General features: G+C 66.2%; 47 protein-coding genes and 1 pseudogene (1 of these 48 only partly in view). 18 read left to right on the top strand and 30 right to left on the bottom strand.

Annotated features, from left to right (window positions below):
• From PY310_RS08560 to PY310_RS08550, 3 genes and pseudogenes are all read left to right on the top strand, one after another.
• A pseudogene (locus tag PY310_RS08560) lies at positions 1-104 on the top strand (phage holin family protein); the annotation flags it as partial.
• A complete protein-coding gene (locus PY310_RS08555; protein ID WP_275213961.1) occupies positions 101-697 on the top strand; it encodes a DUF3618 domain-containing protein in 597 nt (198 codons plus the stop codon). The pseudogene PY310_RS08560 and the gene PY310_RS08555, both read left to right, overlap by 4 nt.
• A gap of 94 nt (positions 698-791) precedes the next feature.
• The gene (locus tag PY310_RS08550) at positions 792-1895 is read left to right on the top strand and encodes a YihY/virulence factor BrkB family protein (RefSeq protein WP_275213960.1); all 1104 of its coding nucleotides are present in this window, start codon (positions 792-794) and stop codon (positions 1893-1895) included.
• 217 nt (positions 1896-2112) lie between these two features.
• Here PY310_RS08550 and PY310_RS08545 read toward each other — a convergent pair whose 3' ends face one another.
• The 6 genes from PY310_RS08545 to PY310_RS08520 form a co-directional block, all read right to left on the bottom strand.
• Entirely contained in the window at positions 2113-2868 is a 756-nt protein-coding gene (locus PY310_RS08545) for a glycosyltransferase family 2 protein (RefSeq protein WP_275213959.1), read from the bottom strand.
• A complete protein-coding gene (locus PY310_RS08540; RefSeq protein ID WP_275213958.1) occupies positions 2861-4291 on the bottom strand; it encodes a PIG-L family deacetylase in 1431 nt (476 codons plus the stop codon). The genes PY310_RS08545 and PY310_RS08540 overlap by 8 nt, the downstream gene beginning before the upstream one ends.
• Positions 4285-5322 (bottom strand): hypothetical protein, encoded by a 1038-nt coding sequence (locus PY310_RS08535; protein ID WP_419095461.1) that lies wholly within the window; start codon positions 5320-5322, stop codon positions 4285-4287. The genes PY310_RS08540 and PY310_RS08535 overlap by 7 nt, the downstream gene beginning before the upstream one ends.
• 59 nt (positions 5323-5381) lie before the next feature.
• Positions 5382-5861 carry a Dps family protein gene (locus PY310_RS08530; protein ID WP_275213957.1) on the bottom strand — a complete coding sequence of 160 codons (480 nt, stop codon included), beginning with the start codon at positions 5859-5861 and terminating at the stop codon, positions 5382-5384.
• Positions 5862-5941: 80 nt separating this feature from the next.
• Positions 5942-6619, bottom strand: a complete 678-nt coding sequence (locus tag PY310_RS08525; RefSeq protein WP_275213956.1) for an O-methyltransferase — start codon at positions 6617-6619, stop codon at positions 5942-5944.
• Between the two features lie 32 nt (positions 6620-6651).
• On the bottom strand, positions 6652-6975 hold the full coding sequence (locus tag PY310_RS08520) for a thiamine-binding protein (protein WP_275213955.1): 324 nt from the start codon (positions 6973-6975) through the stop codon (positions 6652-6654).
• A 120-nt stretch (positions 6976-7095) separates the two neighbouring features.
• On the opposite strand from PY310_RS08520, the gene PY310_RS08515 reads away from it, so the two are divergent.
• Positions 7096-7731, top strand: a complete 636-nt coding sequence (locus PY310_RS08515; RefSeq protein ID WP_275213954.1) for a TetR/AcrR family transcriptional regulator — start codon at positions 7096-7098, stop codon at positions 7729-7731.
• 171 nt (positions 7732-7902) lie between these two features.
• Positions 7903-8121 (top strand): hypothetical protein, encoded by a 219-nt coding sequence (locus PY310_RS08510; protein ID WP_275213953.1) that lies wholly within the window; start codon positions 7903-7905, stop codon positions 8119-8121.
• Positions 8122-8501: 380 nt separating this feature from the next.
• Here the strand turns inward: PY310_RS08510 and PY310_RS08505 are convergent, their stop codons facing one another.
• From PY310_RS08505 to PY310_RS08485, 5 genes are all read right to left on the bottom strand, one after another.
• Positions 8502-8765, bottom strand: a complete 264-nt coding sequence (locus PY310_RS08505) for a hypothetical protein (protein WP_275213952.1) — start codon at positions 8763-8765, stop codon at positions 8502-8504.
• Between the two features lie 110 nt (positions 8766-8875).
• A complete protein-coding gene (locus PY310_RS08500) occupies positions 8876-9187 on the bottom strand; it encodes an AzlD domain-containing protein (RefSeq protein ID WP_275213951.1) in 312 nt (103 codons plus the stop codon).
• Entirely contained in the window at positions 9184-9963 is a 780-nt protein-coding gene (locus PY310_RS08495; RefSeq protein WP_275213950.1) for an AzlC family ABC transporter permease, read from the bottom strand. The genes PY310_RS08500 and PY310_RS08495 overlap by 4 nt, the downstream gene beginning before the upstream one ends.
• Positions 9924-10478 (bottom strand): DoxX family protein, encoded by a 555-nt coding sequence (locus PY310_RS08490; RefSeq protein ID WP_275213949.1) that lies wholly within the window; start codon positions 10476-10478, stop codon positions 9924-9926. Before PY310_RS08490 ends, PY310_RS08495 begins: the two co-directional genes overlap by 40 nt.
• Positions 10479-10548: 70 nt before the next feature.
• The gene (locus PY310_RS08485; RefSeq protein WP_275213948.1) at positions 10549-11457 is read right to left on the bottom strand and encodes a glycerophosphodiester phosphodiesterase; all 909 of its coding nucleotides are present in this window, start codon (positions 11455-11457) and stop codon (positions 10549-10551) included.
• 50 nt (positions 11458-11507) lie between these two features.
• Between PY310_RS08485 and PY310_RS08480 the strand changes: the two genes are divergently transcribed.
• Complete coding sequence (locus PY310_RS08480; RefSeq protein ID WP_275213947.1) at positions 11508-12857, top strand: DUF445 domain-containing protein; 1350 nt, start codon at positions 11508-11510, stop codon at positions 12855-12857.
• On the opposite strand, the gene PY310_RS08475 is transcribed toward PY310_RS08480, so the two are convergent.
• From PY310_RS08475 to PY310_RS08455, 5 genes are all read right to left on the bottom strand, one after another.
• The gene (locus PY310_RS08475; protein WP_275213946.1) at positions 12854-13603 is read right to left on the bottom strand and encodes a LamB/YcsF family protein; all 750 of its coding nucleotides are present in this window, start codon (positions 13601-13603) and stop codon (positions 12854-12856) included. The two genes, PY310_RS08480 and PY310_RS08475, sit on opposite strands and share 4 nt — an antisense overlap.
• A complete protein-coding gene (locus tag PY310_RS08470; protein WP_275213945.1) occupies positions 13593-14405 on the bottom strand; it encodes a hypothetical protein in 813 nt (270 codons plus the stop codon). The genes PY310_RS08475 and PY310_RS08470 overlap by 11 nt, the downstream gene beginning before the upstream one ends.
• Before the next feature lie 145 nt (positions 14406-14550).
• Positions 14551-16893 carry a glycoside hydrolase family 65 protein gene (locus tag PY310_RS08465; protein ID WP_275213944.1) on the bottom strand — a complete coding sequence of 781 codons (2343 nt, stop codon included), beginning with the start codon at positions 16891-16893 and terminating at the stop codon, positions 14551-14553.
• A 74-nt stretch (positions 16894-16967) separates the two neighbouring features.
• Positions 16968-17711, bottom strand: coding sequence for an HAD family hydrolase (locus tag PY310_RS08460; protein ID WP_275213943.1), 744 nt, complete (start codon positions 17709-17711; stop codon positions 16968-16970).
• 315 nt (positions 17712-18026) lie between these two features.
• On the bottom strand, positions 18027-18644 hold the full coding sequence (locus PY310_RS08455; protein ID WP_275213942.1) for an alpha/beta hydrolase: 618 nt from the start codon (positions 18642-18644) through the stop codon (positions 18027-18029).
• A gap of 208 nt (positions 18645-18852) precedes the next feature.
• Between PY310_RS08455 and PY310_RS08450 the strand changes: the two genes are divergently transcribed.
• The 5 genes from PY310_RS08450 to PY310_RS08430 all read left to right on the top strand — a co-directional run bounded on the left by PY310_RS08450 (position 18853) and on the right by PY310_RS08430 (position 23628).
• Positions 18853-19110 (top strand): DUF6458 family protein, encoded by a 258-nt coding sequence (locus PY310_RS08450; RefSeq protein ID WP_275213941.1) that lies wholly within the window; start codon positions 18853-18855, stop codon positions 19108-19110.
• Positions 19111-19344: 234 nt separating this feature from the next.
• Entirely contained in the window at positions 19345-20187 is an 843-nt protein-coding gene (locus tag PY310_RS08445) for a DeoR/GlpR family DNA-binding transcription regulator (protein ID WP_275213940.1), read from the top strand.
• Entirely contained in the window at positions 20184-21200 is a 1017-nt protein-coding gene (locus PY310_RS08440) for a 1-phosphofructokinase family hexose kinase (RefSeq protein WP_275213939.1), read from the top strand. Before PY310_RS08445 ends, PY310_RS08440 begins: the two co-directional genes overlap by 4 nt.
• Before the next feature lie 2 nt (positions 21201-21202).
• Positions 21203-23281 (top strand): PTS fructose transporter subunit IIABC, encoded by a 2079-nt coding sequence (locus PY310_RS08435; protein ID WP_275213938.1) that lies wholly within the window; start codon positions 21203-21205, stop codon positions 23279-23281.
• Between the two features lie 68 nt (positions 23282-23349).
• A complete protein-coding gene (locus tag PY310_RS08430) occupies positions 23350-23628 on the top strand; it encodes an HPr family phosphocarrier protein (RefSeq protein WP_275213937.1) in 279 nt (92 codons plus the stop codon).
• Between the two features lie 167 nt (positions 23629-23795).
• Here PY310_RS08430 and PY310_RS08425 read toward each other — a convergent pair whose 3' ends face one another.
• From PY310_RS08425 to ku, 3 genes are all read right to left on the bottom strand, one after another.
• Entirely contained in the window at positions 23796-24224 is a 429-nt protein-coding gene (locus PY310_RS08425) for an SRPBCC domain-containing protein (RefSeq protein WP_275213936.1), read from the bottom strand.
• Positions 24221-25069: a class I SAM-dependent methyltransferase gene (locus PY310_RS08420; protein WP_275213935.1), complete on the bottom strand. Its 849-nt coding sequence runs from the start codon at positions 25067-25069 to the stop codon at positions 24221-24223. Before PY310_RS08420 ends, PY310_RS08425 begins: the two co-directional genes overlap by 4 nt.
• Positions 25070-25505: 436 nt before the next feature.
• Positions 25506-26588, bottom strand: coding sequence for a non-homologous end joining protein Ku (gene ku / locus PY310_RS08415; protein WP_275213934.1), 1083 nt, complete (start codon positions 26586-26588; stop codon positions 25506-25508).
• Between the two features lie 40 nt (positions 26589-26628).
• Between ku and PY310_RS08410 the strand changes: the two genes are divergently transcribed.
• The gene (locus tag PY310_RS08410; RefSeq protein WP_275213933.1) at positions 26629-29166 is read left to right on the top strand and encodes an ATP-dependent DNA ligase; all 2538 of its coding nucleotides are present in this window, start codon (positions 26629-26631) and stop codon (positions 29164-29166) included.
• A gap of 123 nt (positions 29167-29289) precedes the next feature.
• On the opposite strand, the gene PY310_RS08405 is transcribed toward PY310_RS08410, so the two are convergent.
• Positions 29290-29550 carry a hypothetical protein gene (locus tag PY310_RS08405; RefSeq protein WP_275213932.1) on the bottom strand — a complete coding sequence of 87 codons (261 nt, stop codon included), beginning with the start codon at positions 29548-29550 and terminating at the stop codon, positions 29290-29292.
• A 66-nt stretch (positions 29551-29616) separates the two neighbouring features.
• Positions 29617-29829, bottom strand: a complete 213-nt coding sequence (locus PY310_RS08400; RefSeq protein WP_275213931.1) for a hypothetical protein — start codon at positions 29827-29829, stop codon at positions 29617-29619.
• A gap of 501 nt (positions 29830-30330) precedes the next feature.
• Here PY310_RS08400 and PY310_RS08395 point away from each other — a divergent pair.
• On the top strand, positions 30331-31935 hold the full coding sequence (locus PY310_RS08395) for an MFS transporter (RefSeq protein ID WP_275213930.1): 1605 nt from the start codon (positions 30331-30333) through the stop codon (positions 31933-31935).
• Between the two features lie 139 nt (positions 31936-32074).
• On the opposite strand, the gene PY310_RS08390 is transcribed toward PY310_RS08395, so the two are convergent.
• On the bottom strand, positions 32075-32617 hold the full coding sequence (locus PY310_RS08390) for a GNAT family N-acetyltransferase (RefSeq protein WP_275213929.1): 543 nt from the start codon (positions 32615-32617) through the stop codon (positions 32075-32077).
• A 122-nt stretch (positions 32618-32739) separates the two neighbouring features.
• Between PY310_RS08390 and PY310_RS08385 the strand changes: the two genes are divergently transcribed.
• Positions 32740-33852 (top strand): FUSC family protein, encoded by a 1113-nt coding sequence (locus tag PY310_RS08385; RefSeq protein WP_275213928.1) that lies wholly within the window; start codon positions 32740-32742, stop codon positions 33850-33852.
• Here the strand turns inward: PY310_RS08385 and PY310_RS08380 are convergent.
• The 8 genes from PY310_RS08380 to PY310_RS08345 form a co-directional block, all read right to left on the bottom strand.
• On the bottom strand, positions 33820-34578 hold the full coding sequence (locus PY310_RS08380; RefSeq protein ID WP_275213927.1) for an SDR family NAD(P)-dependent oxidoreductase: 759 nt from the start codon (positions 34576-34578) through the stop codon (positions 33820-33822). The two genes, PY310_RS08385 and PY310_RS08380, sit on opposite strands and share 33 nt — an antisense overlap.
• Before the next feature lie 41 nt (positions 34579-34619).
• Complete coding sequence (locus tag PY310_RS08375) at positions 34620-34949, bottom strand: GNAT family N-acetyltransferase (protein WP_275213926.1); 330 nt, start codon at positions 34947-34949, stop codon at positions 34620-34622.
• Positions 34950-34993: 44 nt separating this feature from the next.
• Positions 34994-36319 carry an acyltransferase family protein gene (locus tag PY310_RS08370; protein WP_419095459.1) on the bottom strand — a complete coding sequence of 442 codons (1326 nt, stop codon included), beginning with the start codon at positions 36317-36319 and terminating at the stop codon, positions 34994-34996.
• Positions 36320-36460: 141 nt separating this feature from the next.
• The gene (locus PY310_RS08365) at positions 36461-36868 is read right to left on the bottom strand and encodes a DUF1304 domain-containing protein (RefSeq protein WP_275213924.1); all 408 of its coding nucleotides are present in this window, start codon (positions 36866-36868) and stop codon (positions 36461-36463) included.
• 36 nt (positions 36869-36904) lie between these two features.
• Entirely contained in the window at positions 36905-37756 is an 852-nt protein-coding gene (locus tag PY310_RS08360; RefSeq protein WP_275213923.1) for a class II fructose-bisphosphate aldolase, read from the bottom strand.
• Positions 37756-39222 carry a GntP family transporter gene (locus PY310_RS08355; RefSeq protein WP_275213922.1) on the bottom strand — a complete coding sequence of 489 codons (1467 nt, stop codon included), beginning with the start codon at positions 39220-39222 and terminating at the stop codon, positions 37756-37758. The genes PY310_RS08360 and PY310_RS08355 overlap by 1 nt, the downstream gene beginning before the upstream one ends.
• Before the next feature lie 149 nt (positions 39223-39371).
• Positions 39372-40271, bottom strand: coding sequence for an NAD(P)-dependent oxidoreductase (locus PY310_RS08350; RefSeq protein WP_275213921.1), 900 nt, complete (start codon positions 40269-40271; stop codon positions 39372-39374).
• An 84-nt stretch (positions 40272-40355) separates the two neighbouring features.
• Complete coding sequence (locus tag PY310_RS08345) at positions 40356-41876, bottom strand: four-carbon acid sugar kinase family protein (RefSeq protein ID WP_275213920.1); 1521 nt, start codon at positions 41874-41876, stop codon at positions 40356-40358.
• Positions 41877-42018: 142 nt separating this feature from the next.
• Between PY310_RS08345 and PY310_RS08340 the strand changes: the two genes are divergently transcribed.
• From PY310_RS08340 to PY310_RS08325, 4 genes are all read left to right on the top strand, one after another.
• Complete coding sequence (locus PY310_RS08340) at positions 42019-42723, top strand: FadR/GntR family transcriptional regulator (RefSeq protein ID WP_275213919.1); 705 nt, start codon at positions 42019-42021, stop codon at positions 42721-42723.
• A gap of 116 nt (positions 42724-42839) precedes the next feature.
• Complete coding sequence (locus tag PY310_RS08335) at positions 42840-43049, top strand: dodecin (protein ID WP_275213918.1); 210 nt, start codon at positions 42840-42842, stop codon at positions 43047-43049.
• 268 nt (positions 43050-43317) lie between these two features.
• Positions 43318-44139, top strand: a complete 822-nt coding sequence (locus PY310_RS08330) for an aldo/keto reductase (RefSeq protein WP_275213917.1) — start codon at positions 43318-43320, stop codon at positions 44137-44139.
• Positions 44140-44223: 84 nt separating this feature from the next.
• A protein-coding gene (locus PY310_RS08325) for an aldo/keto reductase (protein WP_275213916.1) crosses the window boundary here: on the top strand, positions 44224-44853 show its 5' portion. 342 nt of this gene lie beyond the right edge of the window; only the first 630 of its 972 coding nucleotides appear in the window; the start codon lies at positions 44224-44226; its stop codon lies beyond the right edge, outside the window.

Genomic DNA, 44853 nt, shown 5'->3' with positions numbered 1-44853 from the left:
CCGTGGGCCGCAAGGAACTCAAAGCGGTCAAGGGCCTGCCCCAAACCAGCCAGACCCTCTCAGAAATCCCCCCAACCCTGAAACCCGGTGAGGTAAAACGATGAGCGAGAACCCGGACGCAATCCGTTCAGACATAGAAGCAACCCGCGCCCGCCTGGGCACCAACGTGGACGCCGTCGCGGACAAAGTCACCCCGTCCAACATCGTCCACCGCCAAACCGACAAAGTCCGTGACGCCGTGTTCGGAGTGAAGGAGAAAGTCATGGGAACCACCGACGACCTCACCACCCGCGCCCATGCCAGCACCGACCAGGCCGGGAACGCGCTCCACGACGCCGGCGAAGCCATCGGCGACGCCCCGCACCAGGTCAAAGCCAAAACCCAGGGCAACCCCCTGGCCGCCGGCCTGATCGCGTTCGGCGCCGGGATGCTGCTCTCCTCCCTGATCCCCGCCAGCGAGAAGGAACGCGAAGCTGCCGACGCCCTGAAGACCGCCGCCGAGCCCATGACCACCGAGCTGACCGAGGCCGCCAAAGACATGGCCCAAGGCCTCAAGGAACCAGCCCGCGAAGCCATGGAAAACGTCAAGGCCACCGCCACCGACGCCACCCAGAACGTCAAAGCCGAAAGCCAACTCGCCGCAGCCGACGTCAAAGACCGCGCCGCCGACGCCAAGGACACCGTCCAAAACACGTGACCGGTACAGATACCCCCATGCAGCATCACAGTCAGGCCGGTCCCCCCGTTCCGGGAGGGCCGGCCTGGTCATTAACAACCTGAGAGGACACCTCATGGCGGCTCATGATTCATCCGAAACCAGCACCGCCAAGGCGGGCCAGGCCCCGGCACCTGACGATGCCCGGAAGCCCGGCAGCCCCACCGATGTCACCAAACCGTCCTGGAAATACATCGCCAAAAAGACCCTGCGGGAATTCTCGAAGGACCAATGCCCCGACCTCGCAGCGGCACTTACGTACTACTCAGTGCTGTCGATCTTCCCCGCCCTGTTGGCGCTGGTATCCCTCCTCGGGATCTTCGGGGATCCGCAAAAGACCACGTCCGCCCTGCTCGACATCGTCCAGGGTGTCGCCCCCGGCCAGACCGTCGACACAATCCGCCCGGTGGTCCAGGACCTCGCCAGCTCCTCCGCCGCCGGCCTGACCTTTATCCTGGGCCTCCTCACCGCCGTCTGGTCCGCCTCCGGCTACGTCGGGGCATTTGGCCGGGCGATGAACAGGGTCTACGAGATCGATGAAGGCCGGCCGTTCGTGAAACTGCGCGGCACCATGCTGGGCGTCACCGTCGTGAACCTGCTGATCGTCGTCGTGATTGCGGCGATGCTCGTGCTAAGCGGCCCGGTGGCAGAATCCGTGGGGAACCTGATCGGGCTCGGGGGCGCCTTCCTGACCGTCTGGAACATCGTCAAATGGCCGGTGATGCTCGTCCTGATCATTGTGGCGATCGCCATTCTCTACTACGCCACCCCCAACGTAAAGCAGCCGAAGTTCCGTTGGATGAGCATGGGCTCCGCCATTGCGCTGGTGGTGTTTCTGCTGGCTTCGCTGGCCTTCGGTTTCTACGTCTCCTACTCGAACAGCTATAACAAGACCTACGGCGCAATCGGCGGTGTGATCGTCGCCCTGCTGTGGCTCTGGATCCTGAACATGTCCCTGCTGTTCGGAGCCGAGTTCGACGCCGAGACGGAGCGGGGAAGGCAGCTACAGGCCGGGATCGAGGCTGAGGAGACCATCCAGCTGCCGCCGCGGGATACCAAGAGAAGCGACAAGCTGCAGAAACAGGAAGAGGAAGACGTCCGGCTCGGCCGTGAACTGCGCGAGAAGCACAACGCCGAGAACGGACAGGATGCGCAAAGTCCGGCGCGGGAACGGGACTAGGCAGGACCCCCGGGATGGGAGAAAATTGTTTTGTAGATCCTGTGGGTTTCCCGGGCGGTCAGTGACCAGCAATCAGAGGCCGGCAGTCCGGGGTGAAGCGGGGTCGGCGGCGAGGTGGCCTCTTCTGAGACCGAGGCCAGTCCCCCCAGTCGTCGTCGGCCCCCCAAGGCTTTATTTGTGTCCCGTGTCGAACTCGGGTCAGCCTTCCATCGCCGGGTCAGACTTCCATGGCCGGCGCGGGCTCCTGGGTGAGAGAGCGCAGATAGGCCGCGAATCCCTGGGGTGCGCGGGCATCGGTCCGTCCTGAGGTCCGTACCCGGAGGGTGTCCGTGGACCACACCGCGGCACCATGCTGGCGGAGCCGCTCCACCAATGCCCGGTCCTCGTGCGAGCGAAGACGCGGAAACCCGCCGGCCATCACATAGGCGGAGGCCCGCACGCCCAAATTCGCGCCGTGCACGTGCGCATGGTTCTCGCCCAGGTGGTGCCGGGCATGCCAGCGCCTCAGGAGTTCGCTTTCGGTGCCTTCCGGGTCCGGTTCCACGGTGCCCAGCACGGCATCCGCACCGCCGTCGGCCAGCTCCAGCTGGCGCAGCAGCCAGCCCTGCGGGACACAGGAATCGGCGTCCGTGTTGGCCAGCCAGAGCTGCGGCGACGCATAGGGCAGGCCCTGCCGGGTGCTTGCCAGCAGGGCGGCGCGGTTGCCGGCCCGCCGGCTTCCCCCCACATTGCGGAACGTAATCTGCAAGAGACTGATGCGGCTGTCTTCCGCAGCCAGGTCTGCCGCGACTGCCGCGGAACCGTCGGTGCAGCTATCCAGCGCCACAAGGACGGAGACAGCGGTGTCCGGCCGGTTCACCCGCAGGGCGTCGGACGCTGAGAGCACCGCAGCGAGGGCCCGCGGGAGGAGCTGCTCCTCGTTGTGGACCGGAATGACCACGGCCACCTGCGTTATTCGCCCCACATCAGCCATCGGTCGAACCGGAATCGCCGGGAGCAACGAAAGTCTCGAGCACAAAATCCCGTTCCTGGTACAGCGCTGCCGTCCCCCAGCGCAGGGCGCTCCGGGCAGCCGCGTGCACCGAATCGCCGTCGAGCTCCCACCCTGAGATCGGGTGCCGCCAATGGCACAGCAGCAGCGTGCCACCCGGGGCCATGGACGATTTGATCCGTCCCAGCACCTGATCCAGTTCCGACGGCGCAAGGTAGTAGCCCACTTCGGAGACCACCACCAGGTCGAAGCTGCCCTCGGGCCACTCACCGGGCAGGGTGAGCTGACGGGTGGTGACGCCGGGAAAGGGTGCAAGACGCTCGGCGGCGAGTTTCAGGGCGGTGCTGCTGGCGTCAACAGCCACGAGCCTGGCACACCTGCCGGCCAGCTCCTCGGTCAGGGTTCCGATGGAACAGCCAATTTCCAGGCCCGACTCATACCCTTCCCGGGGCAAGGCGGCGAGGGTCAGGCTGCGCTTGCGGCGCTCATACCAGCTGGTGGTGTAGTGCCACGGATCCCAGGAATTCGCGTGCACCGCATCAAAGATCCGCTGCGCATCCACGCTCGTGTGCGGCGCAACGACACCGCCGGATTCGCTACCCGCAGTCTTTGCCGGGGCTGCACGGTGCCAGGCAAAGGTTTCAAAAGGCCGTTCGAAGTGTTTCAGGAAGCCCTCTCCAAGCAGCGCCTCGTCGCCCGCCAGGGCAGACAAGGGACGCGTCTGGCTGCCGTGGGCACCCATGGCGGCTGCCTTGCTTGCCTGCTGTTCAGCGGCGAGGGGAAGCCGCGCCCACGAGCGCCAGACCGAGTCTTCCGGGGAGGCCCACAACCAGTACCAGATGGGATATTCCAGCAGGGCGTGTCCGTCTTCCAGCGCAACCTGCGCGGCAGCGAGGCCGGCGGCCTCATGGTCGGGATGGCCGTCAGCACGGTACGGAGCCACGATCACCAGCTGCTGCGGCGTCCTCGACGGCGCGTCCTGACCAGGCCGCCGGCTGATGGTTTCCCTCAGCTGCGCGGCGATCCCCGCTGTCCGTTCCTTCAGGCCGCCATCCGGCAGCCCCAGGAACCGCCAGTGCGCGGCCAGCCCCAGGACCTCCATCGCGGCGCCGAATTCCTCAATCCTCGTGGCGGCAAGCTGCTCAGGGGTCACGGTGGTGGAGTCGGGGTGCGAGCCCTCGCCGGCGGTGCAGAGCAGCACGTCCACATCGGCGCCCAGGGAATGCAGCAGCGACAAGAGCCCGCCCGCGCCGAGGGTTTCGTCATCCGGATGGGCCGCGAGCACCACAAAACTCATGGCACCCAGCTCCTGCGGCCCGAGGGGCAACTCCGCCAATGCCGGCAGCCCGCTCGCAGCCCAGTCCTGTTCGTCCGTGCCCCGGTCCGAATGCGTGAACGTCACCACGGCTGATCCCCGCCAAGCGTCAGTCTTCCCAGCTGGGCATCGTCCCGCATGCCGTGGTGCTGGCGCACATACAGCGCCAGGTCGGCCATGCGCTTGGCATAGGGCTCGTCGAAGGCCAGGGGTCCCGGCCCGCGGTTGGTGCTGACCAGCGAGAGTACACGCTCGACGACGGCGGCTACCGTCCCGCGCACCCGCAACGCTTCGCTCCACGCACTGCGTCCTGCCTCCCGGGCGCCTCCCCCGCCGTCGATCCACTCAGCCGTGCGTCCCAGGTACTGGAGGGTGGAGGTCAGGGTCCGGTCCGCCTCCCCCAGGGCAGCGAGGGCGATCTGGTCAGGTTCCCGTCCGTTCCCGGCCGCGGCATGCAAGGATTCACGGTAGTCCCTGGCCACGGCCACGGCTCCGCCGAGCCAGCAGGCGGCGACCCCCATGCCGCCCCACGCAAAGCCGGGACGGCTGAAGTACCAGTCATCCCCGCCCACGGGAACAGCCGGCACCCGGCTGAAGTGGACTGTGCCGCTGGGAATTTCCCGCAGGCCGCGCGCCACCCACCCGGGCACCTCGCAGGTCACGCCGTGGTGCCGCAGGTCCACGGCGAAGGCGGCCCGGGCCCCCGTTTCGGTATGGGCCGTAATGACGGCACGGTCCAGTAGCGGGGCCAGCGAGCACCACGGCTTGGCACCGCTCAGCAGGATGCCGTCGCCGTCGGCCTGTGCTTCCAGGCGGGTTCCCGGACCTTCGGCCGCAAAAACCCCCCACGCACCGCCGCGTTCGTCCATCGGCCGGCCGGACTGGGCCAGGATGGCCTGCGCATCCAGGTGCGGCTCGAAGATGCGGCCGGCGCCCACGTCAACGCTGGCGACCGAGGCCAGCAACTCCCACAGCAGGCCAGTCTGGCCCTGCCCGGGCTTCGGCCAGCTGGTCCCCGCCTCCCGCGCAAGGGCCAGCAGCGCCGGGGCATCCCCGGCCGCGGAAGAGACGGCGTCGAGCAGGCCATTGTATTGGGCGAGCTCGGATTCGGCTGAGACCAGCCGGACAGGCCGGGGAAGGCTGCGCTCCGCGTTCGCTTCCCGAGCGTGGCCGCCCAGGACTACTTCTCCGCCGGTTCGGTGACCGCCGCTGAGGGGGCCATGGTTTCTGCGTTGACCATCCACGCCAGCTGTTCCAGCCGCTCGATGGCTGCATGAAGCAGGTCCGCGCTGGTGGGATCCTCTTCATCCACCTCGTCGTGGACATCCCGCATGGTCTTGACCGTCCGTTCCAACCTGGCCGCCATCAGCTTGACCGCGTCCTTGGTTGATATCAGCCCGCCGGGAAGTTCCTCCAGCCGGGTGCCGGCTGCTACGGTCTTGCTGCGGCCGTCAGGGAGGGCATGCAAAGCCCGCATGCGTTCGGCCGCCTGGTCGGCGAAAAGCCGTGCACTGGCGATGATCTCGTCGAGTTGCAGGTGGAGGTCCCGGAAGTTGGTGCCCACAACGTTCCAGTGAGCCTGTTTGCCCTGCACGTGGAGCTCCACGAGGTCGGTCAGGACCAGCTGAAGGTTACCGGCGAGGGTGGGTGACGCTTTCATCAAATTCCTCCAGGGCGAGTGTCCGTTCCGGACCGGACTTCGGCCGGACAGTAATTCTAAGCATACTTAGGAAATGCCGGTCACCGGACCCGGGCCAGGGCGAACCCGTCCCACCCTTTGGAGCCGACAGTCTGGATGACGGTGGCATCAAGCTGCGGGTGGTTTCCCATCACCTGCAGTGCGTTGATGATCCCAGGTGCGTTGGCCTCGTCGATGGACGGGTCAAGGACCGCGCCCTCCCACACGGCGTTGTCCAGCACCACCACCGTTCCGGGGCGGCCCAGCCGCACAGCCCAGTCGAGGTAGTCGGTGTTGTGTTCCTTATCCGCGTCAATGAACACAAAGTCAAAGGGCTCGTGTCCCTCTGCGTGCAGCGCCGCCAAGGTGTCCAGCGCTGCGCCCACCCGGATCTCAACCTTGTGGCCGAGCCCGGCCGCTGCCACGTTGGCCAGGGCAATGTCCGCGTGTTTCGGGAGGTATTCGCACGTCACCAGCTTGCCGCCGTCGGGCAGTCCCCGCGCCATCCAGATGCTGCTAAAGCCCGCCAGCGTCCCGATCTCCAGCACCCGCCGGGCGCCCGAGATCTGCACCAGGAGCTTGAGGAACTTGCCGGCGTTGGGCGTCACCTCGATGGGAGGCATCCCGGCCTCGACGGCGGAGCTGACGGCCCGCTGCAAAGCCTCGTCGGGGTGAACCACCGTTGCCGTGAGGAATTCTTCGACCGCCACCCAGTCCGGCCGGGTCTTGTGCTCAAACATGGCCACAGTCTGGCACGCGGCTACGAAAGGGTCTAGGAACCGTCCGAAAGGGCCTTTTCGAGGCGTTCCACCTTGGCTTTGAGCTCACCGGTGTAACCGGGGCGGATATCGGCCTTGATGACCAGCGAAACCCGGCTGCCGAACTGCCCCACGGCCTCGGTGGCGCGCTTGACGACGTCGAACACTTCGTCCCACTCGCCCTCGATGGTGGTGAACATCGAGTCGGTCTGATGCGGCAGGCCCGAGTCCCTGACAATTTTCACCGCAGCCGCGACCGCGTCATGGACTGACGCGTCACCGGGGCGGGTTCCGTCGGCGGGCGTACCGGACGGGGCAACAGAAAATGCAAGCAACATAGGCCAAGTCTGCCATGCGGCACGACAGGGCAAACCAGCCGCCGGCACCGGTGAACGTCACATAACCGCCTACCCTCCGGTAACCACGTTCGCGGCCTGCCGCGTTGCTAACCTGAACGAATGAGCATTGCTGTCGTCCGCAAGCCACTACGCGCAGACGCTGCCCGGAACGTGGACAAGATCATCCTGGCCGCCCGCCAGTGCTTCCGCGAGCACGGCCCGGACGTCCCCCTCCAGACCATCGCCGCGACGGCCGGAGTCGGGCCCGCCACCCTGTTCCGGAACTTCGCCGATAAGGAAGAACTTGTCCTGGCGGCCCTCAACCGGCAACTCCGGGAGACAGTGGACCCCGTCATTGAGGAGGCCGTGGCGGGCATGGACGCCGCCGCGGGACTGCTCCGGGTCATCGAGGCGATCATGGCCGCTGCCAGCGCAGACGCGAACCTCCTCGGTGCCGTGGCGGGGCGCCGCGAACTCCTTACCGGGATTTCCGGGTCGCTGATGGAATCCATTGGCGTCCTTCTGGTCCGCGGCCAGGGACAGGGCACGCTCCGCCCGGACATTTCCCTGACAGACATGTTCCGCCTGCTCGCCATGCTGATCGGGGTGGTGGACACCATGGAACCGGGGTCGGATGCCTGGCGCCGGCCCGTGGCGCTCATCGAGGATGCCATCCGCACCGAACGGACCGGGCGTCCGCTGCCCGCCTTCGTCCCGCTGCCCGTTTCGCAGCTCCAAGGCCCGCAGTTCCACTGACCGTTCCACCCGGGCCGTTGGGGCCGCGAATTTCGGGGCGAACAGTGCATTGAGAGTCCTGAGCAGTTGCCTTAGACTCGAACTGGGTTACGCAGCCAGCCTCTGAAACCACCAGAGGAGACGAAAAATGCACCACGCTCTTGGCACTCCCCCGGAACTCGTGAGGCGGCCATGAATCACTCGAAGCTTTCCCAGGTCATCAACGATCCGCGCGGACCGGAAGAAGTCCTTGCCACGTTGCCGGCGGAAGAGCTCGCGAATCTGCTGGACGCTTTGTACCAGAACCTCGACACACCTGCCCCTGATCTTGGCGCGCAGGTTTGGTACGAGCTGGCCGTTGAAGAAAGCGCCCGCCGCACCGCCCCTCCCGAGGATGAACAGTCCGCTTAGCCGACTGTGCCCAGGTCCGCGACTGACCCGGACCCAACCGTAAATCTCCACTGTTCGGACCCGAAGGCCCGCCTGCTACGCGTGAGAATCGCGTTCAGCCGCCGGCGCCTCCGGGTCCCTTTTGATGCGGGACATGCTCTTTGGCGTCCCTCAGATGCTGCTGCAGCTTCTCCTCCGCGTCACGACGGCGCCGGGAAGTATCCCGCATTTCCCTCGTGGCTTCTGACGCGCTCGTGTCATAAATGGGCCGTGACTTCGGTTCCAGACCCTTGTGATCGGCTGCGCCTTGGGCCTCCGGTCGTTGGTGGTGCGCCTGTTCGTTCATAACCTGGCTCCTCTCCGGCCGCGACCCTGGAGTCACAGCCGAACCTCGTCGGGGGTCAGTCGTTGGACGATGACGCTTCCCTGTTGTTGAGCTCGGCCCGGACCGCCGCATGCAAGGCGGCCAAGCCTGGCTCCTGAGTGACATCCAAGGCCAGTCTTATGTGTTCCGAGAGGATGTCAAGGTCCTCCGGCGGTAAGTCGGCCATGGACCTGAACCGGGTGAAGAAACGCTTGACCGGCAGGCCAGCGCGCCATCCGCCTGCAGTGGGGTGGCGGGGTTTGCCTGGTCTGGTGCGGGCTACATGCAGCTTTATTTCCATGGTCGGTGCTCTCGGGAGAATCCATGGCCAACTGCATAGCCAGAATCATGCTACAGCGATTGTGCGCCGCACCACTAGGTTTTGCGCTCAGTTCCAGCCAGTTAAACCGCTCAGTTCCATCCGACTAAACGCAGCAGGCCGGCGGCTGCAGCGCCCACAACCACCACCAGCAGGAACGGCGCCCGGAAGGCCAGCGCAATGGCGGCGGCGGCGAGCGCTCCCAACCGCGCATCAGCTGCCAGGGCCTGCCCGGAGGCCACCGTATTGACCACCGTAAGGGAGGCAAGGAGGCCGATGGTCATGGTTCCGGCCACCCGGGACATCCGCGGGTCTTCCAGGAGCTTTGCGGGGACCAGGTAGCCCATCAGTTTCCAGGCATAGGCCAGGATGCACGCCAGCAGCAGCCAGAACCAGAGGTTCATGCGTCTGCCTCCCTCGTGGTGCCGTGCCTATGGGTCTCCTGGTAGGGATCCACATCCGGTTCCAGGCCTTCATCGCTACGGCCATGGCTGAACCAGCCGATCACCGCGGCCACCAGCGCCGCAACGAGGATGGGTACGCCGGCTGGAACGAACGGCACGGCGAGGACGGTGGCCAGTGCACAGGCCACCGCGATCGCCGCAGGTTCGAACCCCTTGAGCCGGGGCCACAACAGGGCGAGGAAGGCGGCCACCGCTGCCCCGTCAAGGCCCCACTGCTTCGGGTCTCCCAGGCCGCTGCCGGCGAAGGCACCGATCGCGGTGAAGAGGTTCCAGAGCACGTAGATGCCAATGCCCGCGGTCCAGAACCCGCGTCGCTGCTCGGCAGGATCGGTCTGACCCGTGCTGGTGGCCGTTGACTCGTCAATGGTGACCTGTGCTGCGACGTACCGCCGCCACCCTGCCGGACGCAGGAGCGCATTCAACTGCATGCCGTAGATGCCGTTGCGCATGCCAAGGAGGGTGGCCGCACTCATCGCCGCGATGCCGGAACCGCCACCCGCCACCACGCCGATGAACGCGAACTGGGAACCTCCGCTGAACAGCAGGAGACTCAGCGCCATGGTCTGCCAGAAATCCAGGCCGGACGTGACGGACAGGGCGCCGAAGGAAATGCCGTACAGACCGGTGGCGATGCTGATGGACAGACCCACCCGAACGGCAGGCGAGGCGAGAAGCTTCACTGCCGCGTCCGGGCCGGGACGCCCCGCAGGCTCCATGCCCACAGGATGAGCGGGACCTGCAGGGGAAGCCTGGCGGTATGCGCCCGGCGCTCCGTGGGCGTGCCCGTGGGGCCATAGGCGCGGCGGAGGGCTGCCACGTGGCCGGCCAGGAACACCGTGAACATGCCGCTGACGGCGGTGGCCGCCGCCCGCCGCGTGGCCGGGATCAGGAGTACGACGGCGGCACCCGCCTCCAGCAGTCCGCTCACCGCAATCCATTCCAGCCGGGTCATAACAGCCAAAGGCCGCCCGCCGCCGTCGTGCGGTGCGTCAGTGGAACCCGCACTGCTTGGGCCCGCACTGCCCGGGTCCGCGCCTGGATCCGCGCTGCCGGGGCCAGGGCGGGGCGCCTCGGGGTCATTGCCCGGAGCGTCGCGGCAGAGGTAGTCCGGGACAACCTGCGCGAAGAAGCGCGGTTCGCGGAAGTGCTTCATGGCACTGGTCAGCAGCAGTGCGCTCAGTGCTCCTGTGGAGATGGTTTGGACGGCCCGGCCGGACCAGCGAAATGGCATGGCTCCACTCAATCACAGCGGAACGTCCGCTGCTAAAAGCCGCCATTCAGCCCGGTGGCGGAGGCCCGGGTCAGGACGGCAGCGGGGCCTGTTGGCTGCCCGACCGGAGCTGGGCCAGCACCCTGGCTGGTTTGTTGGTGGTGATCTCGTGGACGCCCAGTCCCTGGCACAGGGCCACATCGCGTTCCGTGTCCACAGTCCAGACACGGAAGCGGCGGCCGGATTCGAGCCAGCGCTGGACGGTCCGGGCGTGCTCGCGGATGTACATGATCCCCGGGCCGGCGAGCCCTACCTCGCAGTCGTCAAGAATTCTTTCGCCTTCAAGCTGGGCCGACTTCATCACGTTGGCGACGGCGGCGCCCGCCAGCGTTCCCAGGCTCAGTTCGTCCCGGATTTCATCGACGTCGATGTCGTCCACCAGTTGGCAGATATGCGCGGCCGTGACCTTCTTCAGCAAATGCTTGACCGAGTCCGGGCTGAAGCTCATAAACGAGACACTGATGTTGTCCACGGTGGAGGTCGCGGGGTCCCAGCCTTCATTGTGGAGCACCTCAAGCACCCGGTCCTCCAGCTTCAGCTGATAGGGACTGGGGTGTTTGAGTTCGATGGCCAGCCCGATGGGCCGGCCGGCGCCGCGGAGGATGTCCAGGAGTTCCGGCAGGGTCAGCAGCTGCTCCGAGCGGGCGCCGTACTTTTCCGGAATCCGGACGCCTTTCCACGACGAAAAGTCCAACAGCCGCAACTCTGCCAGCGTTCGGTCCGCCACCGGGCCGGTCCCGTCCGAGGTGCGGTCCAGGTTGGCGTCATGGAGCAGCACCGCGTGCTGATCGCGTGTGAGGTGGATATCGCACTCAACCCCGTCGGCGCCGTCGGCAATGGCCTGGAGGTACGCAGCGCGGGTGTGTTCGGCAAAGGCGGCACTGGAGCCCCGGTGGGCGTACACCAGGGGCCGGTCCGGAACAGACTCGTCGAATGTCATGAGGACACGCTAGCGGAACAGGCCCTGACGTACGCGACTAGGCTGGGCTCATGCAGGTGAACTCTGAGCCAACTACCCGTCAGTCTCCATCCCGGCCCCCGCGTGCGGACCCGCTGAGGGCGAAGAACGGGGCCGCCGTCGTCGGTCAGCACCTCAGTGCCGGCGACGCTGAAAAGGCGGCGGCGCTGCGGAAGATGAAGCTGGTGGCGCTGGGCCTGCTCATTGGCATGGCCGTCATTTTTGTCTTCGCGTTCGCGCTGCAGAAGGAGTACCCGTGGCTGCAGTATGTCCGCGCCGCGGCTGAGGGCGGCATGGTGGGCGCGCTGGCCGACTGGTTCGCCGTGACCGCACTGTTCAAGTACCCCATGGGCATCAAGATCCCGCACACCGCCATTATCCCGCGCCGCAAGGACCAGATCGGGGCGTCACTGGGCGAGTTTGTTGAGACCAATTTTCTGTCCGAGCAGGTGGTCCAGGAGAAGCTCGCGTCGGTGGACGTAGCCCGGAAGGCCGGCGCGTGGCTGTCCGGTCCCGGCGGCGCCGAGCGCGTGGCCAAGGAAGGGGCCGCGGTCATCCGCGGCGCCTTCAAGGTACTCAACGACGACGACGTGCAGGCCGTGATCGAGTCGATGGTCCGCAAGCATCTGCTCACTCCGCCGTGGGGGCCTCCGGTGGGACGCCTCGCTGAGCGGATCTTCGCTGACGGACACCACCACACCCTGGTGGACCTGCTCGTGGACCGGACGGTGGACTGGGTCCGGGACAACCACAAAACGGTGAGCCGGCTGGTGTCTGACCGGTCCCCGCAGTGGGTCCCGCAGTTCGTGGACGGGCTCGTGGGCGACAAGGTGTATGTCGAAATCCTCAAGTTCACCAAGGCCGTCCAGGCCGATCCGCAGCACCAGGTCCGGCAGTCCATCGACACCTACCTGACGTCGCTCGCGCAGGACCTGCAGCACGACCCCGTGATGATCGCCCGGGCCGAAGGCATTAAGGCGCAGGTCCTGGGCGATCCCGAGGTCCGGGAGCTGGCGTCCCGCACGTGGGGCACCATCAAGGCTGCGCTGCTCAGCGCCGTAGACGATCCGCACAGCGAACTGACCGTCAAGTTCAAGGCCGCCGTGCACGATTTCGGCACCCGCCTGGTGGTTGATCCCGACCTGGCCGGCAAGGTGAACGCCTGGATCGGCGACGCCGCCGGCTACCTGGTCCGCACCTACCGCTCGGACATCGCCGGGGTCATCACGGACACCGTGGCGCGGTGGGACGCCGAGGAAACCTCACAGAAGATCGAGCTCCAGGTGGGCAAGGACCTGCAGTTCATCCGGATCAACGGCACGGTGGTGGGCTCCCTCGCCGGGCTGGCCATCTTCAGCGCGGCCCACCTGGTGTTCGGCTAGGCGAAGGACTCCAACTCGACACCGGCGGCTTCGAGCCCGGCCCGGACCGCGGTGGCCATCTCTACAGCACCCGGGGTATCGCCGTGGATGCACAGCGAATCCGGCCGGACCTGGACGACGGTTCCGTCCACGGCCACGACCTCCCCCTTGGTTGCGAGCCGAACTGCGCGCTCCACGATGGGGCCGACCTCATGCAGGACGGCGCCCTCATGCGAGCGGGGCACCAGCGTGCCATCCGCCTGGTAAGCCCGGTCCACAAAAGCCTCCACAAAAACCGGGTGTCCGGCTTCCCTGGCCTGGACCAGGAGCTGCGAACCGGGCAGGCCAAGGATGGGGAGCCCTGGGTCGTACGCTTGTATGGCTGCCACCACGGCTGATGCCTGCTCTTCATCGTGCACCAGACGGTTGTAGAGCGCGCCGTGCGGCTTGACGTAGTCAACGGAGGCACCCACGGCATGCGCCACGCCGTCGAGCGCGCCCAGCTGGTACAGCACGTCCCCGAAAAGCTCGTCGAAGGACATGTCCAGGGACCGGCGGCCAAAGCCGGCCAGGTCCCGGTAGCCCACGTGCGCACCCACGGTCACATCGAGCTCGAAGGCGGCGCGGCAGCTGTCGAGCATCGTCACGGGGTCCCCCGCGTGAAAGCCGCAGGCCACGTTGGCGCTGGTCACCAGGGGGAACATCGCGGCGTCATCGCCCATGGTCCACGAGCCGAACGATTCGCCGAGGTCAGCGTTAAGATCCAAGGTTTGTACCCTCCAGGGTGTTGTGGGCCATGCTGGCGTTGTCCGCCGCTGGGGCTTTGAGCTCTCCCGGAATCGTATCGGGCATCGGGCCGAACGCCTCCTTGGCGTTCGCCGCCACCGCCCGGCCCATGATGAGGTTGCCGCCCCCGCCCACCACCGCGCCGATGCCGAACGGCAATGCCCGGCCAATCAGTGCTGAGCCCTGGCGTTTGAGCAGGTTCTTCAGGAAGGCCTTCTGGATCTTGCTCCGGATGGCACCGAAACCCGTGGGCATGGACTTGGACAGCGCGTTTCCCCATACCTTGGTGGGGCTGTTGCCCTTTCCCATGGCCTGCCCGCTCAGCGTTCCAAGCAGGGCGGTCCCTTCCTCACCCAGCATGATGGCCATCACCATGGTGCTGGCCTTGTCCGGGTTGGTCAGGCGGATGCCGTGCAGTTCCGCCAGCGAGGTGGCGTAGAGCGCCGTGGCCTCGAGGAAACCGACGGTGGCCGCGGCCGAGAGCCCCAGCGAGGCCACCGTTCCGACGCCGGGCACAACGGCAGTTGCCCCGACGATCGCGCCGCCGCCGGTCACGGCCCGCAGGTAGTCCCGCTCCAGGATTTCCGCGAGTTTTGCGGCGCTGGCGCGGGGGTGTTTGCGCTGCAGCCGCCGGACATAGGCAAGCACCAATGGCCGCTGGATTTCGACTGCCCTCAGGAGCACGTTGTGGACACCGGGTTTCGGCTTGCCCTCGGCGTCGAACACCGCGTTGTGGGCGGTCTCCTGGGCGATGCGTACTGCGGGATTGCTGCGCTTGGCCATGGTCACCTCTGCTTCTGTAGTACGTCTGGCCGCCGGCTGTTTGGCTGCGGTCCTCCCTTAACACTAAGGGTGCTTTGCACTAAGTAGCGTTCCTGCCGGCCAATCCCCGCCCAGGGGGGCGGAGAAGCGCCAACGCCCGGGCGCGTCAGCCGAGCGCGTGGACGACGGGAAGACTTGCCGTGGGCGGTCCGCCGGGGAAGACCGTGGGCTCGGGGCACTCGAAAGGTTCCAGCACCACGCGGAGCGGCTCCGGGCCGACCCGGAGAATCCGGCCGCGGACATCCACATCCAGCGGGCCGCCGCTGCGGACGCTGAGGGTGAGGGCACCGGCGTCGAGCTCCACCCGCAGCAGGCGGCCGCGGACCTTCAGGTGGAAGGTCAGCGAATCCCATTCAGCCGGAAGCCGCGGATCGAAGAACGGCATGTGGCCCTGGTCCCGAAGGCCGGCAAAACCGCACACCAGCGAACTCCACACGCCGCCGGTGGAGGCAATGTGCACGCCGTCGATGGTGTTGCCGTGGGTGTCATCCAGGTCGATGAACGCCGCGTTGGTGAAGTGGTCCAACGCCGCTTCGGGATGACCCACTTCAGCGGCCATGATCCCCTGCACGCATGCTGAAAGGGTGGAATCGCCGGTGGTGATGGGATCGTAGAAATCGAAGGCGCGGCGTTTTTCCTCCGCGGTGAAGTCCTGCCACTGCAGGAACATGGCCAGCACGGTGTCCGCCTGCTTCAGCACCTGGTGCCGGTAGATCACCAACGGGTGGAAATGCAGCAGCAGCGGGTACTTTGACCTGGGTGTGGTCCAGTCCCAGGGCTCCAGCGTCATGAAGTCGTTATCCTGCGAGTAGACCTCCAGGTCCTCATCGAAAGGCAGCTGCATGCGGTTGGCAGCCTGCACCCAGAGCTGGCGTTCGGCGTCATCGATGGCCGGGTGTTCCACGGCCGCGGCGGCGCTCAGATTAAAGCGGGCCATAACGTTGGTGTACAGGTTGTCGTTGACAACCGCCGTGTATTCGTCCGGGCCCGTGACGCCGTGAATGTGGAAGAGCCCGTCCTTGCCGAAGAAGCCCAGCGACGCCCACATGCGCGCGGTTTCGATTAGCAGCTCGGCGCCCATGCCTTCGCGGAACGCTTCGTCCCCGGTGGCCCACATGTAGCGGCTGGTGGCAAACGCGATGGCCGCGGCGATATGGAACTGTGCCGTGCCGGCGGCGTAGTAGGCGCTGGCTTCCAGGCCGTTGATGGTGCGCCACGGGAAGAGGGCACCGTCCACGCTGAGTTCTTTGGCCCGGATCTTGGCTGCCGGCAGCATGTCGTGGCGGAATTCCAGAACCTGGCGGGCGGCGTCGGGATTGGTGTAGGTGAGGTACGGCAGGAGGTAGACCTCCTGGTCCCAGAAATAGTGTCCCTCGTAGCCTGAGCCGGTCACGCCTTTCGCCGGGATGCCCGCGACGTCAGCCCGGGCAGTCGCCTGTGCCAGCTGGAACAGATTCCAGCGGATGGCCTGCTGGAGCTGGGGCTGGCCGCCCACCACGATGTCGGACGTGGCCCAGTACTCGCGGTAGTGCTCCCGGCTCTCGGTGAAGATGTCCTCCACGGGCCGGAGCCCGGCTTCGGCGGTTTCCGCGGCGTCATGCTCCGAGTCCTGGACGCCCCGGCCGGCGGCGTAGCTGACGCTCTTCTCGAGCCGGAACGGCTCCCCGGCACGCACCGCCAGGACGTACCGGACGCTGCTGTCGTCTTCGCCGGCCACCGTTTCAAAACACTGCTGGCCGGTGGACGTCCAGTGATCCACTGCCATCCCCACGCGCTGCCCGGATTCCGCGGCCTGCCATGAGAGCCGGAGTGAGCCGTCGCCGCCGTCGGTCCTGACGGGAAGCAGGACCCGTCCCGCGTGCCGGCCGGCGCGGCGCGGGTCATGCGCGGAGTGGTCCTCCACCGGCTGGTCCTGGCGGTTGATCACCGATGACGTCACGTCGGCGGAAATCTCGCGGTCCGAGGCGACTTCCAAGGAAATGCCCAGGCTGCCGCGCGAGGCGAAGCCCACCGCCCGGCGCTCGGTGGTGGTCACGGTGGCGCCGGAGCGGCAGTGCCAGGTGACGCGGCATTCGTAGATGCCCGTGGCGAAGTCGACTGCGCGGCGGTAGTCCAGCACGTCTGACTCCGCGAGCGAGAGGGTCTCGCCGTCGATGATGACCGTGAAGTTGTTCGCGTCCGGGATGTAGATGATCCGCTGCCCGGTCCGGGCGAAACCGAACGCGTTCTCCGCATGCTTGATGTCCCAGATTTCGTGCAGGCCGTTGATGAAGCTGCCCGGAAGCTCGGCATCCGACGCGGCCCAGTGGGCACCGCGGATGCCAAGGTGCCCGTTGCCCAGGGCAAAGAGCGTTTCCAGGGTGCCCGCATTGCCCGGTTCGTGGTGTGTTTCCACAAGCTGCCAGGGGGTGTCGGGGAACCGTTCACGGTCAGCGGTGATGAGAGCCATGGTGTTGCGATCCTTTTGGCGTGGTGCTGGGTCTTGGAGGTCTGCGTCGGGCCGGCTGTGCGGCCGGAGGCTGGTTAGAGGAGTTCCTGGAGGTCGTTGACCACGCTGGTGGCTCCGGCTTCGAGCAGTGTCTGCCGGCCGGCGCCCCTGTCGACGCCGATCACGGAGTGGAAGCTGCCCGCGTGTCCGGCCTGGACACCGGAGACCGCGTCCTCAACCACCACGCATTCTTCGCTGGGAAGGCCCAGTAGCTGCGCCGCGTAGGTGTAGGTGGCGGGGCTTGGTTTGCCGGGCAGGCCCTTGGCTGCGGCCACCACCCCGTCAACCACGATTTCGAAGTGTCCGTCCAGGCCTGCTGCCTTCAGGACGGCCGGGGCGTTCCGGGATGAGGAGACGACGGCGACCTTCAGTCCGCGGGCCACTGCGGCTTCCAGGAAGCGCACCGACCCCTCAAACGGCTCGACGCCGGCGCTGACGATGTCATTGAAGACCTGGTTCTTGCGGTTGCCCAGTCCCTGCACGGTGGGCTCTGCGGACTCCGCGGTGGAGGAGTGTTCTTCCCCTTCCGGGAGTACGATCCCGCGGGACGCCAGGAAGTCCCGGACGCCGTCGAACCGCGGCTTGCCGTCGATATGGTCGAAATAGTCCTCCTCGCGGTAGCCAGGCACGTCGGGACGGGACGCCAGGTAGCCGTCGAAAAGTTCCTTCCACGCCCGTTCGTGGACCGTGGCCGTGGGCGTCAGCACGCCGTCGAGGTCGAAGAGGATCGCGGAAGCGCTGGTCCAGGCGGAGTTCCGGGTTTCTAGAACGTCAGTCATGCGCAATGTCCTTTCAGACGGCGGGCAGCCATAGGGGCGTAGCTCAGGAAGGCAGAAATCAACAAGCAGGTACACAAGCAGGAAAATGCGGGGCTGGCCTCCGCAGCTGGGCGCCGGTGCGCAAAAGCGGAGAGGAAATCGCGGGCCACGGTGTCCGCTGGATCGGCAGCAGCGGCTAGGGGCATGGCGTAAACCATGGCGGGCCGGTGGGCTGCTGAAAAATCGTCTTCTTCCATGATGAAGGCGATAATGCGGCGTGACAACCTGGCACGGACGGAACCGGCCTGGATTTGCCCGTCAGCGAGACCGGGAAGCTCAGCCGAGGACGTAGTGGCGGAGGAAGGCGCTGACATCCACCATCTCGGACTTGCTCATCGCGTGGCCCATGCCGGGATACGTCCGGGCGGTCAGCCGTGTGTTCTTTTCCAACCATTGAGCCGTGTACTCCGTGGCTTCCTCGTTGATCACCAAGTCTGCCTTGTCCCGGCCCCAGAAGAACGGCGGCGGGGACTCAAAGGAGTCGGTGAGGGAGAGGAGTTCATTGTCCAGCACAAACCCAGACAGCCCCACTGTCGCCTTATAGCTCCCGGGGTGCAGGCGCAGCAGGGTGCTGGCCATGGCCATGCCTTGGGAGTAGCCCATCAGGCTCACGCTGCTGTGCTTGCCCCTGACCGAGCCGATCCAGGTGTGGACGGCGTTGGTGGCGCTGATGACGTCAGCAAAGTCGTTGGCCAGAAAATAGTCCAGCAGGAACCAGCCGTAATGGTCCCCGATCACCATGGGGGCCCGGAGCGCCGCGCACGTGAAGTCGGGCGGGAGATAGTCGAACAGGCGCACCATGCGGGACTCATCCGTGCCGTAGCCGTGCATCAGCACCAGCAGCGGCGTACCTTCCCGCTCGGCTTCCGGCTTGGACCAAACAACTGTCTCCATCGGACCAGCCTAGCGATCCGAGGGAGCGGCGCGATTCATCAAACACTGCCAGGAACGCCGCTGAACAGTCACGATGCCGCCCGGGTGCGGTCACGGCACGGGCTCATGGTCATTGAATCGGGCTGAGCCGCGCTGTAGCGTGTGCGAGAGAGCACAGCATGCTTATCAATTCGGCACCACCATGTACTCGAACAACAAGGAGCAAGTCATGAGAATCGGTTCCGCAATCTTCCTTATTGCCCTCGGCGCCATTCTGGCCTGGGCCGTCGCTCCGGGCCTGATCCCTTTCGTGGACCAGGTTTTGATTGGGTACATCCTGATGGCGGTTGGCGTGATCGGGCTGATCGCCTCGCTCATCCTGGCCTCCCCCGGACGCAGCCGCAGGGTCAGCGAAACCCGCTCGGTGGTTGACCCCAACACCGGCGAGCGCATCACGCGCAACGAAAGCCGCGACGGCGGGCTGTAAGTCCCGGACGAAAGCGCCACCAAGGCCCGGACGGAAACGTCAACGGGTAACCCGAAAAGCCGGACCGGACCACCGTGGTCCGGCCCGGCTTTTGGTTTCCGCGGCCTACCGCCGCAATTCTGTGTTTTTTTGGTTTTCGTTGACAAACCCACACAGACAAAGATAAAGTCAAGTAATTCAACATCACGTGATGCCAGTCACAGGAATTTCAGCACTTTACGCAACGGAGGGTATGTGTTCGCCGAGGAGCGCCAGCAGAAGATCGCCGAGCTTGTGGCCGGCACCGGCAGGGTCAGCGTGACCGTGCTGGCCGAACGCTTCCGCATCACTACAGAAACCATCCGCCGCGACCTCGCCACCCTCGAAACAGCGGGCACCGTCCGCCGCGTCCATGGCGGGGCTGTGGCCGCGGACCGTTTCAGCACGTCGGAGGAAAGCATCAACGAACGGTCAATCCAGCGGCCGGACGAGAAGCTCCGCATCGCCCAGGCCGCCCTGGCCCTGATCCCGCAGGGTAAGTCCGGAAGCCTCCTGCTCGATGCCGGCTCCACCACCGAAGCGCTGGCGGACCTCCTCTCCCGGCGCCCCGCCGTCGGCAACTCCGGCAACGGAGCTTCGGGAGCGGCGTCCGGAATGCCGCACGGCAACTCGTCCGTACCCGAACTCGTCGTTATTACCCACGCCGTTCCCATTGCCGCCCGGCTGGCCAGTGCACCCGGAATCGCACTCCAAATCCTGGGCGGCCGGGTACGCGGCCTCACGCAGGCGGCCGTTGGCCAGGCCACCGTGGAGGCCGCTCAACGGCTGCGCCCGGACATCGCGTTCATCGGCACCAACGGCATCAACGCAAGCTTTGGCCTCAGCACCCCCGATCCTGAAGAAGCGGCCGTCAAGGCAGCCTTCGTCCATTCGGCGCGCCGCATCGTGGTGCTGGCCGATTCCTCCAAGCTGGACACGGAAACCCTGGTCCAGTTCGCCTCCCTGAAAGATCTGGACACCTTGATTACAGACAGCGAGCCCGGCCCGGAGCTCACAGCCGCCCTCACGGACGCCGGCGTTGACGTGGTGATCGCATGATTGTCACCTTCACGGCCAACCCCAGCCTGGACCGCACCGTGGCCCTCCCCGGCCCTCTGGAACGCGGCGAAGTCCAGCGCGCGGTTTCGGTCAGCCAGGAATCGGGCGGCAAGGGCGTCAACGTCTCGCGGGCGTTGTGCGCCTCCGGGGTGGAGACCCTCGCGGTCCTCCCGGGCGCGGACAGTGATCCCGTCCTCGCGGGGCTTCGCCACGACAAGGTGCCGTTTGCGGCCCTGGGCATCGACGAGCCGCTGCGCACCAACGTTGCCCTCACCGAGCCCGGCGGCGTGACCACCAAGATCAACGAACCCGGGCCCGTGCTCAGCGCGGACGAGCAGGAAGCCCTGATCGGCCTGCTGCTGGAGCGCGCCCGCGGTGCCAGCTGGGTCATCCTGGCCGGCTCCCTTCCCCCCGGTTTCCCGGCAGACTTTTACGCCACGGCGGCCCGGCGGCTGCGTCAGGGTGCCGCCGGCCCCGGTCCGGCGGCCGATGGCGCCGCGCCGCTGATCGCCGTCGACTCCTCCGGCGCTCCGCTCGCCGCCGCCGTCGCTGACGCTTCGGGGGACACGATCTCCGGGAAACCGGACCTGTTAAAACCCAACGCCGAGGAACTGGCGGAACTGGCTGCAGCAGCCGGCTACGCCACGGCGTTCACCGCAGAGGAACTTGAAGCGGACCCGGAGGCCGCCGCAGCGGCCGCCGCCGCCGTCGTGCGTTCCGGTGTGGGTGCTGTACTGGCAACTCTCGGATCCAAGGGAGCTGTGCTGGTAACGGCCGACGGCGCGTGGCTGGCCACGCATCCGCCGGTCGCCGCGGTCAGTACTGTCGGCGCGGGCGATTCATCGCTGGCTGGCTATCTGCTCGCCCACGGCCTGGGCGCCGCCCCGGCCGATTGCCTCCGTCAGGCGGTGGCCCATGGTGCCGCCGCCGCCTCCCTGCCGGGCTCCACAGTCCCGGCAGTCCACCAAACCACCCCGGATGCCGTAACCATCACGGCCCTTCGAAAGGATTGACAGTGACTCAGCTCATCACCACCGAACTGGTCGAGCTCGACCAGAACCTGGGCACCTCGCCCGAGGATGTGATCCGGCACCTGGCCAGCAAAGTTGCTGCCACCGGCCGCGCATCAGAAGTTGAAGGCCTCTTTGCCGACGCCTTCGCCCGTGAGCAGAAGACCGCCACCGGCATTCCCGGCGGCATTGCCATCCCGCACTGCCGCTCGGCAGCCGTCGTGGAGCCCACCCTTGCGATGGCCCGGCTGAACCCCAAAGTGGACTTCGGCGCCAAGGACGGCCCCGCCGACCTGATCTTCTTCATCGCCGCCCCGGACGGAGCGGACCAGGAGCATCTTAAGCTGCTGTCCAAGCTGGCCCGGTCTCTGATCAAGAAGGACTTCACCGCTGCCCTCCGCAACGCTTCCTCGGAGGCGGAAATTGTGGAACTCGTGGACGGCGCACTGGCAGACAAGCCGGCCGCCCACGCGGCCACGGCACCCGCTGAGGCCGTACCTGCCGCTGCGGGTACTGCTTCCGGCGCCTCCGCCGCGGGTGCTGCGGCGGCTTCGACCGGCTCAGCCGACAGCGCCGCATCAGGGCCCAGGCGCCTGGTAGCCGTCACGGCATGCCCCACGGGCATCGCCCACACCTACATGGCCGCCGACTCACTGGTAGCCGCAGCCCAGGAAATGGGCGTGGACCTGCAGGTGGAAACCCAGGGCTCCTCCGGCGCCAAGCCGCTGGACCCCGCCGTCATTGCCGCTGCGGACGCCGTGATCTTCGCAGTGGACGTGGACGTTCGCGGCAAGGAGCGCTTTGCCGGCAAGCCCGTCATCAACGCCCCGGTCAAGCGCGGCATCGACGAGCCCGCCAAAATGGTCCGGGAAGCGCTTGCCGCTGCAACCGATCCGCACGCCCGCCGGGTGCCGCACTTCGGTGCGGAGGAGCAGGCCCAGCAGGCCGAAGCCGAAAAGGGCGAGCACATCGGCCAGAAGCTGAAGCGTGCACTGCTCACCGGTGTCAGCTACATGATCCCGTTTGTGGCCGGTGGCGGCCTCCTGATCGCTCTGGGCTTCCTGCTCGGCGGCTATAACATCACCAGCGTCGCGGACAAGGTGGTGGTGGCGAACAACTTCGGCAACCTCCCCGAAGGCGGCCTGGCGATCTACCTCGGCGCCGTCCTGTTCAAGATCGGCGCCCTGTCCATGGGCTTCCTGGTCCCCGCCTTGGCAGGCTACATCGCCTACGCCATCGCCGACCGGCCCGGCATTGCACCAGGTTTCGTCGCCGGTGCGGTCTCCGGGTTCATGGGTGCCGGCTTCCTCGGCGGCATCGTCGGCGGCCTGCTGGCCGGCTACATGGCCCACCTGATCGGAACCTGGCAGGTGCCCCGCTGGCTGCGCGGCCTGATGCCCGTGGTGATCATCCCGCTCCTGGCCTCCATCTTTGCCTCCGGCCTGATGTTCCTGGTCCTCGGCGGCCCCATTGCCGGCATCACCACCGCCCTGAACTCCTGGCTCACCGGCATGACCGGCGTCTCCGCTGTGGTCCTCGGCATCATCCTTGGACTCATGATGTGCTTCGACCTCGGCGGCCCGGTCAACAAGGTGGCCTACGCGTTCGCTGTTGCCGGCCTGAGCGCCGGAAGTGCCACCAACCAGGCCCCGTGGCAGATCATGGCAACCGTGATGGCTGCCGGCATGGTGCCGCCGCTGGCAATGGCCCTGGCCACCACGCTGGACAAGAAGCTCTTCAGCCTCGCCGAGCGCGAAAACGGCAAGGCAGCCTGGCTGCTGGGTGCCTCCTTCATCTCCGAAGGCGCCATCCCGTTCGCCGCCGCCGATCCCCTGCGGGTCATCCCCGCCAGCATGGTGGGCGGCGCCCTTACGGGAGCCCTGTGCATGGCCACCGGCGTCACCTCACAGGCCCCCCACGGCGGAATCTTCGTGTTCTTCGCCATCGGCAACCTGGCGATGTTCGTCATCTCCATCGTGGCCGGAACCATTGTCAGTGCGCTGGCGGTCATCGCCCTCAAGCGCTGGGCCGTCCGCCAGCCGGAGCCGACTGCTAGCGTGGAGACCGTTCCCGCAACTGTCTGACCCGGCCGTACCACCAACGATTTTCCGGGCGCTGAACGAACAGGCGCCGAATGATAAAAGGAGCAACAATGCCAGAACGTACCGCAACCGTCGCCAGCCGCGTGGGCCTGCACGCCCGCCCTGCCGCCATCTTTGCCGAAGCAGCCGGCGAGTTCGACCTGGACATCACCATTGCCCGCGAAGGCGAGCCGGCCGATGAGGCCATGGACGCGGCCAGCATCCTGTCCCTGATGAGCCTGGGTGCATCCCACGGCGACGTTGTGGTGCTCCGCGCTGAAGGCACCGGCGCGGACGATGCCCTGGAGCGTCTGGTCCAGATCCTGGAAACGGATCACGACGCCGAGTAGCGCCTACCCCCGCTGAGGCACCAAAGCCGGGCGGCCGCCGTCGTACGTCTCTCCTGCGCGGGGAGACTACGACGGCGGCCGCCCGCTTTAATCCCCGCCCGCCCAAGTGAGTAGCGCTATGTGTCGTTTTGGGCGTCCAAAACGACACATAGCGCTACCTAGTTGGGTCAGGGGCGCTCGGCGATCTTCTTGACGTCCGCAACGAGCATGTCCCACATGCCTTTGGAGTGCTCGGCCGCCTCTTCGCTGGGGTTGTTGTCCTGGGCGAGCGTGAGCCTGGTTCTCCCATCCTTCTCATCAAGGGTCCAGGTCAGGGTGTGGTAGTTTTCCGGTTGGTCCTCACCCCCGCTGAGCGCGCTGAAATGCGTGTGGACCAGCTTCCTGCCTGGCTTTATCTCCAGAATGGTTCCCTTGTCTTCGTACGGCTTCCCTTCCCACTCGCCGCGCCACAGGATGGGCCCGCCAACGGTCCAGTCGGTGACCAGCCGGGCCCCGAACATGAACTCCTTCACGGCCGCCGGGTCCGTCATGACGTCCCAGACGCGGCTGGCAGGCGCGTCGATGGTAATGGCGGCCGTGGCCACGTGCCCCGTCATGCCCGGGCCTTTTTGGCGGTGAGCAGCAGGTATTCCCATTCCATCTGCCATGCGGCGTCGCCGTGGGCATCGCCGAACGAATCGGCAAGCTCCGTGAGGGCCGCGTCCAGGGCTTGGGATTTCTCCTGGTCCTCGCCGAGGAATTTGTAGACCGCGATGGTGGGGCCGTAGTGGGACTTGAAGTACCGCAGGAAATCCCCCGGTTGGTGGAAGCTGTGAACGGTAAGGGTCCGCTTCTCGGCGTGGATGTCCGTGATCCGATCGCCAAAGAGCTCCCGCACATGGTCTTCGCTGCCCCACAGCGGTGGCGGCTGCGCCCCGGGCTGAGGCGGCGGCGCGAAGGGCTTCATCGCTGCGAACATCTTGCCGATGAAACCTTCGGGCGTCCAATGGAGCAGGCCGATGGTGCCGCCGGGTTTGCAAACGCGAACAATTTCATCGGCGCCCGCCTGGTGGTGCGGCGCAAACATCACGCCCAGGCAGGACGTGACGACGTCGAATTCGTTGTCCGGGAACGGCAGGGCCTCCGCGTCCGCTTCCACCCATTCCAGCTCAACGCCACGATCGGCTGCCTGGTGCCTCCCGGCCTCGAACAGTTCCGGGGTCAGATCGCTGGCAATGACCGTTGCCCCCATCATGGCTGCGGGAATGGCCGCGTTGCCGGCGCCGGCAGCGACATCGAGTACTCGTTGTTTGGGTCTGATGCCGGCGGCCTCAACCAGGATAGCCCCAAGATCGTTGACGAGCTCGCTGGCCAGGGCGGGGTAATCCCCGGAGGCCCACATGGCGCGATGCTTTTGCTTCAGTTCCCGGTCGGCTTCGTCCACGGCCGTTTTGTCAGTCATTTTCGGTGCCCCTCTCCGTCTCCCTTGACAGGTTGTGAGTGACAGCACGCTGTTGGCACAGTGGAGGCTGCGATGCGACCCATTGTGGAGGCAGCACATCGCGAAAGCAAGCAAACTTAGCGCTTCCTTGTTTTTGCCCGCCGCCGGAATTAGCGTGGAAACCTCACCAGCAGAGGGGTAAACGGCTACAGGTTCAAGGCTCCCACGGCCCGCTCCCCTGCGGCTGAACCGGGCGGCCAAGCCTTCCGGCCTCCCGCAACTTTTGAAGGAGGATGACATGCCGCTCAAAGCCGACGCCAATGCAATTGGACTTCCCGGCTACTCGGCCAAGAAGAAGCGCGAACTCATCCCCACCCTGCGGAAATCCTAGGCGGCGGCCATCGTACCTCCCACCGTCCAGCCCGCGCTGTTACCGAATGCCCGTCCGGAAAGCGCCTCAGGCACCCTTTCTGGACCGCGTTGCGGCCGTCTTCGCCGCAGGTTTCGAAGCCGTGGACTTCGCCGCTGCCGGCTTAGCGGCGCCGGTCGACTTCGCGGTGGTGGATTTGGCGGTGGTGGATTTGGCGGCAGGAGCCTTGGCGGCCGCGCCAGTCTTGGCCCCGGCGGACTTTGCGGTGCGCCTGGCGGGAGCCTTCGCGGCGGAACCTTCGGCACTTTCTTCAGTATCGGCGTCGTCCGCCCCCGACTCATCAGACCCGGACCCATCAGACCCGGATGCCGCGGCGGACGCACCGCCACGCTTCCGGTCGAGGCTGCGCTTCAGCGCCTCCATCAGGTCGATGACCTCGCCCTTGCCGCCTTCGCCCGCTTCCGCACCGAAGGTTTCGTCGGTATTGAGCGCATCGCCCTTCTCCAGCTTGGCCTCGATGAGCTTCCGGAGCTGCACCTGATAGTCATCGGTGAACTGGTCCGGTTCGAAGTCAGCGGCCATGGACTCCACCAGCGCCGCGGACATTTCCCGCTCCTGGGCAGAGATCCGGACGGACTCATCCAAGGCAGGGAAGCTGGCCTCCCGGACTTCATCAGGCCACAGCAGGGACTGCAGCACCAGCACCTCGTCCTTGATGCGCAGCGCTCCAAGGCGGGTCTTCTCGCGCAGGGCGAACTGGACGATAGCCACCCGGTCCGTGTCCTCCAGGGCCCGGCGCAGCAGGACGTATGCTTTGGGCGATTTGGAGTCCGGCTCCAGGTAGTAGCTTTTCTCGAACATCATGGGTTCCAGCTGCTCGGACGGCACGAACTGGACAACCTCGATCTCGTGGCTGTTCTCCGCCGGAATGGACTTGAGCTCCTCCTTGGACAGCACCACGGTGCGGCCGTCCTCCTCATACGCCTTCTCGATGTCCGAGTAGTCGATGATCTTGCTGCAGACCTCACACCGGCGCTGGTAGCGGATCCTGCCGCCGTCGGCATTGTGGACCTGGTGGAGACTGATGTCATGATCCTCGGTGGCGCTGTAGACCTTCACGGGCACGTTGACCAGGCCGAACGCGATGGCACCTTTCCAGATGGCTCTCATTCCTCAAGTGAACATCACCGCAGGCCGGAGGTGAAGACCCGTGGCCGGAGCTAAGGAACGTGTCCGGGTTGCCGGGCGGGAACTGACCCTCACCAACCTGGACAAAATCATCTACCCGGAGACGGGCACCACCAAGGCGGACGTCCTGGCGTACTACGCCGCGGTGGCCCCTGTCCTGATCCCGGCTGCGGCCAACCGGCCCGCCACGCGCAAGCGCTGGGTCAACGGCGTGGGTACTGCGGCGGAGCCGGGCGAAGTGTTTTTTCAGAAGAACCTTGAGGATTCGGCCCCGGGCTGGCTCCCCCGTGCCGCCATCACGCACAAGGACCGGACCATTTACTATCCCCTGGTGAACGACCCGGCCACCCTCACGTGGTTTGGCCAGATCAACTCGCTGGAAATCCATGTGCCCCAATGGCAGGTGGATTCGCACGGCAACCAGCTGAACCCGGACCGGCTGGTGCTGGACCTGGACCCCGGCGAGGGCGCTGGCCTGGCCGAGTGCGTGGAAGTGGCGCTCCTGGCCCGCACCATCCTGCAGGACGTGGGGCTGGAGACGGTTCCCGTGACGAGCGGCAGCAAGGGCATCCATCTTTATGCCGGCCTGGACGGTTCCCAGACCTCGGACCAGATTTCCGCGTTCGCCCGCGAACTGGCCCGGGCCCTCGAGGCGGACCACCCCGATCTGGCCGTCAGCGACATGAAAAAAACCCTGCGCACGGGGAAGGTCCTGGTGGACTGGAGCCAGAACAATGCGGCCAAAACCACCATCGTGCCCTACTCGCTCCGCGGCAGGCCCACTCCCATGGTGGCGGCGCCGCGGACCTGGCGGGAAATCAGCTCCCCCAACCTCAGGCAGCTCGACTACCAGGCCGTGATGCGCAGGGTGAAGGAAGGCAAGGACCCTTTCGCCGCCGTCGAGCATGGTGGCGGGCATCCGGGCGGCACCGAACAGGTAACGCACGACGGCGGCGCGCACCAGCGCCTGGAGCGTTACCGCTCAATGCGGGATCCTGATGCGACGCCCGAGCCCTTCTCCGGGGCGCCGGGAGGCGGGAACACGTTTGTGATTCAGGAGCACCACGCCAGCCGGCTGCACTTCGACTTCCGGCTCGAGCACGAGGGGGTGCTGGTCTCGTGGGCGCTGCCGAAAGGCGTCCCCGAATCGGGCGGCAAGAACCATTTGGCGGTGCAGACCGAGGACCATCCCCTGGACTATGCCACCTTCGAAGGCACCATCCCGAAGGGCCAGTACGGCGCCGGCCAAGTCACCATCTGGGATCACGGCACCTACGAGCTGGAGAAATGGATCAACGGCAGGGAAGTGATCGCCACGCTCACCGGTTCGGAGGGCGGCGGCCTGGGCGGGACCAAAAAGTTCGCCCTGATCCACACCGGCCGGGGCCGCGGACCGGATGCTGAGGGGCAGTGGCTGATCCACCTCATGGACAAAGACCATCACACCTTTCATCCACGAAGAACTCATGCCGGGGATGGGCCTGACGCGGACGCGCCTGACGGGGACGCGGCTGAGGGGGACGAGGTAGCAGCGGACGCCGCCGCGTCAGGAGGGAAGGCCGAGCAGGAACCGGCGGCCAAAACCCCGGCTCCTCCCCTGCGCGCCGAGGACTTCAGCCCCATGATGGCCACAGCCGGGACCGCTGCCGACCTGCAGGGCAGCGACTGGAAATTCGAGCTGAAATGGGACGGCGTACGTGCCCTGGTCGTTGCGGACGACGCGAGGGTCCGCATCATCAGCCGGAACGGGAACGACGTCACCGGAACCTACCCGGAGCTGACGGAACGGTCCTGCTGGCCGGAGGGTCCGTTCATCGCCGATGGTGAGATCTTCGCCGTCGGGCCTTCCGGAAAACCGGACTTTGGCGTCCTCCAGGGCCGCATGAAACTGACGCGGCCCGGTGACGTGGCCAAGGCACGCGCCGCCATTCCGGTCCGGCTCATGCTGTTTGACCTGCTGGCCGACGCCGGCCAGGACCTTCGCCGGCTCCCGTTCGCCAAGCGACGGGAACGTCTTGAGCAGTTCTACCGTCCGTCCGACTGCCCCGTGGAACTGTCGCCGGTCCTGGACGAAAAAATTGAGCACATCCTCGAAAGCGCGCGGGAACTGGGACTCGAAGGCGTGATGGCCAAGCGCACCGACAGCAGGTACGTCAGCGGACAGCGCACGCGGACCTGGATCAAGATCAAGCTCGAACAGACCCAGGAGGTGGTTGTGGGCGGCTGGCGGCCGGGCAAGGGCGGCCGCCAGGGTTCGGTGGGCTCGCTGCTGGTGGGCATTCCCGACGCCGGCAAACTGCGGTACGTAGGCCGTGTGGGCAGCGGATTCAGTACCCGGGAGCTGGCGGAGCTCCGGCAGAAAGTGGACAAGCTCGCCCGCAAGACCCCACCGTTCGAGGACGTGCCGCGGGAGGATGCCGCCGACGCCCGCTGGGTCACGCCCCGGCTGGTGGGGGAGGTGACGTTCGGCGAGTGGACGGGCAGTGGAAAGCTCCGGCACCCGGTATGGCGGGGGTGGCGGCTGGATAAAGATGCCGAGGACGTGGTGGCGGAAAGCTAGCCGCGCGGGCCTCCCGGGGACACGGCAACGGCCCGGCGAATCCCTTATGGGTAGTCGCCAGGCCGTGTTGTTCCAAGCGGTGCATGATCCGCCGGGCAGCCGCGTCTCAGGGTCAGCCGTCTGTCAGGAGGAGTGCGGCAGTTGCGGGCGTCCGGTGCGGTGCACAGCAGTGACGGCCGCTTCATTGCCCACCTGGCTGTGGCCTGCACCCCGTTCCTTGGGATGCCGGTGCTTGCCGTTTCCGTCCGGCCAATGCTGTTCGCCGGTCATGGCCTTGGTCACGGCAATGGTGGCCGGCCCGGGCATGGACTGCTGGTGCATGGCTGCGGCGAGGTGATCCGCCACCTCAGGTTCGATCCTTGCTCCTGGATTTTGCTTCGCCATTTTTCCTTCCTTTCCACACAGATGAAGCGCGTTTCCACACAGATGACGCGCCAGCAACCTGAAGTGCTACCAGCGGACCTTCTTCTCGGCCGGGCCCTGCTTGCCGCTGGCATGCGTAGGTTTATGACTCTTGCCCACACTCTGCAAACCGGAATCACCGCCGCGGGACTTGCTGGCGAGCATTGCCCGCTGGGCCTCGGTCAGCCCGGCACGTATCCCCTTGGCATCGGGGTTCTCAGGCGAATCCTGGGACGGGTCGGAGGTTTTTTTGTCGGTCATTGGTTGGAACCTTTCTGAGGAGGGTCTGCGTGTCTCTGACGAGATCAGCGGGGACGGGGCCGGGCGCACCAGGCCGCACGCGTCCGCCTACTCAAAAATCAGTGTTCCCATGGCACAACAATAGGCAGTCCGAGCCGTGGTTGTGAACCCCCGAAGCCGGCGCCGGGACCGCTGAATTTGACCTCGCGGCCGCGCCCGGACACTTCGCAGCAAGCCGTGGCGGCCATCACTTTCGGCGCCGGATCGGGACGAAATAACCGTGAAAACGAGGGCTGAGAGAAAAAGATTCGGTAACGGCTGTCCCTATCCCCCGGGATCCCAATGATGGCGCGGCAAAACGGAGGAAAAGAAACCTTCCAACGGCCACTCAAAACGGCCTGAAACCTGCGATCATACGGGATCAAACTCTGGAACGCATCAAGATTCGCGTAAAATTGAAGGCCTGCCCAGAGCGGGGCAGCTACAAGTCGCAAGCAAATGACCTCCACGGGAGAAGCCCAAATGCCCACAGACCGAAGCACGACCGACTCTTCAGCAGGCGAAAACATCGCCGGCGGAACCAACACTGCAGTACCTGTAAATGCACCATCCGCGAGTCCTGCGGGGACACGCAAACCGAAGATTCTTGCACGTCGCCGGCTCAAGGAGTCCGACGTGAATGTAGTAGATCAGCCCATGCTGAAAAAGGCACTCGGCGGCACCATCGTGGGTAACACCATGGAGTGGTACGACGTCGGCGTGTTCGGTTACCTGATCACCACCATGGGACCCGTCTTCCTGCCGGAGTCAGATCCGACAACCCAGACGCTGTTCCTGCTGGGAACCTTCGCGGCCACCTTCATTGCCCGCCCCCTGGGTGGCGTGATCTTCGGCTGGCTCGGAGACAAGATAGGCCGCCAGAAGATCCTGGCCACCACCCTCATGATCATGGCCGCGAGCACGTTCGCGGTCGGCCTGCTGCCGGGTTACGCACAGATCGGCCTCTGGGCCGCTGCGCTCCTGGTACTCCTTAAAGTGGTCCAGGGATTCTCCACCGGCGGCGAGTATGCCGGCGCAACCACGTTTGTCAGCGAATATGCCCCTGACAAGCGCCGGGGCTTCTTTGCGAGCTTCCTGGACCTGGGCAGCTACCTGGGCTTCGCCATCGGCGCCGCCCTGGTATCGGTACTCCAGTTGACCCTGGGCCAGACGGCAATGGAGGAATGGGGCTGGCGCATTCCGTTCCTGATCGCCGGACCCCTTGGCCTGATTGCCGTCTACTTCCGGAGCAAGATCGAGGAATCCCCGCAGTTCCAGGCCACCCTGGACGCCCAGGAAGACCTCGCCAAGAACGCTGCCTCCTCGGACGAGGCCGCAGCCAAGGGCCCGGTCGGCATCGTCAAGGCCTACTGGCGCTCCATCATTGTGGCGATGGTACTGGTGGCCGCGGCCAACACGGCCGGCTACGCCCTCACTTCCTACATGCCTACCTACCTCACGGAGTCCAAGGGCTACGACGAGGTCCACGGCACGCTCCTGACCATCCCGGTGCTGGTCATTATGGCGCTGTGCATCCCGCTGACGGGCAAGCTGTCCGACCGGATTGGCCGCAGGCCGGTCCTGTGGATCGGCGCAGTGAGCACGGTGGTCCTGGCGACGCCGGCCTTCATGCTCATCGGTGTCGGTGAGATCTGGTCCACCCTGGCCGGCCTCGCCCTGATCGCTTTCCCCGTGACGTTCTACGTGGCCAACCTTGCCTCGGCGCTGCCGGCGCAGTTCCCCACATCCAGCCGTTACGGCGCCATGGGCATTGCGTACAACTTCGCCGTAGCGATCTTCGGCGGCACCACACCGTTCATCGTGGCTGCGCTGATCAATGCGACCGGCAACGACATGATGCCGGCCTACTACCTGATGGCCACTTCGGCTGTGGGTGCCGTGGCCATCTACTTCCTTAAGGAATCGGCCCAGCGTCCGCTCCCGGGCTCCATGCCCAGCGTGGACACGCAGGCGGAGGCGCGTGAACTCGTGGCCACCCAGGATGAGAACCCGCTGATTGACCTGGACGACATGCCATTTGAAACCCAGGACATCACCGACGCCGCCAAGGCGCCGGCCGGAGTCTAAGCAACACCCCGAACAACAATCCGGCCTGTTTCGGCCGTCTTGTAGCCCGCGCTCAGAGGCCCGTGCTGTGTGCTTTCCTTGGGGGAAGCACACAGGGCGGGCCTTAGCCGTGCACGGGCGCCATGCACGGCCCGGCACCTCAGGCGTGCAGGAGCACCTGGTAAAGGTTGTGATCCTGCCACTTTCCGGCGATCTGCAGATACTGCGGCGCCATGCCAATCTGTTGGAATCCGGCCTTTTGGAGGACCCGTTGCGAGCCGATGTTGTGCAGCAGCGTGCTGGCCTCAAGGCGGTGGAGCCCCAGTTCGTCGCGGGCCACCGCAACGATGCGCCGGACCGCAGCGGACGCTACGCCCCGGCCAGCGTACTCGCTATCGACCCAGTACCCGAGCCCCGCACTCTGAAACGGCCCCCGCACGATGCCGGCCACGTTGAACCGGCCCACAAGTCGCTTGCCGGCAAACAGGCCGAAGGGGCATCCCTCCCCTGCCTCATGCGCCGCGAGACGGCCGGCGATGTCGGCAGCCTGCCAGTCCTCCGTGAAGTACTCCCCGGGCCGAACCGGCTCCCACGGGGAAAGGTAGTCACGGTTGCGTAGGTAAGCGGCGCAAAGCGCCGCCGCATCGCCCGGACGCAATAGACGCATTGTGACGCTCTCGGTCAGCTGGTGCGGCTCAATCATCGGTCAACATTAGTCCAGGCTCCCGGCTCCATTCATGCCCGGCCGCCAGCCGGTGGGTCCCCGGGGGATAATCGTGTGGCAGGCCCCGGCACCGGGGCGGTAATCAATGACAGGTGGCCCGCGTGAAGTCCGTGATGCGCCAGGTACACGCCCTGCACCGGCTGGAACCTGCAAATCAAGACCATCTGGCAGCGCTTCGGGTGGCCACCAGCGTGGCTGTCCCTTCACTTCTCCTGCTGCTTCTGGGCCGGGCCGACCTGATTGTTTATGCGGTGTTCGGTGCCCTGACTGGCATGTATGGGCGGTCCGAACCGCATCAGCTGCGGCTCCGGCACCAGTCCCAGGCAGCCGTGGTGCTGGTCGGCGGGGTGGCGGTGGGCGTCTTTCTCTCCGTCAACCATCTCCACTCCTGGTGGCTGGTGGCCGTCGAGGCGGTGCTGGCCGGCGTCGGGTCGGTCTATTCGGACCGGGTGAAGCTCAAACCGAACGGCCCGTTCTTCGGCATCCTGGCCCTGGGTGCCTGCGCCTCGGTGCCCACCGCCGTCCCTTGGTACATTGCTCTTTTGATCGCGGCGGGGGCTGCCGCGTTTTCCCTGGCGGTGGGCTTCGGCGGCTGGTTCCGGGACCGTTCGTGGCAGCCTGGAGCCAGCCGTGAGGTGGTGCTCCTGCGTGGTGCGGCAGGCCGGTCTGCCGCCGTTCACGCGGCCCGCTACGTGTCGGCGGTCGGGCTTGCCGGCTCCATCGGTGTGCTTAGCGGCAGCGGCCATCCACACTGGGCCATGGCAGCTGCCGCGGTGCCCCTGGCGGGAGCGGACTTCCCCAGCCGGGTGCGGCGGGGGATCCACCGCATCGTGGGGACCTTCCTCGGGTTGGCGGTCACCGCCGTCGTCCTGGTGCCCGCACCGTGGGCCCTCGCACCGTTATTCGCCGCCCATCAGGTGGTGGTCCTGGGCGTCCTGGTCATCATTTTCCAGTTCACCACCGAGCTGTTCATGACCCGTCATTACGGGCTGGCCATGGTGTCATTCACCCCGGTCATCCTGTTGATGACGCAGCTCGCGGCGCCGATCGATCCCACGGTGCTGATCCTGGAGCGTGGCGTGGAAACCTTCGTTGGTGCCGTGGTGGGGATCCTGGTGGCGGTGGCCGTCCGGCAACGAATCCGCCAGCGGACGGTACGGCAGCCGCCTGCCCGGTTCCCGCTACTTCGGTCTGCGCGCCGGCCCGGTGAGTAGCCTGTCCGGCAGCACCCGCGCCGCCACGGCCACCGCCTTGTAGCGCTTGGACGGGATGGACACAGACTTTCCGCGGAGGTTGTCGGCCAGGCCTTCACGCACCACCCGCTCCGCCGTCAGCCACGCCCAGGCCGGTGCCACCGCCTTGTCCATGCCCATCCGCTCATGGAACTCCGTGTGCGTCAGGCCCGGGCAGACAGCTGTGACCGTCACGCCGCGCGCCCCGTAGGCAAGGTTGGCCCAGCGGCTGAAGGTCAGCAGCCAGGCCTTCGCCGCCGCATAGGTCCCCCGGGGCAGGAACGCCGCAACGCTGGACACATTGATAATCCGGCCCGCACCGCGTTCCAGCATCCCGGGCAGCACAGCGTGGGTCAGTTCCAGGGCGGCCCCACAGTGCAGTTTGAGGTGCTGCTTCTCTTCGGCGATGGTGTTCTGCTCAAAGTCGTGGAGCAGGCCGATGCCCGCGTTGTTCACCAGGATCCCCACCGGCCGGGCGGCGTCGCTGAGGCGGGCGACGACGGCGGCCACCCCGGCGTCGTCCGTCAGGTCTGCGGGGAGCACCTCCGCCGTGGTTCCGTAACGCTGTTTCAGGTCCGCCGCCGTTTTTTCCAGGCGGTCCCGGTTCCTGGCCACGAGAACCACGGTATGGCCCTGGGCGGCGAGCTGCCGGGCGAACTCGGCTCCAAGCCCGGCGCTGGCCCCGGTGACGAGTGCTGTTGTTGTCATGCGCCCAGACTAGCTTGGCCTGCCTGCCATGGCGCCGGGCGTTAGTCCTCCGGCCAGTCGATGTGCTGCTCGTAGCCCTCGTGCTGGCGGAGGTAGCCGGCGATGAACGGGCAATGCGGGATGATGCGTTTCCCCGATGCCACAACGTCGTCCAGGGCGAAGTGGGCCAGCACCTTTCCCAGGCCTTGGCCCTTGAATTCCTCGGCGGTCTCGGTGTGGCTGAAATCCACGTGTCCGGGCCGGTCCTGGAAGAAGGACTGGACGGCGATCTTCCCGCCGACCTTCAGCTCGTAACGGTGATGCTCATCATCCCGGGTCAGTGAAACGGCGGGGCTGAATTCATCCTCAGTGGAAATCATGTTCTCTGTCATGGTTCGACATTGGCACTAGTTGGCTGCGGTGGCAATGGCCGCCCCTACCCGCCCTGCGCGCTGACGGGGCGCCCCGCGGCCACATCATGAGGGGCCCGTTCCGGCATTCTGCCCAGCAGCAGGACAGCCAGCGCAAAGCATGCGGCGCCGCCTCCCAGCAGTCCCGGCGTCAACCCGTTGAAGGCGGCGTCCGCCACCGGAATGAAGACCACAACGGCGGCCGTGACCACCGCGGCGGCGGGCCTGCCGCGGGAGTGGAGGGAGGCCGCAGGGCGTTCTTCGAGGCGGCCGAATGCCGCGACCACGGGCAGCAGCAGGATGAGTACCCCGAGGAGGACCAGCGGCCGCGCCCACCACCACTCCGCGGTCCCGGCCGCGGGTTTGGGAAAGTCGGTGAGCAGCAGCAGGCCGGACATTCCGGCCAGCAGCGGCAGGTGCCAGAGGTAGACCGTCATGGCGTGGCGCCCCGAGACCATGACCATCGCACGCACCCAGCCAAACTGCCATGTCCAGGCAAGCCACGGCCGAACGAGCTGCAGCGCGGCAGCCTGGGATACCCCAAGCAGGAACAGGCAGAGGTTGGGCGGGTTGAGGTTGACCAGCATGTTTCCGGTGTAGAGGCCCAGGCCGGTGACAGCGCCGAGCAGCAGGTTTGTCGCCACGATGAGTCCCGCCAGATGCGACCGGGTGAGCCGGGTCAGGTGGCCGTCAACCATCAGGAAACCGACCTGCTGCACGGCGCACCAAAGGAAAACCAGGTTCGCGTAGGCGAGCATCGGCAGGGCTCCGCGCAAGCAGTCAACAGCAACCACCAGGGCAACCAGTACGCCCATGGTCAGCCATGGGGCACGCGCGTGAAAGCGGGCCAGCAACGGTATGTTCAGCTGCGCGGCAAGGTACGCCGCGAGGAACCACAGCGGCATGCCGGCGCCCGTAGCTATCAGCTGGAGCACCTGCGGATCCACGCCCGTCAGGCGTGCGGCCCATAGCCCGAGGAACATGACCGCCAGCAGCGCTGCCGCCGGCCGGACCAGCCTCAGCAGCCGCGCCTGGGCGAACTCGAAGCCATTGCCGCCGCTGACCTTGAGCCGTCGCCAGGACTGCAGTCCGGTGGTTCCGCCCGTGACGAAAAACAGCGGCATCACCATAAAGATCCAGATGACCGGCTCAAACCAGCGCTGATCCCCCAGCGTGTTTTCCGACGTCACGGTGCCGTCGGGGTGCAGGACCGGGCTGACCATCATGCAGTGGCTCACCACAACCAGGGCGAGGCAGACAAACCGGACCAGATCAATGGCAGGGTCGCGCTCCCGCTCCGCCCCGCGGCGCTGCGCGGATGCTCCCTGTTCACTGACATTGCCCACGTGCAATCCCCTACAAACGCCGACGCTGTTCTTGCCTCAATTGTCCGCCCGCAGTGCGCTCCCAGCCAGAAATTCGGCGAGAGGGCACTTGACGGCAGTTCCGCCGCCCGGGATTGCCGCCAAGTGCCCTCTCGGCGGCGCGCCGGCTCACCCTGCCGCCACTGCCAGCAACCCGAGCACGACGGCGAGCAGCGGCGTCGTGCCCTGCAGAACCGCGGCGCGGAGGTACTTCCGCCCCGTGAGGGCAAGCACGGCGGCGGCGAGGAACATGGAGCCACAGCAGCTGAAGATCAGGGTCCAGCCCGCAATGGCCTGGGCGGACCCGTCCGCTCCGAACGCCACGCAGCCCACGCCAATGAAGGCGCCGGCGGCCAGGAACAGGTTGTAGAAGCCCTGGTTGTAGGCGAGGGACCTGGTGGTTTCGGCGTCGGCCTGGGAGTTGAGGCCAAAACGTTCCCAGGTGGCCGGCCTGGTCCAGGTGAGGGATTCCATGCTGAAGATATAGACGTGCAGGGCTGCGGCGATGAAGGCAAAAAGGAGGGAGGCCAGGATCATGTGCCGATCCTAGCCTCCCTATCCCCCGCGATCCGTTCAGCGGGTGAGCATGCCCAACGCCGCGCCCGCGAAGTCCGCGGCAGAGGTGTTCCAGTGGGCCAGGAGGCCCTGAAGGTTCTCGCCGTCGGCCCGGTGTGGCGGCAGCTGCTCCTGGAGCGTGGACAGCACGCCCGTGCGGAGCTCGGTGTTGAAGTTCACCTTGCCCACATTCATGGCCGCCGCCTTCACCAGCTCGTCCGCGGGAATGCCGGACGCGCCGTGGAGCACCAGCGGAATGTGGGTCCGCACTGCAATGTCCTGGAGGACGTCCCAGCGCAGCTGCGGCTCGCCTTTGTATTTGCCGTGTACGTTTCCGACCGCAACGGCCAGCAGCTGCGCGCCGGTCCGGGCCACGAAGTCCTCCACCTGGGCGGAGTCCGTCAGCCCGGCCACGTCCGCGCCGGCGGAGTCGGCGCCGAAGGCCCGGTCCTCGTCCCCGGCCAGGCCACCAAGTTCGGCTTCAAGCACCACCTCGGCACCCAGCAGGGCACGGGCCGCCCGGACCAGCGCGATGTTGTCCTCATACGGGAGGGCCGAACCGTCCGCGAGGACGGAATCCGCCCCTGCCGCGACGGCGTCGGCCATGACGTTCAGGTCCGCAGCGTGGTCCAGCTGGACGGCTACCGGGACGGAGGCGGCATCGGCCAGGCCGCGGAGGGCGGCGATCAGCCGGGGGCCGTTGCTCGTGGCGGCCGTTTTCGGGGCCACCAGCAGGATGGCGCCCCGTCCGGCGTCCTCTGCGGCGCCCACCACGGCCAGGGCAGTAGTGAAGTCGTAGCAGGTGAACGCGGGGACGGCCGAACCCTGCTGCAGGGCTGTGATGACCAGGTGGTCGAGCCGGGTGCGCATCAGACGCCCAGCCCGCCCACGAGGATCCAGGCAACGTAGGTCAGCAGGAAGCCTGCAACGCCCAGGATGGTGGTGAGGACGGTCCAGGTCCTGAGTCCGTCCGAAACGGTGAGGCCGTAGTAGCGCACCACCACCCAGAACCCTGCATCCGTCACGTGGGAGAGACCTAAGGCACCGAAACCGATGGCAATGACGATGACCGCGATCTGCGCCGGGGTGTAGCCGCCGCTGCTGACCGCAGCGCTCAGCAGGCCTGTGGTGGTGACGATCGCGACCGTTGCCGAACCCTGTGCGGCGCGCAGGGCCAGCGAGATGATGAAACCAAGCAGCAGCAGGGGTACTCCCAGCGTGTCCAGGGTCTTGGACAGCGCGCCGCCGATGCCGGAGACCTGCAGCACGTTGCCGAAGACACCGCCGGCAGCTACCACCATCAGGATGGAGGCGATGGGCGGAAGGGCGCCCTCGAAGATTTCACCCGTTTCCCTCAGAGACCAGTGGCGCCGGACGGCGAGGAGGAAGAAGGACAACGCCACAGCCACCAGGAGTGCGAGGAACGGGTTACCGATGAACGCGGCCACGCCGTACCAGGGGCTGGCTTTGGGGAGGATGAGGGTACCCAGGGTTCCGAGCAGGATCTGCACGATGGGCGCTGCAATCAGGAAAATGATCAACGCTGGACGCGGCGGGGCGATGCCGGCGGCACCGGGTCCGTCGTGACCCACCTTCACGAGCGACTTGGTCCCGAACTCTTCCACCTGGGTCTTCACGGCGGGCAGCAGTTCGTAGTCCTTGCGGTTCATGATGGAGGCCACCCAGTAGGACAGGAAACCGAGCGGCACGCAGATCACCAGCGAGATCAGGGCGATCAGTCCGATGTCGGCACCAAGCACGCCGGCACCGGCAACAATTCCGGGGTGCGGCGGGACGGCGACGTGGATGGAGAGCATGATGCCGGCCATGGGTAGGCCGAACTTGACCGGATGCACCTTGGCGATCTTGGCAAAGGCGTAGACGATGGGCACCAGCACAATGATGCCCACCTCGAAGAAGACCGGGATGGCCACCAGGAACCCGACGGCGGTCAGTGCCACGGAAACCCGCTTGGCGCCAAGCTTGCGGGTGAAGTGGTCGGCGAGGGACTGGACGCCACCGGACACTTCAATCATCCGGCCCAGCACAGCGCCGAGGGCAATCAGGATTGCCACTTTGCCCATCGTGCTCCCCACGCCGCTGGAGACTACGGTGAAGACGTCCTGCAGCGGAATGGTCGCAGCCACGGCGACCAGGATGCTGACCGTCAGCAGAGCCACGAAGGCCTGAATCTTGAAGCGGATGATCATCACCAGCAGGAGGGCAACACCCACGGCAGCGATGGTGAGGAGCAGCGGGGTACCCAGCTCCACTGCGGGTTTGATGGCTGGGGCGTCGGCAGCCCCCACCATCAGCGAATTGATCAGGGGGTTCATTGCGGGTGTCTCCTTTGACAAGCCAGTCTTCCAGAAGACGGGCTGACGGGTCTCTAAATATTTCTGCCGGGGCTAGGGCGTTGGAACTACAGTGCGTACGACGACGACGGAAGGGGGAACGCCGTCGTCGTACGTCTTTCAGGAGGTACTTAGGCGGTGCGCCTGGTGGGAGCGACCACTTTGATGACGGCGGAGTCGTCTGCGGCGGCGAGGCCCTGGGCCTGGCCGAGGAGGTAGAGCTGTTCGGCGGCGGCAGCAACGGGGGCTGCCAGGCCGGCGGCGCGGGTGGCCTTGCCGACGATGCCCATGTCCTTGACGAAGATGTCCAGGCGGGAGAGGACCTCGGCGCCGTCTTCGGTGTAGGCCTCGAGGATGCGCGGGCCGCGGTTGGAGAGCATAAAGGAACCTGCGGCACCGGCTTCGAGGGCGGCAAGGGTTTTGGCCTGGTCCAGGCCGAGGGCGTCGGCGAGGGCCATGGCCTCGGCGGCAGCGGCGATGTGAACGCCGCAGAGGAGCTGGTTGACGGTCTTCAGGGCCTGGCCGTCGCCGGGCTTGTCGCCCACCACGGTGAGGGTGGAGGCGAGGAGTTCCAGGGCCGGGTTCGCCTTTTCGCGTGCTTCGGGGGACGCGCCGACGACGATCAGCAGGTCGCCTTCACCGGCGCGCTTGGGGCCGCCTGAGAGCGGGGCGTCCACGAGTTCGACGCCGTATTCGGCCAGCTTGGCCACGGTGGCAGGGATGGCTTCGGTGCCTACGGTGCTGCCGAGGATCACGACGGCCCCCGGCTCCAGCACGGAGGCCACGCCGTTCGCACCGAAGAGGACATCGTTGAGCTGTTCGCCGTTGCGGACCGCGAGGAGCAGGGCGTCGGCGCCTTTGGCGGCGTCGCGGGCGGTGCTGAAGGTGGCGATGCCGGCTTCTTCGGCGAGCTTCAGGCGCGGCTCGGCGATGTCGAAGCCGTGGACGGTCAGCTGGGATGCCAGGCGGGTGGCCATGGGCAGGCCCATGGCGCCGAGGCCCAGGACGGTGACGGTGTATTTGCTGGTCATGGTGTTCTCCATTGAATTTTGCGGGTGGGCCCACGCCGGCGAGGGACCCGGCCCGAGCTTGCGAGGGTTGGGAGCCGGTGGGGACTAGAAAGTGTTGCTGAGCTTGCGGGTGACGTCGGCGAGGGACTGGTCATCGCCCACGTTGCCGGCGAAGACGATGTACGGGATGCCCTTGGCGGGGCCGTCCACCGGTTCCCAGAGCGAGACGATGCCCGGCAGCATGGGGCCGCGGACAATGGCGTGCCGGATTTCCAGGCCGTGCGCGGCGACGTCCGAAGATGTGATGCCACCCTTGGCGATGACGAACCGGGGCGGGAAGGTCTTGAGGGTCCGGTTGACCACGGCCACGACGGCGGCGGATACGGTGCGAGCGATCCGGAGGCTTTCGGCGGCGTCGTCAGTTTTGATGAGCAGGCGGCTGGTGTGGACGATGACGTCTCCGCTGTGGAGTGCGTCCACAACGGTGTTGACGGTCTGGTCAAGGTAGGAGTCTGCTGCCGCTTCGGTTTCGGCGGCAAGCAGCTTTTCGACGTCGATCTCAACCGTCCGCGCGGCACGGTGCTGTTCAGTGAGGGCCTTGAGCTGGCGGGTGGTGACACCCACATGCGAGCCCACAACAATGAGGCCGCCTGCCTCCGAAGGGGTGTTGCCGGCGTAGGCTTCGGCGCCGCTCAGCTCAGTGCGGATGTCCTGGCCGATCCTGGCCCGGCCGAACGGGGGGCCTACCCGGTACAGCAGCTTCTTGCCGCGCCGTTCGGCCTCTTCCAGGCCCAGGGACAGCACGCGGAGGTCATTTTCGGTGACGATGTCAGCCACGATGGGCGTGGAGTTGGTGGCGGGAGCGACGGCGTCAGCGATGGCGTGGGCGCTGATGCCGGCACTGACGGCAGGGTCGCCGTCGGGGTTTGCTGCGGTGCCTGCGCTGGCCGCGCCGGCACGGATGATGTTCAGGTCCAGGACGATCACCGACTCCGCCGCGAAGCGCCCCTTCGACTTTTCCTCGACGTACTTGGCCAGCTCGGAGTTTTTGTACCCAAAGCTGGCGTCCTTGGCGAATTCGGTCTCCGCGGCCGGGATGAGCGTTCCGGTCTCGGCGCCCGTTCCGCGGGTGTAGTGCACGCCGCCGATGGTCACGCGTCCGGCGTCGGGGAACGCGGGAACCAGGACGACGCCGTCGGTCGCTTCGCCGCTGACCTCAGCCACCGTTGCGGCGATGACGTCCGGTTCAAGGGGGTAGTGGCCGCGGAGGGTGGAATCGCTGCGGCTCACGAAGCCCAGCCGCAGGCCGGAACCGGCGGCCGCCAGGGCGTTGCGGACCACCTCCTCGTTGCGGGCGGCAGCCTCGGCGGGGTCCAGGCTCCGGGTGTTGGTCAGCACGTAGACGGCGGGCTTGGACTGGCCAAAGGCCCAGATGAAGTCCTCAACGTCCCAGCGGGTGAGCACCGGCAGATCCGCCACGGACTGCGTCCCGGTGGGGTCGTCGTCGAGCACTACCAGCATGCGGGGCGTTTCGGCGCTGGAGGCGGCCACGGCATCGGCCACGAGGCGGGCGGGAATCCGGACTTCAGCCGGGAAGGCGGCCAGGAGGTCTGCTTCTAGCGTCACTGTGCACTCCGTTGTGATGTTTGGGGGTATTGAGGTAACTGTAAGATGTCTGACATCTAACATTTGAAATAGTGTGGCACAGCACATCCAAACCCGCAAGTACACTTGTCAGACGTCCGGCAACGGAGGCAAAGGGGGATCAATGGCACGGAAATCACTGGTTGGCGTGGTGGCTGACGAACTGCTGGACCGCATCATTGCCGGGGAATTTCCGCCCGGTTCCAGCGTGCCCGGCGAGCTGGAACTGAGCGCAAAGCACGAGGTCAGCCGCATGACCGTGCGCGAGGCGATGAAAACCCTCGAGGCGCAGCGGATCCTGAGTGTGGAACGCGGCCGCGGCACGTTTGTGAACCCCCTGAACCGCTGGGCGTCCCTGGAGGCCGTACTGCGTGCCGCCTCCGAGGGCCAGAACGAGGCCGTGGCCTCCGTGCAGCTCATCGAGCTCCGAAGGATGCTGGAGACCGGGGCATGCGAACTCGCCGCCACCCGCATCGGCGAAGCCGACATCCAGGCGCTCTTCAGCAATGTCGCAGCCATGCGGGCAGCCCACCAGGTCAACGACGTCGGCGCCTTTGTGGAGGCCGACCTCGCCTTCCACGACCTCATTCTGCGTGCCTCGGAGAATGTCTTTGTTGCCGTCCTCTTCGAGCCCCTGCAGCGCGTGCTCGAAAAACGCCGTGCGGAAACCTCAGCCGTGCGGACCATCCAGGAACACGCCATCGGCCACCACCAGCGCATCGCCGAAGCGCTGGAATCGCGTGACCCCGCCAAAGCGCGCGAGGCCATGGATTCCCACATGCAGCAAACCTTGGACGACCTCAAGAACCTGGTCCTTCAAGCGCCGTAAAGTCCTCCCGCCCGCAACAAACTCCACGCCCCGGGCTATGGCCACGCCCGGAAATCGCCACTAGGGTTCAAGGACGGCCCGCAACCGGGAATCGACGGCGATCACGAGGAGCGAAGTTGTCCAATCACACGTACAGCATTACCGAAATTGTTGGCACCTCCGAAGAAGGCGTTGACGCAGCAGTCCGCAACGGCATCGCTGAAGCCAGCAAAACCCTGCGCAACCTTGACTGGTTCGAAGTCAAGGAAATCCGCGGCCATCTCACCGACGGCAAAATCGCCGATTGGCAGGTGCGGGTCAAACTGGGCTTCCGCCACGAAGGCTGAGTCCGCCCTGAGCTGATGTGCACACCTGATGGCCGCGCCCCCGGCGCGGCCATCAGTGTTTAACGGCCTCGGTGTTTAACTCGCCGGCGCGTCCGCCGCGTGAAGTGGGTGAGACACGTGTGGCGCCTGTGGCGGACTGCCCGCGGGCGGCGTTGTGGCAGACGCGAACCGGAAAAGTGCATAGGCTCGTACGTGGAACATTTCCGAAAGCGGCTTCCAGTGCGGCCATGCCCCAGGAAGCAGCCTTGCAGCAACAGAGGAGTCATCCATGACTGACATTTCGCTGAATAATGGCGTCAACATTCCCCAGCTCGGCTTCGGCGTTTTCCAGGTGCCCCCGGAAGACACCCAGCGGATCGTCGAGGACGCCCTCGAAGCCGGCTACCGCCACATCGACACCGCCGCCGCCTACCGCAACGAGGCCGGCGTGGGTGCAGCAATCGCAGCTTCCGGGATTCCGCGCGAGGAACTCTTCATCACCACCAAGCTCCGCAACGGCGATCAGGGCCGGGTTCAGGACGCGTTCCAGGACAGCCTCAAGGCGCTGGGGCTGGACTTCCTGGACCTCTACCTCATCCACTGGCCCGTTCCGTCACAGGGACTCTTTGTCCAGGCGTGGAAGGAGATGGAGCACTTGTACGCAGGTGAGCAGCTCCGGGCGATCGGTGTCTCCAACTTCCTGGCTGAGCACCTGGACACGCTGCTCGAATCCAGCGACGTGGTTCCGGCCGTGAACCAGATCGAGCTCCACCCCAGCTTCCAGCAGGCGGACCTGGCCGCCAAGAGCCGCGCCCTCGGGATCGCGGTGGAGGCCTACAGCCCCCTCGGCCAAGGTGGGGACCTGAACGGAAATGCTGTGACGGCGGCTGCTCAGGCCCACCATGCCACCACGGCCCAGGTGGTCCTGGCCTGGCACCTTGCGGCCGGCACCATCGTCATTCCCAAGTCAGCTGACTCGGCACGCATGCGCGAGAACTTCGCAGCCACGTCCCTGGGACTGACCGACGACGAAATCGCCTCGATCACCGCCCTCGAGCGGGGTGCGCGCATCGGTGCGGACCCCGCCGTCGCAGCTTTCACGCAGTTCTAGAACACCGGCCCGGGCCTGCCGGATCAGTCCGGCAGGCCCCGGCGCCTGCACCTTGTGAAACCCTCTCCGGACAGTGAGGACCCCATGGAGTACACCCATCTTGGACGTTCCGGCCTGAAAGTTTCCCGGCTCTGCCTCGGCACCATGAACTTTGGCCCGCACACTGACGAACCCGACGCTCACAGGATCATGGATTCCGCACTGGACGCCGGCATCAATTTCCTTGACACCGCCAACGTGTACGGCGGCGCCGGTCACCGTGGCTGGACGGAGGAGATCCTCGGCCGCTGGTTCGCCGCAGGTGGTGAGCGACGGGAACGCACCGTTCTGGCCACGAAGCTGTACGGCACCATGACGGACCGCCCCAACGAGTCCAGGTTGTCCGCGCTCAACATCCGGCGAGCATTGGATGCCAGCCTCAAGCGGCTGCAGACGGATTACGTGGACGTCTACCAGTTCCACCACATCGACCGGGACACCCCGTGGGACGAGATCTGGCAGGCCATCGAGGTCGCCGTCCAGCAAGGCAAAATCCTGTACTCGGGCAGCAGCAACTTCGCCGGCTGGCACATCGCCCAGGCACAGGAAGCGGCACGACGCCGGAACTACACCGGGCTGGTCAGCGAGCAGTCCATCTACAACCTGATCCGCCGCGAAGTTGAACTTGAGGTCCTTCCGGCAGCACAGCAGTACGGGCTGGGCCTGATCCCCTGG

The organism is Pseudarthrobacter naphthalenicus (assembly GCF_029076445.1).
GTDB classification, from domain to species: Bacteria; Actinomycetota; Actinomycetes; order Actinomycetales; family Micrococcaceae; genus Arthrobacter; species Arthrobacter naphthalenicus.
The sequence above is the reverse complement of the archived record's forward strand: the minus strand, read 5'-3'. Positions and strand labels throughout refer to the sequence as shown.

Excerpts from the sequence above, each read along its gene's own strand:
- PY310_RS08485 (WP_275213948.1), bottom strand. The coding sequence starts at position 11,457 with ATGACATTCGACGAGTCTGTTCCGGACCGGCCCCTGGTGTACGCCCAC.
- PY310_RS08490 (WP_275213949.1), bottom strand. The coding sequence starts at position 10,478 with ATGCCATTTCGCTGGTCCGGCCGGGCCGTCCAAACCATCTCCACAGGA.
- PY310_RS08330 (WP_275213917.1), top strand. The coding sequence starts at position 43,318 with ATGACTGACATTTCGCTGAATAATGGCGTCAACATTCCCCAGCTCGGC.
- PY310_RS08395 (WP_275213930.1), top strand. The coding sequence starts at position 30,331 with ATGCCCACAGACCGAAGCACGACCGACTCTTCAGCAGGCGAAAACATC.
- PY310_RS08530 (WP_275213957.1), bottom strand. The coding sequence starts at position 5,861 with ATGAAAGCGTCACCCACCCTCGCCGGTAACCTTCAGCTGGTCCTGACC.
- PY310_RS08380 (WP_275213927.1), bottom strand. The coding sequence starts at position 34,578 with ATGACAACAACAGCACTCGTCACCGGGGCCAGCGCCGGGCTTGGAGCC.
- ku (WP_275213934.1), bottom strand. The coding sequence starts at position 26,588 with ATGAGAGCCATCTGGAAAGGTGCCATCGCGTTCGGCCTGGTCAACGTG.
- PY310_RS08520 (WP_275213955.1), bottom strand. The coding sequence starts at position 6,975 with ATGTTGCTTGCATTTTCTGTTGCCCCGTCCGGTACGCCCGCCGACGGA.
- PY310_RS08545 (WP_275213959.1), bottom strand. The coding sequence starts at position 2,868 with ATGGCTGATGTGGGGCGAATAACGCAGGTGGCCGTGGTCATTCCGGTC.
- PY310_RS08365 (WP_275213924.1), bottom strand. The coding sequence starts at position 36,868 with ATGATCCTGGCCTCCCTCCTTTTTGCCTTCATCGCCGCAGCCCTGCAC.
- PY310_RS08355 (WP_275213922.1), bottom strand. The coding sequence starts at position 39,222 with ATGAACCCCCTGATCAATTCGCTGATGGTGGGGGCTGCCGACGCCCCA.
- PY310_RS08465 (WP_275213944.1), bottom strand. The coding sequence starts at position 16,893 with ATGGCTCTCATCACCGCTGACCGTGAACGGTTCCCCGACACCCCCTGG.
- PY310_RS08550 (WP_275213960.1), top strand. The coding sequence starts at position 792 with ATGGCGGCTCATGATTCATCCGAAACCAGCACCGCCAAGGCGGGCCAG.
- PY310_RS08470 (WP_275213945.1), bottom strand. The coding sequence starts at position 14,405 with ATGGCCAAGCGCAGCAATCCCGCAGTACGCATCGCCCAGGAGACCGCC.
- PY310_RS08450 (WP_275213941.1), top strand. The coding sequence starts at position 18,853 with ATGAGAATCGGTTCCGCAATCTTCCTTATTGCCCTCGGCGCCATTCTG.
- PY310_RS08505 (WP_275213952.1), bottom strand. The coding sequence starts at position 8,765 with ATGGAAATAAAGCTGCATGTAGCCCGCACCAGACCAGGCAAACCCCGC.
- PY310_RS08430 (WP_275213937.1), top strand. The coding sequence starts at position 23,350 with ATGCCAGAACGTACCGCAACCGTCGCCAGCCGCGTGGGCCTGCACGCC.
- PY310_RS08375 (WP_275213926.1), bottom strand. The coding sequence starts at position 34,949 with ATGACAGAGAACATGATTTCCACTGAGGATGAATTCAGCCCCGCCGTT.
- PY310_RS08525 (WP_275213956.1), bottom strand. The coding sequence starts at position 6,619 with ATGTTTGAGCACAAGACCCGGCCGGACTGGGTGGCGGTCGAAGAATTC.
- PY310_RS08480 (WP_275213947.1), top strand. The coding sequence starts at position 11,508 with ATGCAGGTGAACTCTGAGCCAACTACCCGTCAGTCTCCATCCCGGCCC.
- PY310_RS08495 (WP_275213950.1), bottom strand. The coding sequence starts at position 9,963 with ATGGAGCCTGCGGGGCGTCCCGGCCCGGACGCGGCAGTGAAGCTTCTC.
- PY310_RS08555 (WP_275213961.1), top strand. The coding sequence starts at position 101 with ATGAGCGAGAACCCGGACGCAATCCGTTCAGACATAGAAGCAACCCGC.
- PY310_RS08360 (WP_275213923.1), bottom strand. The coding sequence starts at position 37,756 with ATGCGCACCCGGCTCGACCACCTGGTCATCACAGCCCTGCAGCAGGGT.
- PY310_RS08420 (WP_275213935.1), bottom strand. The coding sequence starts at position 25,069 with ATGACTGACAAAACGGCCGTGGACGAAGCCGACCGGGAACTGAAGCAA.
- PY310_RS08500 (WP_275213951.1), bottom strand. The coding sequence starts at position 9,187 with ATGAACCTCTGGTTCTGGCTGCTGCTGGCGTGCATCCTGGCCTATGCC.
- PY310_RS08440 (WP_275213939.1), top strand. The coding sequence starts at position 20,184 with ATGATTGTCACCTTCACGGCCAACCCCAGCCTGGACCGCACCGTGGCC.
- PY310_RS08455 (WP_275213942.1), bottom strand. The coding sequence starts at position 18,644 with ATGGAGACAGTTGTTTGGTCCAAGCCGGAAGCCGAGCGGGAAGGTACG.
- PY310_RS08460 (WP_275213943.1), bottom strand. The coding sequence starts at position 17,711 with ATGACTGACGTTCTAGAAACCCGGAACTCCGCCTGGACCAGCGCTTCC.
- PY310_RS08405 (WP_275213932.1), bottom strand. The coding sequence starts at position 29,550 with ATGGCGAAGCAAAATCCAGGAGCAAGGATCGAACCTGAGGTGGCGGAT.
- PY310_RS08340 (WP_275213919.1), top strand. The coding sequence starts at position 42,019 with ATGGCACGGAAATCACTGGTTGGCGTGGTGGCTGACGAACTGCTGGAC.
- PY310_RS08400 (WP_275213931.1), bottom strand. The coding sequence starts at position 29,829 with ATGACCGACAAAAAAACCTCCGACCCGTCCCAGGATTCGCCTGAGAAC.
- PY310_RS08350 (WP_275213921.1), bottom strand. The coding sequence starts at position 40,271 with ATGACCAGCAAATACACCGTCACCGTCCTGGGCCTCGGCGCCATGGGC.
- PY310_RS08390 (WP_275213929.1), bottom strand. The coding sequence starts at position 32,617 with ATGATTGAGCCGCACCAGCTGACCGAGAGCGTCACAATGCGTCTATTG.
- PY310_RS08515 (WP_275213954.1), top strand. The coding sequence starts at position 7,096 with ATGAGCATTGCTGTCGTCCGCAAGCCACTACGCGCAGACGCTGCCCGG.
- PY310_RS08425 (WP_275213936.1), bottom strand. The coding sequence starts at position 24,224 with ATGACGGGGCACGTGGCCACGGCCGCCATTACCATCGACGCGCCTGCC.
- PY310_RS08510 (WP_275213953.1), top strand. The coding sequence starts at position 7,903 with ATGAATCACTCGAAGCTTTCCCAGGTCATCAACGATCCGCGCGGACCG.